Source organism: Micromonospora sp. DT227, assembly GCF_049841835.1.
Classification (GTDB): domain Bacteria; phylum Actinomycetota; class Actinomycetes; order Mycobacteriales; family Micromonosporaceae; genus Micromonospora.
The window spans coordinates 365,861-422,181 of sequence record NZ_JBNCLA010000005.1; the positions used below are offsets into that span (position 1 = coordinate 365,861).

The 56,321-nt window shown below is 74.3% G+C and carries 52 protein-coding genes (2 of these 52 running past the window's edge); 28 read left to right on the top strand and 24 right to left on the bottom strand.

The window, feature by feature from the left end:
• On the top strand, positions 1-238 hold the 3' end of the coding sequence (locus ACLQ2W_RS19840; RefSeq protein WP_425787700.1) for a DUF4142 domain-containing protein. The gene continues 437 nt to the left of window position 1, outside the view; 238 of the gene's 675 nt are visible here — the last part of the coding sequence; its start codon lies beyond the left edge, outside the window; its stop codon occupies positions 236-238.
• Positions 239-301: 63 nt separating this feature from the next.
• On the opposite strand, the gene ACLQ2W_RS19845 is transcribed toward ACLQ2W_RS19840, so the two are convergent.
• The 5 genes from ACLQ2W_RS19845 to ACLQ2W_RS19865 form a co-directional block, all read right to left on the bottom strand.
• A complete protein-coding gene (locus ACLQ2W_RS19845; protein WP_425787701.1) occupies positions 302-589 on the bottom strand; it encodes an Lrp/AsnC family transcriptional regulator in 288 nt (95 codons plus the stop codon).
• Between the two features lie 52 nt (positions 590-641).
• A complete protein-coding gene (locus ACLQ2W_RS19850) occupies positions 642-1,523 on the bottom strand; it encodes a sugar phosphate nucleotidyltransferase (protein ID WP_425787702.1) in 882 nt (293 codons plus the stop codon).
• The gene (locus ACLQ2W_RS19855; protein WP_405090589.1) at positions 1,520-2,059 is read right to left on the bottom strand and encodes an NUDIX hydrolase; all 540 of its coding nucleotides are present in this window, start codon (positions 2,057-2,059) and stop codon (positions 1,520-1,522) included. Before ACLQ2W_RS19855 ends, ACLQ2W_RS19850 begins: the two co-directional genes overlap by 4 nt.
• A gap of 49 nt (positions 2,060-2,108) precedes the next feature.
• On the bottom strand, positions 2,109-3,896 hold the full coding sequence (locus ACLQ2W_RS19860) for a RelA/SpoT family protein (protein ID WP_425787703.1): 1,788 nt from the start codon (positions 3,894-3,896) through the stop codon (positions 2,109-2,111).
• Between the two features lie 126 nt (positions 3,897-4,022).
• On the bottom strand, positions 4,023-5,780 hold the full coding sequence (locus ACLQ2W_RS19865) for a DEDD exonuclease domain-containing protein (protein ID WP_425787704.1): 1,758 nt from the start codon (positions 5,778-5,780) through the stop codon (positions 4,023-4,025).
• Positions 5,781-5,906: 126 nt separating this feature from the next.
• Between ACLQ2W_RS19865 and ACLQ2W_RS19870 the strand changes: the two genes are divergently transcribed.
• The 4 genes from ACLQ2W_RS19870 (at position 5,907) to ACLQ2W_RS19885 (ending at position 10,184) form a co-directional block, all read left to right on the top strand.
• The gene (locus tag ACLQ2W_RS19870; protein ID WP_425787705.1) at positions 5,907-7,304 is read left to right on the top strand and encodes an NYN domain-containing protein; all 1,398 of its coding nucleotides are present in this window, start codon (positions 5,907-5,909) and stop codon (positions 7,302-7,304) included.
• Between the two features lie 161 nt (positions 7,305-7,465).
• Positions 7,466-7,693, top strand: coding sequence for a hypothetical protein (locus tag ACLQ2W_RS19875; protein WP_425787706.1), 228 nt, complete (start codon positions 7,466-7,468; stop codon positions 7,691-7,693).
• Positions 7,694-7,803: 110 nt separating this feature from the next.
• A complete protein-coding gene (locus tag ACLQ2W_RS19880) occupies positions 7,804-9,063 on the top strand; it encodes a M48 family metallopeptidase (RefSeq protein WP_425787707.1) in 1,260 nt (419 codons plus the stop codon).
• Complete coding sequence (locus tag ACLQ2W_RS19885) at positions 9,060-10,184, top strand: glycosyltransferase family 4 protein (RefSeq protein ID WP_425787708.1); 1,125 nt, start codon at positions 9,060-9,062, stop codon at positions 10,182-10,184. Before ACLQ2W_RS19880 ends, ACLQ2W_RS19885 begins: the two co-directional genes overlap by 4 nt.
• Before the next feature lie 174 nt (positions 10,185-10,358).
• On the opposite strand, the gene ACLQ2W_RS19890 is transcribed toward ACLQ2W_RS19885, so the two are convergent.
• Complete coding sequence (locus ACLQ2W_RS19890; protein WP_425787709.1) at positions 10,359-12,482, bottom strand: MMPL family transporter; 2,124 nt, start codon at positions 12,480-12,482, stop codon at positions 10,359-10,361.
• A 142-nt stretch (positions 12,483-12,624) separates the two neighbouring features.
• Between ACLQ2W_RS19890 and ACLQ2W_RS19895 the strand changes: the two genes are divergently transcribed.
• Complete coding sequence (locus ACLQ2W_RS19895; RefSeq protein WP_425787710.1) at positions 12,625-13,938, top strand: histidine kinase; 1,314 nt, start codon at positions 12,625-12,627, stop codon at positions 13,936-13,938.
• Entirely contained in the window at positions 13,890-14,558 is a 669-nt protein-coding gene (locus tag ACLQ2W_RS19900) for a response regulator transcription factor (protein ID WP_281936710.1), read from the top strand. The genes ACLQ2W_RS19895 and ACLQ2W_RS19900 overlap by 49 nt, the downstream gene beginning before the upstream one ends.
• Before the next feature lie 43 nt (positions 14,559-14,601).
• Here ACLQ2W_RS19900 and ACLQ2W_RS19905 read toward each other — a convergent pair whose 3' ends face one another.
• The 6 genes from ACLQ2W_RS19905 to ACLQ2W_RS19930 form a co-directional block, all read right to left on the bottom strand.
• Positions 14,602-14,793, bottom strand: coding sequence for a hypothetical protein (locus tag ACLQ2W_RS19905; protein ID WP_425787711.1), 192 nt, complete (start codon positions 14,791-14,793; stop codon positions 14,602-14,604).
• Between the two features lie 86 nt (positions 14,794-14,879).
• Positions 14,880-16,553: a putative bifunctional diguanylate cyclase/phosphodiesterase gene (locus tag ACLQ2W_RS19910; protein ID WP_425787880.1), complete on the bottom strand. Its 1,674-nt coding sequence runs from the start codon at positions 16,551-16,553 to the stop codon at positions 14,880-14,882.
• Positions 16,554-16,647: 94 nt separating this feature from the next.
• Positions 16,648-17,460, bottom strand: coding sequence for an SAM-dependent methyltransferase (locus tag ACLQ2W_RS19915; protein ID WP_425787712.1), 813 nt, complete (start codon positions 17,458-17,460; stop codon positions 16,648-16,650).
• A gap of 197 nt (positions 17,461-17,657) precedes the next feature.
• Positions 17,658-18,326 carry a response regulator transcription factor gene (locus ACLQ2W_RS19920; protein ID WP_007072219.1) on the bottom strand — a complete coding sequence of 223 codons (669 nt, stop codon included), beginning with the start codon at positions 18,324-18,326 and terminating at the stop codon, positions 17,658-17,660.
• A gap of 7 nt (positions 18,327-18,333) precedes the next feature.
• Positions 18,334-20,028 carry a GAF domain-containing sensor histidine kinase gene (locus tag ACLQ2W_RS19925; RefSeq protein ID WP_425787713.1) on the bottom strand — a complete coding sequence of 565 codons (1,695 nt, stop codon included), beginning with the start codon at positions 20,026-20,028 and terminating at the stop codon, positions 18,334-18,336.
• Between the two features lie 14 nt (positions 20,029-20,042).
• On the bottom strand, positions 20,043-21,842 hold the full coding sequence (locus ACLQ2W_RS19930) for an AMP-dependent synthetase/ligase (RefSeq protein WP_425787714.1): 1,800 nt from the start codon (positions 21,840-21,842) through the stop codon (positions 20,043-20,045).
• A 98-nt stretch (positions 21,843-21,940) separates the two neighbouring features.
• Here ACLQ2W_RS19930 and ACLQ2W_RS19935 point away from each other — a divergent pair, with 98 nt between their 5' ends.
• The 6 genes from ACLQ2W_RS19935 (at position 21,941) to ACLQ2W_RS19960 (ending at position 27,580) form a co-directional block, all read left to right on the top strand.
• Positions 21,941-22,396: an SRPBCC family protein gene (locus tag ACLQ2W_RS19935; protein ID WP_107159917.1), complete on the top strand. Its 456-nt coding sequence runs from the start codon at positions 21,941-21,943 to the stop codon at positions 22,394-22,396.
• A gap of 41 nt (positions 22,397-22,437) precedes the next feature.
• Positions 22,438-23,151 carry a hypothetical protein gene (locus ACLQ2W_RS19940; protein WP_425787715.1) on the top strand — a complete coding sequence of 238 codons (714 nt, stop codon included), beginning with the start codon at positions 22,438-22,440 and terminating at the stop codon, positions 23,149-23,151.
• Between the two features lie 73 nt (positions 23,152-23,224).
• Positions 23,225-24,172 carry an ROK family glucokinase gene (locus ACLQ2W_RS19945; RefSeq protein ID WP_425787716.1) on the top strand — a complete coding sequence of 316 codons (948 nt, stop codon included), beginning with the start codon at positions 23,225-23,227 and terminating at the stop codon, positions 24,170-24,172.
• 1 nt (position 24,173) lies between these two features.
• Positions 24,174-24,869 (top strand): endonuclease/exonuclease/phosphatase family protein, encoded by a 696-nt coding sequence (locus ACLQ2W_RS19950; protein ID WP_425787717.1) that lies wholly within the window; start codon positions 24,174-24,176, stop codon positions 24,867-24,869.
• Positions 24,870-25,352: 483 nt separating this feature from the next.
• Positions 25,353-26,759 (top strand): flavin-containing monooxygenase, encoded by a 1,407-nt coding sequence (locus tag ACLQ2W_RS19955; RefSeq protein WP_425787718.1) that lies wholly within the window; start codon positions 25,353-25,355, stop codon positions 26,757-26,759.
• Positions 26,756-27,580 (top strand): alpha/beta hydrolase, encoded by an 825-nt coding sequence (locus ACLQ2W_RS19960; RefSeq protein ID WP_425787719.1) that lies wholly within the window; start codon positions 26,756-26,758, stop codon positions 27,578-27,580. Before ACLQ2W_RS19955 ends, ACLQ2W_RS19960 begins: the two co-directional genes overlap by 4 nt.
• Before the next feature lie 15 nt (positions 27,581-27,595).
• Here ACLQ2W_RS19960 and ACLQ2W_RS19965 read toward each other — a convergent pair whose 3' ends face one another.
• Entirely contained in the window at positions 27,596-29,014 is a 1,419-nt protein-coding gene (locus ACLQ2W_RS19965; RefSeq protein ID WP_425787720.1) for an alpha,alpha-trehalose-phosphate synthase (UDP-forming), read from the bottom strand.
• A 171-nt stretch (positions 29,015-29,185) separates the two neighbouring features.
• Positions 29,186-30,019 (bottom strand): DUF308 domain-containing protein, encoded by an 834-nt coding sequence (locus ACLQ2W_RS19970; protein ID WP_405090571.1) that lies wholly within the window; start codon positions 30,017-30,019, stop codon positions 29,186-29,188.
• 151 nt (positions 30,020-30,170) lie between these two features.
• Between ACLQ2W_RS19970 and ACLQ2W_RS19975 the strand changes: the two genes are divergently transcribed.
• Positions 30,171-30,863: a lysophospholipid acyltransferase family protein gene (locus ACLQ2W_RS19975; protein WP_396771359.1), complete on the top strand. Its 693-nt coding sequence runs from the start codon at positions 30,171-30,173 to the stop codon at positions 30,861-30,863.
• Between the two features lie 3 nt (positions 30,864-30,866).
• Here ACLQ2W_RS19975 and ACLQ2W_RS19980 read toward each other — a convergent pair whose 3' ends face one another.
• Positions 30,867-34,334 carry an ATP-binding protein gene (locus ACLQ2W_RS19980; protein ID WP_425787881.1) on the bottom strand — a complete coding sequence of 1,156 codons (3,468 nt, stop codon included), beginning with the start codon at positions 34,332-34,334 and terminating at the stop codon, positions 30,867-30,869.
• 211 nt (positions 34,335-34,545) lie between these two features.
• Between ACLQ2W_RS19980 and ACLQ2W_RS19985 the strand changes: the two genes are divergently transcribed.
• Entirely contained in the window at positions 34,546-34,719 is a 174-nt protein-coding gene (locus tag ACLQ2W_RS19985; protein ID WP_405090570.1) for a hypothetical protein, read from the top strand.
• Positions 34,720-34,846: 127 nt separating this feature from the next.
• Here ACLQ2W_RS19985 and ACLQ2W_RS19990 read toward each other — a convergent pair whose 3' ends face one another.
• A complete protein-coding gene (locus tag ACLQ2W_RS19990; RefSeq protein ID WP_091059444.1) occupies positions 34,847-35,539 on the bottom strand; it encodes a Crp/Fnr family transcriptional regulator in 693 nt (230 codons plus the stop codon).
• Between the two features lie 248 nt (positions 35,540-35,787).
• Here ACLQ2W_RS19990 and ACLQ2W_RS19995 point away from each other — a divergent pair, with 248 nt between their 5' ends.
• The 5 genes from ACLQ2W_RS19995 to ACLQ2W_RS20015 all read left to right on the top strand — a co-directional run bounded on the left by ACLQ2W_RS19995 (position 35,788) and on the right by ACLQ2W_RS20015 (position 39,482).
• Positions 35,788-36,285 carry a polyadenylate-specific 3'-exoribonuclease AS gene (locus ACLQ2W_RS19995; RefSeq protein WP_281936680.1) on the top strand — a complete coding sequence of 166 codons (498 nt, stop codon included), beginning with the start codon at positions 35,788-35,790 and terminating at the stop codon, positions 36,283-36,285.
• Positions 36,286-36,430: 145 nt separating this feature from the next.
• Entirely contained in the window at positions 36,431-36,934 is a 504-nt protein-coding gene (locus tag ACLQ2W_RS20000; RefSeq protein WP_425787721.1) for a pyridoxamine 5'-phosphate oxidase family protein, read from the top strand.
• Positions 36,935-37,113: 179 nt separating this feature from the next.
• Complete coding sequence (locus ACLQ2W_RS20005; RefSeq protein ID WP_405094286.1) at positions 37,114-38,142, top strand: 6-phosphofructokinase; 1,029 nt, start codon at positions 37,114-37,116, stop codon at positions 38,140-38,142.
• An 87-nt stretch (positions 38,143-38,229) separates the two neighbouring features.
• Positions 38,230-39,039: a pyrroline-5-carboxylate reductase gene (proC, locus tag ACLQ2W_RS20010; protein WP_425787722.1), complete on the top strand. Its 810-nt coding sequence runs from the start codon at positions 38,230-38,232 to the stop codon at positions 39,037-39,039.
• A 92-nt stretch (positions 39,040-39,131) separates the two neighbouring features.
• Positions 39,132-39,482, top strand: a complete 351-nt coding sequence (locus tag ACLQ2W_RS20015) for a DUF2203 domain-containing protein (RefSeq protein ID WP_281936668.1) — start codon at positions 39,132-39,134, stop codon at positions 39,480-39,482.
• 66 nt (positions 39,483-39,548) lie between these two features.
• On the opposite strand, the gene ACLQ2W_RS20020 is transcribed toward ACLQ2W_RS20015, so the two are convergent.
• Positions 39,549-40,232 (bottom strand): NADPH-dependent F420 reductase, encoded by a 684-nt coding sequence (locus ACLQ2W_RS20020; RefSeq protein WP_425787723.1) that lies wholly within the window; start codon positions 40,230-40,232, stop codon positions 39,549-39,551.
• Positions 40,233-40,446: 214 nt separating this feature from the next.
• On the opposite strand from ACLQ2W_RS20020, the gene ACLQ2W_RS20025 reads away from it, so the two are divergent.
• The gene (locus ACLQ2W_RS20025; RefSeq protein ID WP_425787724.1) at positions 40,447-41,253 is read left to right on the top strand and encodes an SGNH/GDSL hydrolase family protein; all 807 of its coding nucleotides are present in this window, start codon (positions 40,447-40,449) and stop codon (positions 41,251-41,253) included.
• Positions 41,254-41,309: 56 nt separating this feature from the next.
• On the opposite strand, the gene ACLQ2W_RS20030 is transcribed toward ACLQ2W_RS20025, so the two are convergent.
• On the bottom strand, positions 41,310-41,798 hold the full coding sequence (locus ACLQ2W_RS20030) for a glutathione peroxidase (protein WP_425787725.1): 489 nt from the start codon (positions 41,796-41,798) through the stop codon (positions 41,310-41,312).
• Positions 41,799-41,942: 144 nt separating this feature from the next.
• On the opposite strand from ACLQ2W_RS20030, the gene ACLQ2W_RS20035 reads away from it, so the two are divergent.
• Positions 41,943-43,583 carry a glycosyl hydrolase family 18 protein gene (locus tag ACLQ2W_RS20035; protein WP_425787726.1) on the top strand — a complete coding sequence of 547 codons (1,641 nt, stop codon included), beginning with the start codon at positions 41,943-41,945 and terminating at the stop codon, positions 43,581-43,583.
• Positions 43,584-43,649: 66 nt separating this feature from the next.
• On the opposite strand, the gene ACLQ2W_RS20040 is transcribed toward ACLQ2W_RS20035, so the two are convergent.
• Positions 43,650-44,627 (bottom strand): helix-turn-helix domain-containing protein, encoded by a 978-nt coding sequence (locus tag ACLQ2W_RS20040; protein ID WP_425787727.1) that lies wholly within the window; start codon positions 44,625-44,627, stop codon positions 43,650-43,652.
• Between the two features lie 219 nt (positions 44,628-44,846).
• Here ACLQ2W_RS20040 and ACLQ2W_RS20045 point away from each other — a divergent pair, with 219 nt between their 5' ends.
• From ACLQ2W_RS20045 to ACLQ2W_RS20055, 3 genes are all read left to right on the top strand, one after another.
• Positions 44,847-45,341 carry a hypothetical protein gene (locus ACLQ2W_RS20045; RefSeq protein WP_425787728.1) on the top strand — a complete coding sequence of 165 codons (495 nt, stop codon included), beginning with the start codon at positions 44,847-44,849 and terminating at the stop codon, positions 45,339-45,341.
• 91 nt (positions 45,342-45,432) lie between these two features.
• A complete protein-coding gene (locus tag ACLQ2W_RS20050; RefSeq protein WP_281936657.1) occupies positions 45,433-46,839 on the top strand; it encodes a class II 3-deoxy-7-phosphoheptulonate synthase in 1,407 nt (468 codons plus the stop codon).
• A 59-nt stretch (positions 46,840-46,898) separates the two neighbouring features.
• Positions 46,899-47,918, top strand: coding sequence for a threonine aldolase family protein (locus ACLQ2W_RS20055; RefSeq protein ID WP_425787729.1), 1,020 nt, complete (start codon positions 46,899-46,901; stop codon positions 47,916-47,918).
• Between the two features lie 141 nt (positions 47,919-48,059).
• On the opposite strand, the gene ACLQ2W_RS20060 is transcribed toward ACLQ2W_RS20055, so the two are convergent.
• Positions 48,060-48,938 (bottom strand): deoxyribonuclease IV, encoded by an 879-nt coding sequence (locus ACLQ2W_RS20060; RefSeq protein WP_425787730.1) that lies wholly within the window; start codon positions 48,936-48,938, stop codon positions 48,060-48,062.
• Positions 48,935-50,920 (bottom strand): Stk1 family PASTA domain-containing Ser/Thr kinase, encoded by a 1,986-nt coding sequence (pknB, locus tag ACLQ2W_RS20065; RefSeq protein ID WP_425787731.1) that lies wholly within the window; start codon positions 50,918-50,920, stop codon positions 48,935-48,937. Before pknB ends, ACLQ2W_RS20060 begins: the two co-directional genes overlap by 4 nt.
• Positions 50,921-51,063: 143 nt before the next feature.
• Here pknB and ACLQ2W_RS20070 point away from each other — a divergent pair, with 143 nt between their 5' ends.
• Positions 51,064-51,444, top strand: a complete 381-nt coding sequence (locus tag ACLQ2W_RS20070; RefSeq protein ID WP_343445907.1) for an Rv2175c family DNA-binding protein — start codon at positions 51,064-51,066, stop codon at positions 51,442-51,444.
• A gap of 150 nt (positions 51,445-51,594) precedes the next feature.
• Here ACLQ2W_RS20070 and ACLQ2W_RS20075 read toward each other — a convergent pair whose 3' ends face one another.
• Together ACLQ2W_RS20075 and ACLQ2W_RS20080 are read right to left on the bottom strand one after the other, a co-directional pair.
• Positions 51,595-52,677 (bottom strand): polyprenyl synthetase family protein, encoded by a 1,083-nt coding sequence (locus ACLQ2W_RS20075; protein ID WP_425787732.1) that lies wholly within the window; start codon positions 52,675-52,677, stop codon positions 51,595-51,597.
• Between the two features lie 9 nt (positions 52,678-52,686).
• Positions 52,687-53,499 carry a helix-turn-helix domain-containing protein gene (locus tag ACLQ2W_RS20080; RefSeq protein ID WP_425787733.1) on the bottom strand — a complete coding sequence of 271 codons (813 nt, stop codon included), beginning with the start codon at positions 53,497-53,499 and terminating at the stop codon, positions 52,687-52,689.
• A 223-nt stretch (positions 53,500-53,722) separates the two neighbouring features.
• On the opposite strand from ACLQ2W_RS20080, the gene metF reads away from it, so the two are divergent.
• Both metF and ACLQ2W_RS20090 read left to right on the top strand, forming a co-directional pair.
• Positions 53,723-54,640 carry a methylenetetrahydrofolate reductase [NAD(P)H] gene (gene metF, locus ACLQ2W_RS20085; RefSeq protein WP_281936646.1) on the top strand — a complete coding sequence of 306 codons (918 nt, stop codon included), beginning with the start codon at positions 53,723-53,725 and terminating at the stop codon, positions 54,638-54,640.
• A gap of 49 nt (positions 54,641-54,689) precedes the next feature.
• Positions 54,690-55,379, top strand: a complete 690-nt coding sequence (locus ACLQ2W_RS20090; protein WP_425787734.1) for a CDP-alcohol phosphatidyltransferase family protein — start codon at positions 54,690-54,692, stop codon at positions 55,377-55,379.
• Between the two features lie 64 nt (positions 55,380-55,443).
• Here ACLQ2W_RS20090 and ACLQ2W_RS20095 read toward each other — a convergent pair whose 3' ends face one another.
• Positions 55,444-56,321: the 3' portion of a phytoene desaturase family protein gene (locus ACLQ2W_RS20095; RefSeq protein ID WP_425787735.1), read on the bottom strand. Its footprint extends 610 nt past the window's final position; only the last 878 of its 1,488 coding nucleotides appear in the window; its start codon lies beyond the right edge, outside the window; the stop codon is at positions 55,444-55,446.

Below are 56,321 nucleotides of genomic sequence, written 5' to 3' on the forward strand. Positions count from 1 at the left end.
GGTGGTGCAGCTCGCCCAGGACGCGCTGCCGGTCCTGCAGGCACACTACGACGCGCTGGTGGCGCTGGCCCAGACGCTGGGCGTCCCGGTGCCGCAGACAAGCGCCAGCGGCACGGCCAGCCCGGGCGGCACCACGTCGCCGGCACCGGGCGGCACCGAGTCGTCCGCGCCGGGCGGCACCGGGACCGAGGAGCCCGCTCCGGGCACCACGGAGACCCCGGCGCCCGCGCAGAGCTGACCCGACCGCTCGACCGGCGGTGGCCGGTCCGCCCCTCGCCGGGGTGGGCCGGCCACCGGCGTCTCAGTCGGCGCTGGCCAGCCCGATCGCGAACGCCTCCTCCAGGTCGTGCTGAGAGTAGGCCCGGAACGCGATGTGCGACTCGGTGTTGAGCACACCGGGCACCTTGGAGATGCTCCCGGCGATGATCTGGGCGATCTGCTCGAACTCGCGGACCCGGACCATGGCGATCAGGTCGACGTGCCCGGCCACCGAGTAGACCTCGCTGACGCCGGGCAGGGCGGCCAGGTTCTCGGCCACCTCGGGGATGGAGTCGGTGGCGCAGTCGATCAGCACGATCGCGGTGATCACGGGACGTTTCTCCGTTCGTCGGCGACGAGCCCCATGCTAGAGCCCACGCCGGTCACCGCGCGGCCGGGACGGTCAGGTCGGCGCCGGCCCGGATCACGCCGTCGAGGCGTTCCCCGGCGGCGACCGTCGCGCCCGGCCAGATCACCGACCGGTCGACCGCGCCGTGGACCCGCGCGCCGGCGCCGACCACCGAGCGGGTGACCGGCCCGGCCACCGTCGCGGACGGGTCGACCAGCCCGGCCGGACCGGCGGCGTGCAGGTTGGCGGCCAGGTAGTCGGCCGGTGTGCCGGTGTCGTAGAACGTCCCCGGGTAGCGGACCACGGTCAGCGCCCCGGCCGCCTCCGCCGGCCGCCACACCGCCCGGACCAGCTCGTCGAACGTGGCCGGCAGGTCCCGGACCAGCCGCCAGGGCAGCAGCGACAGACCGGCGAAGCGGTGGCCGGCGAAGGTGCCGGGGGCGGCCGGGCCGTCCGCCGGCCGACCGAGCAGGCGTACGCTCCGCCCGTCCCAGCCGTCGCACAGCGCGGCCACGTCGGGGCCGGGTGGCGCCGCCGGGTCGGCCAGGTACGCGTCGGCGTTGGCGACCAGCACGCCCCGCCCGGCGATCCAGTCGCGCAGCCGGCCGACGCCGCCGGCGGTGCCCAGCGGTTCGCCCGGTTCGACGGAGAGGTGGGCCCGGTCGCCGACCCACGCGGTCACCTGGTCGCCCAGGTGGCAGGCGTTCACCGCGACCAGTTCGGGGCCGGTCAGGCCGAGGCCGGCGAGCCGGGCCAGGGCCCGGTCGAGCAGCGGCACGTTGCCGACCGGGCAGAGCGCCTTGGGCACCCGCTCGGTGAGCGGGCGCAACCGGGTGCCGGCGCCGGCCGCCAGCACCACCGCGCACACCTCGACCCCGCGTGCCGGGCCGGACGAGTCGGGGACCGGTGCGCTCACGCGCTCGGTGGCGTCGCGGGCGGGACCTCGCCGGCGCGCGGGCCGATGCCGTAGTGGGCCAGCAGGTTGGCGGTGGCGCGGCTGAGCCGGGGCAGATCGTCGAGCGGGTGCCAGGCGGCCTCCAACACCTCGGCCCCGTCCACCTTGAGCGTGGTGCTCGACGCCGGCACCGTCACCTCGAAGACCACGTCCACCCAGCCCTTGGCGTGCACCACCGCGTTCGGCACCGCGGGCCGGAGCCGGTCGGGGGAGAGCCGGACGCCGGACTCCTCGTGCAGCTCCCGGGCGGCGCCGACCACCGGGGGCTCACCGCGTTGCAGCAGGCCGGCGGGGAGGCTCCAACTGTGGCCGGGGGGTTGGCGCAGCAGCAGGATCCGTCCCGCGCCGGTGGCCTCCGCGTCCCGGACCAGCGTGACCGCACCGACGATGTACTTCGGCACGGCCAGCCGGACCAGCCGCCGCCGCAGCGGGACCGGCAACCGGTAGAAGAGGCGGTAGCCGAAGGCCCGTCCGGTGGCACGCGCGCGGGGGATCATGCGTTCAGGCTAGTGGCCGGCGGGTCGGCGGGGGCGAAGGCCCTTCACCTTACTGCCGGTGGTCGACCAGGTCGATGAGCTGCTGGACCACCGCGTCCGGCTCGACCGAGCGGTCGAAGACCGCGACCAGCAGCGTCTCCAGGTCGGGATAGCCCAGTTCCTCGGAGAGCCGCAGCAGGGGCAGGTCGCTGGCCAGGCCCCGGTTGTGCTTGCGCAGCGCCAGGCCGATCGAGGCGCGGCCGAGCCGGACCTTGTCGGCGATCGAGATGCCCGGCTCGGTGTGCTCGGCGAACCACCTGTTGATCTGCATCTGGGCGTGCGGGGACTTGACGAAGCCCAGCCACTCCCGGCGTGGACCGCGGGGCGCGACGTCGGCCTCGAAGCCGCTCTCCGCGTCGCTCTCGGTGAAGATCTCCACCACGTCGCCCTCCTCCAGCTCGGAGGAGAGCGGGGCCAGCCGGCCGTTGATCCGGGCGGCGAGGCAGTGGTCGCCGCGTTCGGTGCCCAGCTCGTACGCGAGGTCGACCGGGGTGGCCCCGGCCGGCAGCACCAACTGCCGACCGTCGGCGACCACCTGGATTTGCGCCTCCGCCAGGTCACAGCGCAGCGACGCCATGAACTGGGTCGGGTCGACCGTGTCCTGCTCCCAGTCGAGCACCCGGCGCAGCCAGGACAGCTCGTCCGTCCGGTCGGCGGCCCGGCCGGCGGCGCGCGGGAAGCGGTAGTGGGCGGCCACGCCGTACTCCGCGGAGCGGTGCATCTCGGTGGTGCGGATCAGCACCTCGACCGTGCGGTCCTGCGGGCCGCAGACGCTGGTGTGCAGCGACCGGTAGAGGTTGTTCTTCGGTGAGGCGATGAAGTCCTTGAAGCGGCCCGGAACCGGTCGCCAGAGCCCGTGCACGGCGCCCAGCGCGGCGTAGCAGTCGGTCGCCGGGCCGTCCACCACGATGGCGATGCGGGGCAGGTCGTACGGGGCGGCGTGGCCGCCGGCGACGGTGTCCTTCCAGATCGAGTAGAGGTGCCGCGGGCGGGGGGAGACGTCGGCGTCCACCCGGCTGCGGCGCAGCGCCGCCCGGGTGCGGGCCACCACGTCGGCGAGGTAGGCGTCCCAGCCGGGCCGGTCGTGCACGAACCGGGCGATCCGCGCGTGCTCCTCGGGCCGCAGGTGCAACAGCACCACGTCGTCCAGCTCGCGTTTGAGCGTCTGGATGCCCAGCCGGTCGCAGAGCGGGACCAGCACGTCGAGGGTCTTGCGGGCGATCCGCTCCCGCGATGCGGCGGAGCGGACGCCGAGCGTCCGCATGTTGTGCAGCCGGTCGGCCAGCTTGATGACCAGCACCCGGACGTCCTTGCCGGCCGCCACGATCATCTTGCGGACGGTCTCCGCCTCGGCGGCCTTGCCGTAGAACGCCTTGTCGAACTTGGTCACGCCGTCGACCAGGTGGGCCACCTCGCGGCCGAAGTCCTCCTGGAGCGCCTGGAGCGTGTAGCGGGTGTCCTCCACCGTGTCGTGCAGCAGCGCGGCGACCAGCGTGGTGGTGTCCATGCCGAGGTCGGCGCAGATCTGCGCCACCGCGAACGGGTGGGTGATGTAGGGCTCGCCGCTCTTGCGGAACTGGCCGCGGTGCATGTTCTCGGCGATCGTGTACGCCCGGCGCAGCACCGAGACGTCGGCGCTGGCGTGGATGCCACGATGGGCGCGGACCAGCGCGGTGACCGGGTCGCCGTCGGCGGTGGGCCAGGTGAGCAGCGAACGCAGCCGGCGGGTGAGCGGTAGCTCGCCCTGGTTCGGAAGGGCGCCGCCCAGGGCGGCGCCGTGTCCGGCGTCGACGTCCACCTGGGACACCTCCTCACCCGGCCCGCGGTCACCGGGGCCGGTGACCGGGAGCAGACCCGCGAATCGGGCAGTGCTGCACTTCTTTAACAGCCTAAGGGAGTCGGCGTCGTCCGATCGGACACTTGGTCATGAGCGTTCGGTCGAGAGTTGGTGGGATCCGCCGTTCTCGGCCTTCGCCAGCAGGTCACGGAAGCGCCCCGCGCCGGCCACCGGCGAGGCCCATCCGGCGGTGCTCTCGACCAGCCGCGTCTCCGGCCGTTCCAACCAGGACAGGATCCGCTCGGTCTCCTCGGCGGTGGCCGCCGGCACCGGACCGTGCCCGGGCAGCACCGTCTCGGCGGTGGCCCGGATCGCCGCGATGGTCGGTCGTGGGTGGACACCGGGTGGCGACACGCCGGCCCCGGCGAGCCGCCCGTGCCGGACCAGCGCCAGCTCCCAGCCGCCCCGGGCGGCGGGCCGGGCGGCGGCCAGCTCGGCGATGCCGGTCAACGCCGCCAGGCGCTGCATCCGGACCGCCGCGCGCAGCACCGCGACCAGCCGGCCGCGCGCCACCGCCGCCTCCTCGTAGCGCTGGGCGGCGGAAAGCACCTCGATCCGGGCGAGCAGGGCGTCGACCACCACGGCGGGATCGGCGCGGGTGGCGGTGCGGAACGGGGTGGCGGCGGCGTGTTCGTACTCCTCCGGGGTGATCCGGTGCTCGCAGGGCGCCGGGCAGCGACCCAGCTCGGCCAGCGCGCAGGCCGGCATGGTGGTGCGCCGGGAGAGCCGATGGGTGCACTGACGCAGCGGCACCGCGTCGTGGAAGCCGGCGGCGGCCAGCTCCGCGGCCTGTTTGGACCGGAACGGGCCGAGGTAGGCGGTGTCGGTGGGGCCGAGGTCGCGGACGACCGACAACCGGGGGTACGCCTCGTCGGTGAGCTTCAGCCAGACCTGACGCTCCGGGTATTTGGACCGGCGATTGTACGGCGGGGCGTGCGCGGCGATCAGCCGCAGCTCGCGGACCTCGGCCTCCAGCGAGTGGGCGCACTCGACCGCCTCCACCCGCTCGGCGGCGGCCAGCATCTCGGAGATCCGGGCCCGTTTCTCGCCGGCGGTGAAGTAGCTGCGCACCCGGGTGGCGATGTCGCCGGACGTGCCGACGTAGAGCGGCCGGTCGTCGGCGGCCCGGAAGATGTAGACGCCGGGCACCTTCGGCAGCCCCTCGGCGAGGTGCCGCTTGCGGCGCTGGGTCGGGGTGACCGCCCGGGCGAACTCGATCGCCTCGCCGATCGTGTCGACCCGGTGCCCGCCCAGGCGGCTGATCAGCCCGTGCAGCACGTCGACGGTGGCCTTGGCGTCGTCGAGCGCCCGGTGGGTGGGCTGGGTGGCGGTGCGGAAGTAGCCGGCCAGCGTGCCCAGCTTGCGGTTGGGCACCTCGTCGCGGGTGAGCACCCGCCGGGCCAGCGCGGCGGTGTCCAGCACCCGCGGGTTGGGCCAGCGGTAGCCGTGCTTCGCGCAGGCGGCCTTGAGGAAGCCCACGTCGTAGGGGGCGTTGTGGGCGACCAGCACGGCGTCGGTGAGGAACTCCAGGAAGCTCGGCAGCACCTGCTCGATCGGCGGGGCGGGCACCAGCATCGCCTGGGTGATCCCGGTCAGCACGGTGATGAACGGCGGGATCGGCACGCCCGGGTTGACGAGCGTGGCGAGCACGCCCAGCTCCTCGCCGCCGCGGACCTTCACCGCGCCGATCTCGGTGATCCCGCCGCCGTCCGGCGCGCCGCCGGTGGTCTCCAGGTCGACGACCACGAAGGTGGTCGCGTAGAGCGGCAGCGCGGGGTCGACGCCGCTGCCCGCCGCCCGGTCCAGACCGGCCAGCGACTCCTGGACGTACTCCGTTCCCGTCACCAGCGGGACGGTAACGGCTCGGTCCGACACTCGCGTCACTCCGGCCCCGCTGATACCACGGGGGTACGATGAGAGATCGGCTCACTCACCGGGCGGTGGGCCCGTTCGGGGTGGGAGACTTGCCACATGCCCCTCACCGAGCCGCACGACGACCGCTCCTCCGCGGAGGAGCCGGTGGTCGGCGCGCCCGAGCCCGGTGAGGACCCGTCGCCGCCCGAGCCCGAGCCCACGCTCCCCGAGCCGGTCCGCCAGCGGATCGTCACGCTGACCGCCGCGGTCCTGCCCGGCCTGCCCGCCGACGAGGTGCCGGTGCCGCTGCGCCGGGTCGCCAAGTTCGCCCCCAACCGCCGCGCCCGGCTCGGCGCTCCGGTGATCGCCGCCCAGCTCACCGCCGACCCGCTGTTCCGGCAGCGGGTCACCGCCCGGGTGCTGGCCGACGCCGGTGACCTCGGCGCGGCGGTGGTCGAGGGCACCGCGCCGGCCGCCGCCGACCCGGTCGAGGTGGCCGCGCTGGCCTACCTGGCCCGGCCCCGGGGCTGGCGGGAGCTGATCGAGGCCAGCGGCGAGGCGGTGCGCGCCGAGGCGGACAGCGCGGTCGTGGCCGAGCTGGTCCGGGAGGCCGAGCAGCGGGCCACCCGCGCCGAGCACGACCGGGCGGTGGCCCGGGTCGAGGCCGAGAAGCTCCGCGACGAGCTGGCCCGGGTCCGCGAGGAGCTGGGCCAGCTCCGCGAGGAGGCCCGGCAGTTGGCCCGTACCCTGCGGGAGACCCAGGCCCGGGAGCGCCGGGCCACCGAGCTGCTGGCCACCGAACGGGGTCGGGCGGCCCGCGCGGCGGCCGACGCGGACGCCGAGCTGCGCCGCGCCCGGGCCCGGCTGGCCGAGGCGGAGGCCGCCGCCGGGGTGGCCCGGGCCAGCGCCAAGGAGGCCCGCTCCGTCGACGACGCCCGGCTGTGGCTGCTGCTGGAGACGATCGGCCAGGCCGCGGTCGGGTTGCGCCGGGAGCTGGCACTCGACCCGGTGGACACGCTGCCGGCGGACTTCGTCGCCGACGCGTTCGCCGACCAGCCCGGCGCCGTCCAGGCCGGACCGGCGACCCGGGCCCGCGACACCGACGACCCGGCCCGGCTCGACCAGCTCCTCGCGCTGCCCCGGGCGCACCTGGTGGTGGACGGCTACAACGTCACCAAGCGCGGCTTCGGGGAGATGTCGCTGGAGCAGCAGCGCAAGCGGCTGATCACCGGGTTGGGCGGGATCGCGGCGCAGACCGGGGACGAGGTCACCGTGGTCTTCGACGGCGCCGAGCGGATCCACGGGCTGCCGCCGGCGCCGCGCGGCGTGCGGGTGCTCTTCTCCCGCAAGGGCGAGACCGCGGACGAGCTGATCCGGCGGCTGGTCCGCGCCGAGCCGGCCGGCCGGCCGGTGGTGGTCGTCTCGTCGGACCGCGAGGTCGCCGACGGGGTACGCCGGCACGGCGCGTACCCGCTGGGCGCCGACTCGTTGCTGCGCCGGCTCGCCCGCTCCTGACCCGCTCGCGCCGCTTCGGCGGACTGGTGACCGGATGATCGTTTTCGGGGTGGGTGCTGCCTCGTTGTCCGGTTCTGTCGTACCCGACGCATAGCCTTGCGGTGACCGACGGTGGTGGTCCCTTCCCCGACCGCCACCGGCGACCGCGTCAGGAGGCGTTCATGCTCATCGACTGCGACGGCTGCGGCATCCGCGGCGCCGGCTGCGCCGGGTGCCTGGTGACCGCGCTGCTCGACCCCGAATCCCCGGCGGCCGACCTGGGCCCGGCCGAGCACCGGGCGATCGAGGTGTTCGCCCGGGCCGGCTTCGACGTGGAGGTGCTGCCACCGGCGGCCACCCCCGCATCCGCCCCCGCACCCCGTCGCGCCACCCGCCGCCGGGTGGCCTGACCCGCCGCCCGGGCACCGGGCCGTCCCGCCGCGCCCGGGCCATAGGATGGGCGGTCACGGCGGGAGGGGAACGGCATGACGCGGACGGGTGGCGACGGCGGGGTGGGGTGGTGAGCCCGCGCGGCTGGGCGCTGCTGACCCTGGCCGGGCTGGCGGTGGCGCTCGTCGTCACCGTGGCGCTGCTGGTGCCGTGGAGCCGGCCGCCGGCGCCCCGCGCCGACCAGCTCGCCGCGTTGCGGGCGCTCCCCGTCGAGCAGGTGGCCCGAGGCCGGGCGTTCAGCGGCGCGTTGCGCCCGGCCGGCTGGTCGGCGCTCGTGGTCGGTCTGGTGGTGGCGCTGCTGCTCGGGCTCACCCCGCTGGGCGGGCGTCTGGTCGAGCTGGCCGGCCGGCCCTTCGGCGGGCACTGGGTGGCCCAGGCCGTGCTCGGCGGGTTGGGCGTCATGTTCCTCGCCGATCTGCTCACCCTGCCGTTCGCGGCCTGGCGGCGCACCGTGCTGGTCCGCTACGGGCTGAGCACCCAGGACTGGGGCGGCTGGACGGTCGACCTGCTCAAGTCGTACGCGGTCAGCGCGGTCATCGGCGCGCTCGTCCTGCTCGCCTTCTACTCGGTGGTCCGGCTCGCCCCCCGGTGGTGGTGGGCGTACGGCGCGGCCGGCGCCGCCGCCCTGGTGGTGATCCTGTCGTTCGTGCTGCCGGTGCTCGTCGAACCGGTGTTCAACAGGTTCACCCCGATGGAGCCGGGCCCGCTGCGCACCGAGCTGACCACCATGGCCGCCCGGGACGGGGTCCCGGTCCGCGACGTGCTGGTCGCCGACGCGTCCCGGCGGACCCGGGCGGTGAACGCCTACGTCTCCGGGCTCGGGCCGACCCGGCGGGTGGTGGTCTACGACACGCTGCTGCGCGAGGCGGAACCGGCGGAGGTGACAAGCGTGGTCGCCCACGAGCTGGGGCACGCCAAGGACCGCGACGTCTGGACCGGCACGCTGATCGGCGCGTTCGGCGCCGCCGCCGCGGTGGTGGCGCTGTACCTGGTCGGCTCCTGGGCCCCGCTGCTGCGGCTGGCCGGCGTCGACTCCATCGTCCAGCCGCGGGCGTTTCCGCTGCTCGTCGCGCTGGTCACGGTGGTCGGGCTGGTGGCCACCCCGGTGCAGGCGCTGGTCTCCCGACGGGTGGAGGCGCGGGCCGACGCGCACGCGCTGGCGCTCACCGGCGACCCGACGACGTTCGAGGCGATGCAGCGCCGGCTGGCCGGGGTGAACCTGGCCGACCCCGACCCGCCGCGCTGGGAGTACCTGTGGTCGGCGTCCCACCCGTCCACCGTGGAGCGGATGGCCGCCGCCCGCGCCTACGCCAGGGAGCACGGCCGATGAGCCGCACCTTGCTGATCACCAACGACTTCCCGCCCCGCCCCGGCGGCATCCAGTCCTTCGTGCACAACCTCGCGGTGCGCCAGCCGCCCGGCTCGGTGGTGGTCTACGCGTCGAGCTGGCGGGACGCGGAGAAGTTCGACGCCGACCAGCCCTTCGAGGTGGTCCGGGAACGCACCCGGGTGCTGCTGCCCACGCCGCTGATCGCCCGTCGGGCGGCCCGGCTGGCCCGGGCGTACGACTGCGACACGGTGTGGTTCGGCGCGGCGGCGCCGCTGGGGTTGCTCGCGTCGGGGCTGTGCCGCCGGGCCGGGATCCGCCGGGCGGTGGCGCTGACGCACGGGCACGAGGTCGGCTGGGCCGCGTTGCCCGGTGCCCGGTCCGCGCTGCGACGCATCGGCCGGGGCGTGGACGTGACCACCTACCTCGGCGAGTACACCCGGGTGCGGCTGGCCCGCGCGTTGGACGGGCTGACCGAGCTGCGCCGCCTCGCGCCCGGCGTCGACGTGGAGACCTACCATCCCGGCGTCGACGGCGAGCCGGTCCGGGCGCGGCTCGGCCTCGCCGACCGGCCGGTGGTGGTGTGCGTGTCGCGACTGGTGCCGCGCAAGGGGCAGGACGCGCTGATCCGGGCGTTGCCGGAGATCCGCCGCCGGGTGCCGGACGCCGCGCTGCTGGTGGTCGGCGGCGGGCCCTACCGGGCCACCCTGGAGAAGCTGGCCCGGCAGGCCGGGGTGGAGCGGGACGTGGTCTTCACCGGCTCGGTGCCCAGCGCCGAACTGCCCGCGCACTACGCCGCCGGCGACGTCTACGCGATGCCCTGCCGCACCCGCAACCGTGGGCTGGACGTGGAGGGCCTCGGCATCGTCTACCTGGAGGCGAGCGCGACCGGGCTGCCGGTGGTGGCGGGCGACTCCGGTGGCGCGCCGGACGCGGTCCGCGAGGGGGAGACCGGGTACGTGGTCCGGGGCCGGGACGTCGCCCAGCTCGCCGACCGGGTGGCGACCCTGCTCGCCGACCGCGACCTCGCCCGCCAGCTCGGCGCGGCCGGCCGGGCCTGGGTCGAGCGGGAGTGGCGCTGGGAGACCCAGGCCGAGCGGATGGCCACACTGCTCGCCGGGTGACCGGCGCCCGAGCGGTGCACCGGCCACCGCCGTCCCGTCTCCGCCTCACCCGGGCGCCGCTTCCCGCCCGGACACGTCGAGCGCGCCGCCCGCCCGCCCCCGAACCGCGCCCCGCCCCGAGGGCGAGGTCGTGGCACTCCGGGCGGACGGCGCGGGCTCGCCGGCGGCGACGTGTCAGGCGGGGGCCGCTGCTCTCCTCGACGCGGTGGGCGGGGCCTCCTCCGGACGCTCGGCCGTGCGACGCGACAGCCGTCCCGGCCACCAGACACGCATGCCCAGGTCCAGGGTCAGCGCCGGGATCAGCAGGCTGCGAACCAGGAGCGTGTCGAGCAGGATCCCGACCGCCACGATCACCCCCATCTGCACCGACGGCACCAGCGGCAGCACCAGCAGGGCGCCGAAGGTGGCCGCCAGCACCACCCCGGCGCTGGTGATCACGCCGCCGGTGACGGTGAGCGCCCGCAGCGTCCCGGCCCGGTGCCCGATCGACGCGGTCTCCTCCCGGGCCCGGGTCATCAGGAAGATCGTGTAGTCCACGCCGAGGGCGACCAGGAACAGGAACGCCTGCAACGGCACGCCGACGAACAGCCGCGGGTGGCCCAACGCGTCGAGCAGCAGCCCGGCGGCGCCCATCGCCGCCGCGTACGACAGCACCACGCTCGCCATCAGCAGCAGCGGCGCGACGAGCGCGCGCAGCAGGAGCATCAGGATCACCAGGACCACGGCGAGCACCAGCGGGATGACCACCCGGTTGTCCCGGTCCACGGTGCGTCGCTCGTCGAGCAGCGTCGCGGTGCGCCCGCCGACGAGCGCCTGCGACCCGGGCACCGCGTGCACGGCGGTGCGCAGCCGGCCCACCGTGTCCCGGGCCGCGGCGCTGTCCGGGGCGGCGGCGAGCACCGCGGTGACGCGTACCCAACGACCGTCGGTGGACCGCTGCGGACCGCCCACGTCCGCGACGCCCGGCACCGCGCGGACCGCGCCCGTGACCAAATCGGCCGTGCCGGCGGCGGCCAACACCTCGACCGGCGCGACCGACCCGCCCGGGTAGTGGGCGGCGACCAGCCGCTGACCGGCGACCGAGCCGACCTCGGTGGTGAACGACTCGTCGTCGGGCAGGCCCAGGGTGAGATTGCCGATCCCGAGGGTCAGCGCGACCAGGGCGACGGCGGTGCCCACCCAGACCGGGCGCGGCCGGCGGCCGACCAGGCCGGCGATCCGCTGCCACACCCCGTGGTCGGCGCCGAGGTCGCGCTCGTCCGCGCCGGGCGTGTGGCGCGGCACGAACGGCCAGAACAGCCACCGCCCGCACACCACGAGCACCGCCGGCAGCAGCGTGGTCATCGCCAGCAACGCGGCCACGATGCCGACCGCGCCGACCGGTCCCAGGCCGCGGGTGGCGGGCAGGTCCGCCGCGACGAGGCAGAGCAGCCCGAGCGCGACAGTCGCCGCGGAGGCGCAGACCGCGCCGTACGACCGGCGCAGCGCCACCGCCATCGCGGCGTGCCGGTCGGCGTGCCGGCGCAGCTCCTCGCGGTAGCGGGCGATGAGCAGCAGGGCGTAGTCCACGCCGACGCCGAAGACCAGCACGGTGAGGATGGTCTGGCTCTGGAAGTCCACCGTCAGGCCGGCGTGCCGGGCCAGCAGGTAGACGGTGGCGCCGGCGAGCTGGTTGGCGACGCCGACCGCGAGCAGCGGCACCAGCCACAGCACCGGGCTGCGGTAGGTGACGAGCAGGAGCAGGGCGACGGTGACGGCGGTGGCCAGCAGCAACGCGCCGTCCATCCCGTCGAACGCGTCCCAGACGTCGCTCTCGGCGACCGCGTCGCCGGTCAGCGCGGTCCGCAGGCCGGGCGCCGCGTCGGCGAGCCGGTCCTTCATGGCGCGCACCGCGTCGGCGCGTCGCTCCTCGTCGAGGGTGACCGGGAGCGAGAACAGCAGCGCCCGGCCGTCCGCGCTCGGCGCCGGCGCGGAGACCACGCCGCCGTCGGCGTACCCGGCGAAGGCCGCCCGGTCGGCGTCGACCCGGGCCCGGTCGGCGGCGGTGAGGCCGGTGTCGCGGACGTACACGGCGACGGCCAACTGCCGGCGGGACTCGGGGAAGGCGGCTTCGGCCCGCTGTGCGGCGCGACTGCTCTCGACGCCGGGCGGCAACGCGCCGAGCGTCGAGTTGTCCTGCGTCTCGCCCAGCTTCAACGCGAGCGGCCCGGCGACCGCGAGCAGCGCCAGCCAGAGGACGAGGACGGCGTACTTGCCGCGGCGGCCGGCGGGCAGCCGGGCCGTTCGGTGCGGGGACATCAGGGTTCCTCTCACTCGTCGCCCGGCGCGGACCGCGGGCCCTGACTCGATCCTTCGGGCCGGCGGCCCGCCGGTCAGGGGTGCCGCCCCGACTCCACGGGTGGTGCCAGCACCACCGGCGGACCGGCGGTGATACCGGAGAATGGAACTCGTGGACGCATCGGTACGGGTACTGCTCCGGACCCGGCTGCGGCCCGCCGCGGTGACCGCCGCCCAGGGGCTGCTGACCGCGCTGCTGTCGTTGACCACGCACGTGGCCCTGTTCGTGCTGTCGCTGGTCGCGCTGCTGCTGATCCCGGCGTTCGGCGTCGGCTTCGCCCTCTTCCCGGTGGTCACCGGCGCGGTCCGGATCTGCGCCGGGCTGCACCGCCGGCTGGCCCGGTGGAGCGGCGTCGAGATGCCCACGCCCTACCTGCCCGCGCCGGCCGGTGCCCAGTTCGGCACCTGGCGGCGGTTCCGGTGGGTGGTGGGCGACCCGGCGACCTGGCGGGATCTGGCCTGGCTGCTGCCCGGCGCGGTCACCGGCGCGGTGTGCCTGGCCGCGTTCGTCCTCCCGCTGTACGGGCTGGAGGGGTTGATCGGCGTGCCGCTGGTGCTGCGTGCCGTCGGCGTCTGGTACGGCTACGGCCCGTTCTGGCCGCTCGACAACCTCGTCGAGGCGGTGCTCTGCGTCCCGTTGGGCGCGCTGCTGCTGGCCGCCGGGGTCGCCGCCGGGCGCTGGCTGGTCTGGCTGCACGTGACGTTCGCCGGGTTCTTCCTGACCCCGACCCGCGGCGCCGCGCTGGCGCTGCGGGTGCGTCAGCTCACCGTCACCCGGGCCGAGGCGGTGGACGCGCAGGCCGCCGAGCTGCGCCGGATCGAACGGGACCTGCACGACGGGGCGCAGGCCCGGCTGGTCGCGCTGAGCATGAGCATCGGGCTGGCCGAGCAACTGGTCCGTGACGACCCGGAGGCGGTCCGCCGGCTGCTCGCCGAGGCCCGGGAGACCAGCGGCCAGGCCCTGGCCGAGCTGCGCGGTCTGGTTCGCGGCATCCACCCGCCGGTGCTCGCCGAGCGCGGCCTGCCCGGCGCGGTACGGGCGCTGGCGCTGGCCGTGCCGCTGCCGGTGGAGGTCACCGTCGACCTGCCCGGCCGGGCCGCCGCCCCGGTCGAGTCGGCCGTCTACTTCGCGGTCGCCGAGGCGTTGGCCAACGTGGGCAAGCACAGCGGGGCGACCCGGGCCTGGGTGGAGCTGCGGCACGCCGACGGGCGGCTGACCGCCGTGGTCGGTGACGACGGCCGGGGCGGGGCGGCGCCGGCGGCCGGCGGCGGTCTGGCCGGGACAGGTCGCCGGCTGGCCGCGTTCGATGGGACGATGGCAGTGACCAGTCCGGCCGGTGGACCCACCGTCATCAGCATGGAGCTGCCGTGCGCGTTGTCATCGCCGAGGATCTCGCCCTCCTCCGAGACGGGCTGACCAGGATCCTGGAGGCGTTCGGCTGCCAGGTGGTGGCGGCCGTCGACAACGGGCCGTCAGTGCTGCCCGCGCTGGCCGCGCACCGGCCGGACGTCGCGGTCATCGACGTACGGCTGCCGCCGACGTTCAGCGACGAGGGGTTGCAGGCGGCTGTGCGGGCCCGCGCCGAGCTGCCCGGGCTGCCGGTGCTCGTGCTGTCCCAGCACGTCGAGCAGCTCTACGCCCGTGAGCTGCTCGCCGACCGGCGCGGCGGCGTCGGCTACCTGCTCAAGGACCGGGTGTCGCACGTGGACCAGTTCGTCGACGCGGTGCGCCGGGTCGCCGCCGGCGGCACCGTGATGGACCCGGAGGTGGTGGCCCAGTTGCTGGCCCGCCGCGACGGCGCCGGGCCGCTCGCCGAGCTGACCGCGCGGGAACGCGAGGTGCTCGGCCTGATGGCCGAGGGCCGGTCGAACGCCGCGGTGGCGGCCCGGCTGTTCGTCACCGAGAAGGCCGTCGACAAGCACATCAACAGCATCTTCAGCAAGCTGCGGATGCCGCCGTCCGGTGACGACAACCGGCGGGTGCTGGCCGTGCTGGCCTATCTGGACGGGGCGGACACCCGCCGCCAGGCAGGCTGACCGCGTGCGGCGACCGGGTGTGGTACGTGAACCAGACGTCCGCTCAGCCCTCGGATCCGGGGCTGGCTCGCTGCCACAGCCAGACACCCACCAGTAGGCAGGCGGCTCCAGCCACCGCGACGCCAACCTTTGCCGCACCGGGGACGTCGTCCAGGAAGGGAAAGGCGCGGGAGGCTGCCAGCGTCAGGAACGCGACGACGAAGAGAACGAGGGCGAGAACGCGCTGACCGGTCATGGGTGCCTCCGGGGTCGGGAAACGCTCGGCCAGGTTGTTAAGCGGGGCCCCCTCCTATACCTGAAGCGTTAAGAAGGGGCCCCTCCTTACGCCGCGGGCGCGCGGGTGAGGTGTTGCAGCGCCGAGCCGGGGCGGCCGAAGTGCCAGCCCTGACCGGCGTCGCAGCCGATGGCGCGCAGCCGGTCCGCCTGACCGGCCGTCTCCACCCCCTCGGCGGTGACCGTGAGGTCCAGGGCGTGTGCCAGCGAGACCAGCGAGGCGAGGATCCGCTCGTCGGTACGGCCGCCCGGGTCGCCGGCCGGCGCGCGCAGCCCGGTCACGAACTCGCCGGCCACCTTCAACTCGGTCACCGGCAGGTCCCGCAGGTACGCGAGATTGCAGTAGCCGGTGCCGAAGTCGTCGATGGCCACCCGGACGCCCAGATCGCCGAGCACCCGCAGGGCCCGGACCGGCTCGACCACGGTGCTCATCATGGTGCTCTCGGTGACCTCCAGTTGCAGCCGTTCCGGGGGCAGGCCGGTGCGGCCGAGCACGCCCCGCACCTCGGGCACCAGGTCGGCCCGGTGCAACTGGCGTACGGCCAGGTTGACGCTGACGAACGGCGCGTCGCCACCGGCCGCCGACCAGGTGCCCGCCTCGCGGCACGCCTCGGCCAGCACCCAGCTGCCGAGCCGGACGATCAGGCCGGTCTCCTCGGCCAGCGGGATGAAGCTGTCCGGCCGGAGCACCCCCAGCTCCGGGTGGCGCCAGCGCACCAGCGCCTCCATGCCCAGCACCCGGCCGTCACGCAGCGACGTCAGCGGCTGGTAGTCGAGGTAGAACTCGCCCCGGTCCAGCGCGGCCGGGATCGCCGCGGAGAGCGCGTACCGGGCCAGCTCGCGGCGGTTACGGTCGGCGTCGAACAACGACCAGCGGGCCCCGCCGGCGGCCTTGGCCCAGTGCAGCGTGCTGTCCGCGGCGCGCATCAGCTCCATCGGCGAGGTGCCGGCCACCGGCCGCTCCACGATGCCGATGCTCGCCGACACCGTCAGCTCGTGCCCGTCGACGAGCGCGGGCTCGCGTACCGCCTCCAGCGCCGCCTCGGCGACCTTGACCACGTCGTCGGTGCCGGCGGTGCGCTCCACCAGGATCACGAACTCGTCGCCGCCCAGGCGGGCCACCAGGTGCTCGCCGAGCGTCCGGCGCAGCCGGTGCGCCACCGCCACCAGCAACGAGTCGCCGACCTGGTGACCGAGGGAGTCGTTGACCACCTTGAACCGGTCCAGGTCGAGGAAGCAGACCCCGATCCGGTCCGCGCCCCGGCCGGGCGCGACGATCGCGGCGGTCAGCCGTTCGGTGAACAGCGTGCGGTTCGGCAGGTCGGTCAGCGGGTCGTGGGTGGCCTGGTGCCGGAACCGGGCCTCGCTGTCCCGCAGCGCCCGCTCGGCCTGGGCGCGCGCCATCATGGCGGCCCGCCGGATGGACTCCTGCTCGTCCAGCGTGCGGTCGCGCAGCGCCCGGGCGTACCCGGTGGCGACGGTGGCGAGCAGCCGGGACATCCGGTCCTCGACGTCGTCGACGTCCAGGTCGAGGTCGCGGACCAGCCGGAGCTGGATCACCTCGACGGTGCGACCCAGGCCCTCGGCGGAGGCGATGTGCGACTGCACCAGCTCCGCGCCCACCTGCTGGCCGATCCGCAGGTCGAACGGGTCGGCGCGCATCGCCTGCGCGAGCCGCTCGGTGAGCCGTTGCAGCATCTCCTCCAGCTGCGCCTGGGTCATCGGCAGGTAGCTGGTCCCGGAGACCGCCTTGGCCCAGGCCCGGGCGAAGACGCCGGGGCGGCAGCGGCCGGCGGCGGTCACGGTGGCCACGTCGTCAGGCACCGAGCCGCCCGACCCCGCCCATGAAGACCGCCCGTTCGGCGTGTTCCGCCTGGTCGGGGGCGTCCGGTCGCCACTGCGGCACCCACACCACGCCCGGGTCGACCAGCTCGAACCCGGCGAACAGCGCGGTCAGCTCGGCCCGACCGCGGATGAAGAGCTGGCTGTCGGTGCGCCGGTAGACCCGTTCCGCCTCGGCCCGCTCGCCGGTGCCGTCCCGGCCGTCGTCGCTGGCCTGGGAGAGCACCAGGTGGCTGCCGGGCGCCAGCGCCGCGCGCAGCGTCCGCAGGATCTCCTCCGGGCGGTCGGAGTCCGGGATGAAGTGCAGCACCGCCACGATCATCACCGCGACCGGCTCGGTGAAGTCGATCAACCGGGTGACGTCCGGATGGCGCAGGATCGCCACCGGGTCGCGCAGGTCCTCCCGGACCACGGCGGCCCGCTCGTTGCCGGCCAGGATCTCCTGGCTGTGCGCGACCGCCACCGGGTCCACGTCGACGTAGACCACCCGGGAGTCGGGGTCGATGCCCTGGGCGATCTCGTGCACGTTGCCCACGGTCGGGATGCCGGAGCCGATGTCCAGGAACTGCCGCACCCCGGTCTCGGCCAGGTAGTGCACCGCCCGGCGGAGGAAGGCGCGGTTGGCCTGGGCCATCAGCGGGGCCTCCGGCACCGCCTCGACCATCGCCCGCGCGGCGACCCGGTCGGCCGCGAAGTTGTGCGAACCGCCCAGGTAGTAGTCGTACATGCGGGCCACGCTCGGGCGTTCGATGTCGATCGTCTCGGGTGCCCAGTCCGGCCGCTGCATGTCCCTGCCCCTTGGGTGTCGGCGACGCGCGGCGTCACCGCCGCGCGGATCACCCGGGTATTCTGCCCGGCCGCTGTCGCGGTGCAAAGACCGCCGCCGTTCCGCGTCCGGCCGTTCACCGTACGCGGTCGACCCGCGCCCGGAATGCCGGAGAGGCCCGCGTCCGGCGTGCGGACGGGGCCTCTCCGGCGGTGCCGTCAGAACTTCGGCGCGTCGGGGGCCTCCAGCAGCCCCAGCCGCAGCGCGGTCATCAGCGCCTGGGCCCGGTTGGCCGCGCCCAGCTTCTCGTAGAGCTTGGAGATGTGGGTCTTGGCGGTCGACTCGCTGACGAAGAGCTGCTTGGCGATGCCGGCCACGCTCATGCCGTCGGCGAGCAGCCGCAGCACCTGCCCCTCGCGGGGGGAGAGCTGCGGACCGGACGGGGCCAGCCGGCGCTTCATCGCCTCGGCCAGGTCGGCCGCGGTGAACGCGCTGGGGGAGGAGGCGGCGTGCCGGGCGGCGGCCACCACCTCGTCGGCCGGGGCGGTCTTCGGGACGAACGCGCTCGCCCCCGCCTCCAGCGCGCCGAAGAGCTGGTCGTCACCGGCGTACATGGTGAGCACCACGATGCCCATCGAGGCGCTGGACTTGCGCAGCGCGCGGGTGGCCTCCAGACCGCTGCCGTCGGGCAGTCGCAGGTCCATGATCACCACGTCGGGCTGGAGCGCGCCGGCCTGGCGCACGCCCTCCGCGGCCGTGGCGGCCTCACCCACGACCTCGAACTGCCGGTCCCGCTCGAAGGCGTGCCGCAGACCCTTGCGGATCAGGTCGTGATCGTCGACAAGGAGGACCTTGGTCCGGGTGGCCGGTGTCGGGCTAGTGGTCATCCTCGGGTTACTCCCCTTCTGCTGCTGCGGCGCTGCCGCGCACCTTATCGCGCCGGGGCGACGAGCCGAGTACCACCGCCACGGTTGTGCCGCTGGGTTGCCGCGGCCTGATCTCCAACCGGCCTCGGATACGTTCCGCCCTCTCCGCCATGATCGCAAGACCATAGTGCCCCTCGGGCCGCTGGTCACCGATGCCGTGACCGTCATCCGACACTTCGATCCGGGCGTACGGGGGATCCACCTCACAGGTGACCCAGAGGTTCGACGCGCCGGCGTGCTTGCGCGCGTTGGTCACCGCCTCCTGGGCGATGCGCAGCAACTCGGCCTCGGTGGCGGCCGGCAGCCGGGCGGTGGACTCGTCCAGGGAGAGGTTCACCCGCAGGCCGCCGGAGGCGCCGACGGTGCGGGCGTACTCGGCGATCGCCGCCGCCAGCCCACCGTGCCGGTCCACCTCGCTGCGCAGCTCGAACAGGCTCAACCGCAGCTCCTGGATCACCCGGGTGACCTCGTGCCGCAGCGTACGCAGCGCCTCGGCGGTCTCCTTCGGGTCCTCGTCGACGTACGCCAGCGCGTTGTCGATGCCGTACCCGACCATCACCAGCTCCTGCGCGACCCCGTCGTGGATCTCCCGGGCCAGCCGCTGCCGCTCCTCGTTGGTGGCCAGCGAGCGCACCTCGTCGAAGAGCAGCGCCGCCTCCAGCCGCAGCGCCGCCGGGCCGGTCAGCGCGGTCACCCGGGACACCACCGGCGGCGGGTACGCGGCGCCGGTGTCCGCCTCGATCACCACCAGGCCGACCGTGCGTACGCCGGCGACCAGCGGCACGATCAGCGCGGACACCTCGCCGGAGTGCCGGGACCGGGCCTGCGAGCGGGCCGAGACGGTCGGCTGCTGGCTGGCCCAGGCGTCGGCGATGGCGGAGTCGGCGTCGAGCGTGGTCTCCCAGTCGACCCGGTCCGCACCGATCTGGGCGAGCACCACCAGCCGGCCGCCGCCGCTGGCGGAGAGCACCGCGCCCCGGTCGGTCTTCGCCACCACCCGCAGCTCCTCCAGCAGGTGCTCGGAGATGCCGCCCGGGTCCAGGGTGGCGCCGGGGAGCTGCCGGGCCACCGTCCGGAGCTGGGTCAACAGCCGGGTGGCCTCGGCGTACGGCTGGGGTTTGCCCTCGCCGCGGACCCGCATCACCCGCTGGAGCGTGCCGGCGGTGTAGAGGCCGAGGCCGGCCAGGATCAGCCACTGCGCGCAGACCGCGAGGTAACCGAGCTGGCCGAGCTGCGGCTCGCCGCCGACCTCGGTGAACGCGGCGCTGACCAGCAGCGTCGCCGCGGTGACCGCGAGCAGCGCGGCGCCCTCGGAGAACCGGCGGCGCAGCGCGGTCACGGTGACCGGCACGGCCAGGTACGGCAGCACCGCCGACGCGCCCAGCCCGTCGGTGACGCCGGTGAGGTGGGCGCCGGCGGCGACCTGGCTGGCGGCCAGCCCGAGCACCACCACCTCGGCGAAGCGGCTGATCGGGGTGAGCAGCCGGTGCTGCGGGGCCAGGACGGCGGGTAGCCCGGCGACGCCGAGCAGGGCGATCCACCAGAGTTCGGTGGCGTCGCGGGTGGCGAACAGGGTCAGGGCGGCGACCAGCGCGAGGAGAACCGCGCGGGCCGCGACCGCGAGGAGCTGCGTCTGCGGCTGTCCGGATGTGGAGGCGGGCACCTGACGGATCGTAGTCAGCGCCGGTAGATCTCCGCGATCTCCGTGGCGTACGTCTTGTGGACGACCTGCCGCTTGACCTTGAGCGAGGGGGTCAGCTCGCCGGTCGCCTCGGTGAAGTCCCGGGGGAGGATCCGGAACACCTTGATCGCCTCGGCCTTGGAGACGGACTGGTTGGCCTGGTCGACCGCGCCCTGCACCTCGGCCCGCAGCGCCTCGTCGTCGCGCAGCTCGGCGGCGCTCGTGGTCTCCGGGCGCCCGTGCCCGGCCAGCCACTTCGGCAGCGCCTCCTCGTCGATGGTGACAAGCGCCGCGATGAACGGCTGCCGGTCGCCGACCACCACGCACTGGCTGATCAACGGGTGCGCCCGGACCTGGTCCTCCAGCACCGCCGGGGCGACGTTCTTGCCGCCGGCGGTCACGATGATCTCCTTCTTCCGGCCGGTGATGCTGAGGTAGCCGTCCGCGTCGAGCTGGCCCAGGTCACCGGTGCGGAACCAGCCGTCGGTGGTGAGCGCCTCGGCGGTGGCCGCCTCGTTGTGCCAGTACCCCTGGAAGACGATGTCGCCGGAGATCAGGATCTCGCCGTCGTCGTCGATCCGGACGGTGACGCCGGGCAGCGGGCGGCCGACCGTGCCGATCCGGGTGCCGGTGGGCAGGTTCGCGGCGGCGGCCGGCGACGTCTCGGTGAGGCCGTACCCCTCGCAGACGGTCACCCCGACGCCCCGGAAGAAGTGCCCGAGCCGGGCGCCGAGCGGCGCGCCGCCGGAGATCGCGTCGCGGCACCGGCCGCCCAGCGCCGCCCGCAGCTTGCCGTAGACCAGCCGGTCGAAGAGCGCGTGCTGGGCACGCAGCGCCAGGCCCGGCCCGCCCGGCGTCTCCAGCGCCTCGCTCCAGGCGATGGCGACCTTCTCGGCGCGGTCGAAGATCTTGCCCTTGCCGTCCGCCTCGGCCTTCTGCCGCGCGCCGTTGTAGACCTTCTCGAAGACCCGGGGTACGGAGAGCACGAACGTCGGCTTGAACTCCTGGAGCGCGCCGACCAGGTCGCTGGTGTCCGCGCAGTGCGCCATGGTGGCCCGGGCCTGCACCACGCCGACCTGGATCAGCCGGGCGAACGCGTGGGCCAGCGGCAGGAAGAGCAGGGTGGAGGCGCCCTGGCGGAACAGGTTCGGCAGCACCGGCACCGCGTTGGCGATGTCGGCGTAGATGTTGCGGTGGGTCAGCACGCAGCCCTTCGGCCGGCCGGTGGTGCCGCTGGTGTAGATGATCGTGGCGAGGTCGTCGGCCTTGAGCGTCGAGCGGCGCACCTCGACCTCGGCCGGGTCCACCGAGGCGCCGGCGGTGACCAGCTCGTGCACCGCGTCCAGCTCGATCTGCCAGACCTCGCGCAGGTCGGGCAGCCGGTCCCGGACGCCGGCGACGAGCGCCGCGTGCGCGGTGCTCTCCACCACCACGGCCACCGCGCCCGAGTCACCGAGGATCCAGGCGGCCTGCTCGGCGCTGGAGGTCTCGTAGATCGGCACGGTGACCGCGCCGGCCGCCCAGATGGCGTAGTCGAGCAGGGTCCACTCGTAGCGGGTGCGGCTCATCAGAGCGACCCGGTCGCCGGGGGACACGCCGGCCGCGATCAGGCCCCGGGCCACCGCGACCACCTCGTCGCGGAACTGCCGGCAGGTCACCTCGATCGGCCCCGCGTCGCCGGCCGGCCGGACGAACTGCACGGTGTCCGGGGCGACCTCGGCGTTTTCCCAGACCGGGTCGGTCAGGTTGGCCGCGTCGCCGACGGTGACGATCGGCGGGACGGAGAACTCGCGCACCTGCACTCCCTCGTGCTCGCACCGGCGCCGGGCCGGCCTGGTCGGCTCTGTCGAAACCTACCCGCCCGCCCCGGTGGAGAGCCGGGTAGCCTCCCCCCATGGCGGACTCCTCCACCCAGTCGATCATCGTCGGCGCGTCACCGGAGCAGGTGGCGGCCGTCATCTGTGACTTCCCCCGTTACCCGGAGTGGACCGAGTCGGTGCGCCGGGCCGAGGTGATCGAGGAGTACGAGGACGGCTACGCGAGCCAGGTCCGGTTCACGCTTGACGCGGGCGTGCTGGCCGACGAGTACGTGCTGGCGTACGAGTACGCCGAGGACATCTCCCGGATCGAGTGGCACCTGGTCGCGCCGTCGACGATGCAGCGGTCCCAGCGCGGGTCGTACGACCTGGTCGGCAACCCGGACGGGACGACCACGGTGACCTACACGCTGGAGGTGGAGCTGTCCGTGGCGATGCTCGGCATGTTCCGCCGCAAGGCCGAAAAAATGATCATGGATACGGCGTTGAAGCAGCTCAAGCGCCGGGTAGAAGCACCCGGTGCGGCCAACTGATCCGATCGCCGTCCCGGTCGTCACGCTGGAGGAGCCGAACCATGGGCACCACTGATCCGGGTTCGGCCCGGGAAGAGGCCGAGCGCCTCGTCGTCACGCTGCTGGCCACCGCGCGGATGGCCGCCGCCTCGTCCGGCGCCGGGGGCCGCAGCCCGCTCGGTGGGATCCTCTCGGGTGTCCTCGGTCACATCCCGACCGGCACCGGCGCCGGTTTCGCCACCGGCTCGCCGGAATGCTGCGTCTGCCCGGTCTGCCGGGGGATCGCGGCGTTGCGGGACCCGAGTCCGGAATTCGCCGAGCGGCTCGCCACCGGCGCCGGTGACCTGGCGGCCGGTGTGGCCAGCCTGCTGCGGGCGTTCGCCCCGGCGGAACCGGCCGGTCCGGCGACACCGGCCGACCCGCCGGGCCAGGCGACGCCGACCGGCCCCGGCGGCCCCGCGCCGACCGGGGCGGGGGACCACGTGTGGCGCGAGGCGACCCGTACCGGGCATGATTCTCAGCCGGCACCCGAGCAGGACGTGTGGTCCGCCGCCACCCGGGGGGAGGGCGCGGCCGATCCGGGTGCCTCCGACGGCTCGGGGTCGCGGCGTGGCGGCAGGCACGCCGAGCCGGAGCCGTCGCAGCCGCCCGTCGACGCCGCCGGGCCGGCGGGGCCGGCGACGAGCCGGCCGCCGGCCGGCCGTCCCACGGTGCCCGCCTCGCGGGCGCCCGACGAGGCGGGCGCGGACGCGGACGCACCAGGCGACGGGGCCTGACCACCGGACATCCCGGATCGCACGGCCGGTTCGGCCGGCGCCCGGGGCAGCACAGCAGAGGGGAGTGGCAGCGGTGACGCTGACCATCGGAGTCGACGTCGGTGGCACGAAGGTGGCCGGCGGTGTCGTGGACGACACCGGCGCGGTACTCGTGCAGACGCGACGGGACACCCCCGCCGACGACGTGGCCAAGACCCGGGACGTCATCATCGAGGTGGTCACGGAGCTGACCTCCGGCCGGACCGTCGAGGCGGTCGGCATCGGCGCGGCCGGCTGGATCGACGCCACCCGCTCCACCGTGCTCTTCGCGCCCAACCTGGCCTGGCGGGACGAGCCGCTGCGCGAGTACGTCAGCAACGCCACCGGGCTGCCGGTGATCGTGGAGAACGACGGGAACGTGGCCGCCTGGGCGGAGTTCCGCTACGGCGCGGCCCGGGACGCCGACGACTCGATGGTCATGTTCACCATCGGCACCGGCGTCGGCGGCGGCATCGTGCTCGGCGGTGAGCTGGTCCGCGGCGCCAACGGCATCGCCGCCGAGCTGGGGCACATGCTCACCGTGCCGGACGGCCACCAGTGCGGCTGCGGCCGGCTCGGCTGCATCGAGCAGTACGCCAGCGGCAGCGCGCTGGTCCGCTTCGCCCGCGCCGCGGCCCGGCAGGAACCGCACCGGGCCACCGCGCTGCTGAAGCTGGCCGACGGCGAGGCGGAGGCGATCACCGGTCCGATGGTGACCGCCGCGGCCAAGGACGGCGACCCGGTCTCCACCGAGGCGTTCGCCCAGGTCGGGCGCTGGCTCGGCACCAGCCTCGCGGACATGGCGCAGATCCTGGACCCGCAGGTGCTGGTGGTCGGCGGTGGCGTGATCGACGCCGGCGACCTGCTGCTCGGCCCGACCCGGCGGTCGTTCACCGACGCGCTGGCCCAGCGCAGCCGCCTGCCCGTCGCCGAGGTGCGCCCGGCCGAGCTGGGCAACACCGCCGGCGTGATCGGCGCCGCCGACCTGGCCCGGAGGATCTGACGTGTCGGGTGTGCCGCTGCGGGTGCTGTCCTACAACGTCCACAGCCAGCGCGACGACACCGCCGCGCTGGCCGAGGTGGTCCGCGAGGCCGCGCCGGACGTGGTGATCGTCCAGGAGGGGCCGCGCCGGTTCCGGTGGCGGCAGAAGTGCGCCACGCTGGCCGACTCGTTCGGCCTGGTGGTCGCCGCCGGCGGCCTGCCGTCGCTGGGCAACCTGCTGCTGACCAGCCTCCGGGTACGGGTCACCGAGACCCGGTGCACGCGCTACCCGCTGACGCCGGGCCGGCACCTGCGCGGGGCCGCGTACGCGCGGTGCCGGGTGGGTGGCGTCGACTTCCTGCTGGCCGGCTCGCACCTGTCCACCGACCCGGCGGAGCGGCCGGCCCAGGCGGCGGCGTTCAAGCGGGAGCTGGCCGCGTCCCCGCTGCCGGTGGTGGCCGGCGCCGACCTCAACGAGGGGCCGGACGGACCGGCCTGGCGGACCGTGGCCGAGGGGCTGACCGACACCGCGGTCGCCGCCGACCGGGCCGACCGGCACACGTTCTCCTGCGCCGATCCCCGGCACCGCATCGACGCGCTCTTCGTCGACCCGCGGATCACCGTGGTCGACTACGACGTGGTGGACACGCCGCGGACCCGCCGGGCCAGCGACCACTTCCCGGTCCTGGTCGACCTGCTGCTGCCCGCCGCCGGCTGACCGCCGCGGCGGCCGGACCGGTGGTCCGGGGCGAAATCCGGCCGGTGGCCCGCTCCGGTCCGACCGTGGCTCGGGCCGGCAGACGGGGCTCGGAGCGGGTGCGTTGGTGGTCGCGACCCGGCCGTGACGGAACGTGAGGTGTCGGCGGCCGGGGTGGCCGACCTGTCGGCGCCTTTGCTCTGCAGCCGCATAAGCATCGGCTACCCAGGGTGATCGACGTGACACGGCTCGTCGTCGCGGCCCTTCGGTACCTGACCAGCTCACGGCCGTGCTGCGTTCGTGGCTGCAGAGCAAAGGCGTCGGACCGACAGGACCGCCGCGCCGCGCGGCGCTCACCGTGCGTGAAGAGGTGGGCGGTCACCCAGTGTCAGGCGGTCCGCCCGGGTGAGCCGTGCCGACTTCCGGGCGGCTGGACAACGGCGGGCATTCTCGGCAGGATTTCGCACCGACCCGGCACGCGTGCCGCACAAAGGAGATTTCCCGGTGTCCTCCTCCACCGATCTCGGCCGCCCCGAACCGGACCCCGCGGCCGTCCCGAGCCGGGACGACCGCCCGGTCTCCGACCGGGGCGACACGGTCTGCGTCATCGGCGCCGGTGCCAGCGGGCTGACCGCCGTCAAGAACCTCCGCGAGGCCGGCTTCGGCGTGGACTGCTACGAGCGGGAGACCGGCGTCGGCGGGGCGTGGAACTGGCGGCACGACCGCAGTCCGGTCTACGGCAGCACACACCTCATCTCGTCCCGCCCGTTCACCCAGTTCCCGGACTTCCCGATGCCGGACGACTGGCCGGACTACCCGCACCACAGCCAGCTGCTGTCCTACTTCGAGCGCTACGCCGACCACTTCGACCTGCGCCAGCACGTCTGGTTCGGCACCGAGGTGGTCCGGGTCGAGCCGGTCGAGGGGGACCGGTGGGACGTGACCACCCGCAGCACCGGCGGCTACGGCCCGGAGCGCACCTCCCGCTACGCCGGCGTGGTGCTGGCCAACGGCCACAACTGGTCGCCCAAGCTGCCCCAGTACGAAGGGCTGGCGGAGTTCCGGGGCGAGGTCATGCACGCCTCGTCCTACAAGGACCCGGCCCAGTTACGCGGCAAGCGGGTGCTGGTGGTCGGCGCCGGCAACACCGGCTGTGACATCGCGGTCGAGGCGGCCCAGCAGGCGTCCCACTGCTGGCACTCCACCCGGCGCGGCTACTGGTACGCCCCCAAGTACGTCCTCGGCCGCCCGGCCGACCAGGTCAACGACACGTTGCTGGCGCTGCGGGTGCCGCTGCGGGTGCGGCAGTGGCTCTACCACTGGACGCTGCGGCTGACCGTCGGCGACCTGACCCGGTTCGGCCTGCCGAAGCCCGACCACCGGGTGTACGAGACGCACCCGATCGCCAACAGCCAACTCGTGTACTACGTCGGGCACGGCGAGATCACCCCGGTGCCGGACGTGACCCGCTTCCACGACCGCACCGTCGAGCTGAGCGACGGCCGGCGGATCGACCCGGAACTGGTCGTCTTCGCCACCGGGTACCTGCCGCGCTTCGAGTTCCTGCACGGCCGGGTGCTCGGCGACGAGGACGGCTCCGGCCGGCCCCGCCTGTGGCTGAACGCGTTCACCGCCGGTCATCCCACGCTGGCCGTGGTCGGCCTGGTGCAGCCGGACTCCGGCATCTTCACCATCTCGCACTGGCAGAGCGTGCTCTTCGCCCGGCTGCTCACCCTGCGCATCGCCCGGCCGGAGCGGGTCGCCGCGTTCGACCGCCGGGTCCGTGCCGGCCTCGGCGAGCGGTACTCGGCAAAGGTCAAGGACAGCACCCGGCACTGGTTCGAGGTCGGGCACGCCGACTACCTGCGCGCGTTGCAGCGTGCCCTGCACGAGCTGGAGGACGACAAATGACCAGCGAGCGGGTGCGGGTGGTCCGGGCCTGGGAGTGGGCCCGGCCGGAGCGGCCGGTACGCCGCGAGGTGCTGGCCGCGCTGCCCGAGCAGGATGAGGCCAAGCCGCCGCTGCTGTTCGTGCCCGGCTTCGGCCACGGCGCGTGGGCGTTCGCCGAACACTGGCTGGGCCACGCCGCCGGTCGCGGCTTCCCGGCGTACGCGCTGAGCCTGCGCGGGCACGGCGACAGCGAGCCGGCGCCGGACGCGACGCTGCGCGCGTACACCCATGACGTGACGCAGGTGGCGGCGAGCCTGCCGCGGCAGGCGGTGCTGGTGGGGCACGGCGCCGGCGCCCGGGTGGTGGCGCATGCGATGTCCCGCTACCCGGCGCGGGCCGCGGTGCTGGTGGCGCCGGTGCTCGGCGGCTGGGGGACGTTCGGCGCGGCGCTGCGGCGCAACCCGGCCGGCACGGTGCCGGCGGTCTTCGGCGCCGGGCTGCGGCTCAACCGGCGGCAACTGTTCAGCCGGGAACTGCCCGACGCCGACGCGCGCCGGCACATGGCGCGGCTCGGCCGGGCCGGCCGCCGCGCGCAGTGGCAACTGCTCACCGGCCGGCAGCCGGAGCCGGCGGTGGGCCGGCCGCCGGTGCTGGTGCTCGGCAGTCCCGACGACCGGGTGCTGCCGGCGACGGCGCTCACCCGGGCGGCCCGCCGGTACGCCTCGGCCCCGCTGCTCTTCCCCGGCATGGGTCACGACCTGATGCTCGACGCCCGCTGGCGGGAGCCGATCGACGCGGTCCTGGACTGGCTGGACAAGGACCCGGCGCCCACCCCGGGCTGAGCGCCGGGCGCCGGGTCACCGCAGGGTGGCCCGGCGGCCGACAAGCGACCCGCTCTCCTCCAGCGCGCTCAGGTAGGACGCCGCCCAGGCGTGGATGTCGTTGTGCGCCAGGTGCTCCCGCATCGCGCGCATCCGGGCCGCGACGTCCTCCGGGCCGGCCCGCAGCGCGGCGAGCAGCCCCTGCTTGAGCCCGTCCAGGTCGTGCGGGTTCACCAGGTACGCCTGTTCCAGCTCGGCGGCCGCGCCGGCGAACTCGCTGAGCAGCAGCGCGCCGGTGCCGTCCACCCGGGCCGCCACGTACTCCTTCGCCACCAGGTTCATCCCGTCGCGCAGCGGCGTCACCGCCATCACGTCGGCGACCCGGTAGAGCGCCACCAGCTCGGCCCGGTCGAAGGGCTGGGTGAGGTAGTGGATCGCCGGCTCACCGACCCGGCCGAACTCGCCGTTGATTCGCCCCACCTGGTGCTCCACCCGGTCGCGCAGGATCTGGTACTGCGCGACCCGGTCCCGGCTGGGCACCGCCACCTGCACCAGCACGGTGTCCCGCACCTTGACGTCGCCGCTGGCCAGCAGTTCCCGGTACGCCTTGAGGCGCTGTTCGATGCCCTTGGTGTAGTCCATCCGGTCGACGCTGAGGATCACCTGCTCGGGCTGGCCGAGATCCTGCCGGAGCCGACGGGCCCGCTCGGCCACCTCGGGTCGGGCGGCGAGCGCGGACATCTCGGCGGTGTCGATGGCGACCGGGAACGCGCCGATGCGCACCACCCGGTCGTCGACGCCGATCCGCCGGTCGCTCGCGGACAGGCCGAGCACCTTGGCGGCGAGCTGGGCGAAGTTGTGCGCGGCCTGGGCCCGCTGGAAACCGATCAGGTCGGCGCCGAGCATCCCGCGCAGCAGCTCGGCCCGGCGGGGGAGCTGCATGAACAGCTCCGGCGGGGGGAACGGCACGTGCAGGAAGAAACCGATCCGTAGGTCCGGGCGGAGCGCGCGGAGCATCCCGGGCACCAGTTGCAGGTGGTAGTCCTGCACCCAGACCAGCCCGCTCGGCTCGGCCACCTCGGCGGCGGCCTCGGCGAACCGCTGGTTGACCCGCTGGTACGCCTCCCACCAGCGGCGGTGGTACTCCGGCTGCTCGACCGCGTCGTGGTAGAGCGGCCAGAGGGTGGCGTTGGCGAAGCCCTCGTAGTGGTCGCGGAAGTCCTCGGCGCTCAGCGGGACGCTGCGCATCCGGACACCGTCCACGTCGGGCAGGGCGGGTGCCGGGCCGGTGCCGCCGGCCCAACCCACCCAGGTCGCGGGCGTGTGCCGGAGCAGGGGGTGCAGGGCGCTCACCAGGCCGCCAGGGCTGCGGCGCCACTCGAAGGCGCCGTCCGGCGCCACACTGTCGTCGATGGGGAGGCGGTTGGCCACCACCACGAGGGGGCTCTGTCGCATCTCGGGCAATCCGCTCAGCAGGGGTACCGGCCACCGGAGAAAGCGCAAACCGGACAGCCGGTGCGGGACGTGACGTTCAGCGGTATTCCTACTGACCGTAAGTTACACCCCTGTTACCGGATCGCCGCGGGGCGTACCGCGTCCCGCGATCCGGGCAACCGCCGCGGCGGCTCAGACGACCGCGCCGTCGTCCGGGTCGTGGTCGTCCCGGTCGCCCGGGCGCAGCCGCCAGATCAGCATCACGAAACCGGCCAGGATGCCGGTGAAGCCGAGCACGGTCACCACCGACGGGTCGACGAGCGACATCACGGTCGGCGAGAGGAAGAACAGGAACCCGACCACGATGCAGAGCACGCCCAGCACCGCGTACTTCGAGAAGCGCGGCAACGGCGGCGGCGGAGGCGGGGTGTAGTGCTCCTCCTCCGCGTCCCCCGGCAGGTCGGCGCCGAACGTGTCCAACCCGTCCAGCAGGGACGGCTCGTCGTGCCGACCGCGGCTCAGCGAGATGCCGGACACGTCCGCGGCGTAGGGCAGCCGGCGCACGTCCGTGGCGGTCGGCCCGGCCGGCTCCTCGGCGCGGCCGGCGGCGGCGCCGCCCGGCGCGGCCGGGTCGTCGACGTCCTCGGCGGCCGGCCAGGGGTGACTGCCGGCGGCCGGCGCGGTGTGGAAACCCGCCACGATCTTGGCCCACTCGGCCTCGATGTCGGGCTCGTCGGCGCGGGACGGCTCGGCCCCCTCGTCGGCGAGCTGGGTGAGGTAGTCCCGGGCGGTGGTGAGGTGGGACCGGTCGACGTAGAGCCGGTCGACCGGTCGGGCCGGCACCGTGGTGGTGCGGGTCACCGGGTTGAGGTCGGCGGAGGGCTGGAGGTAGGCGGCGATGCCGCCGGCGGCCAGCACGTCGAGCAGGTGCTCACCGACGCGCGGATCCACGTCGCCCGCGACCGCGTACTCGGCCGCGTCGAGCCCGTTGTCCCGCCGCCCTCGACGGGCCCCGCCCCCTGACACCGGCCACCCCCTTCGCCACGGCCTGACGTCGTGCCCTGAATCCTGACACGTCGGAGGCCGGTTCCGGGAGTGCGTTGTGGCGCGGCGTACGTGGTTCGTACCCTCGTCCCGCACGATCCCGCGTGTCGCCACCTCTCCCGGAAGGACCCCGGTGCTGTACTGGCTGCTGAAGTACATCATCCTCGGCCCGTTGCTGCGGTTGGTCTTCCGCCCGCAGGTCGAGGGGCTGGAGCACGTGCCGGCCACCGGCCCGGTGATCCTGGCCAGCAATCACCTCTCGTTCTCCGACTCGATCTTCACACCGTTGATCGTCAAGCGAAAAGTCACCTTCATCGCGAAAGCCGAATACTTCACCGGCAAGGGCCTCAAGGGGTGGCTGACCAAGATGTTCTTCGTCGGCTCCGGCACCATCCCGGTCGACCGCTCCGGCGGCCAGGCCGCCCGGGCGGCCCTCGACACCCAGCTCCGGGTGCTGCGCGCCGGGGGCATCGCCGGCATCTACCCGGAGGGCACCCGGTCCCCGGACGGCCGGCTCTACCGGGGCAAGACCGGGGTGGCCCGGCTCGCGCTGGCCAGCGGCGCCCCGGTGGTCCCGATGGCCATGCTCAACTCCGACGCCATCCAACCCACCGGCCAGATCGTGCCCAACCTGGGTCGGGTCCGGATCCGCTTCGGCCCGCCGCTGGACTTCTCCCGCTACGCCGGCCTGGCCGGCGACCGGTTCGTCGAGCGGGCGGTCACCGACGAGATCATGTACGAGTTGATGGAGCTGTCCGGTCGCGAGTACGTCGACACGTACGCGCAGAAGGCGAAGAACCCGCCCCGGCAGCCGGTCCCCGCCTGACGCTCAACCCGCCCCGGCGACCCGGAGCAGGCCGGCGGCGGCGTGCCGGTCCGCGAACACGCGTACCCGGGCCAGCGTCGCCGCCGCGGCCGGCGGATCCGCCTCGGCCAGCGGTCCCACCGCCAGCGCGGAGGCGATCATCTGGTCGGTGACGTCGGTCATCGCCGCGTAGTCCGCCGCCGCGGTGGTGAACAGCCGGCCCGCCCGGGCGGCGTCCCCGTCGCGCCGGGCCAGCGCCGCGTCGGCGGACCGCCCGGCCGCGCGCGCCCAGCGGGTGGCGCGCGGCGCGCGGCCCAGCAGGTCGCGCACCAGCACCGCCGCGTCGCCGCCGAGCAGGCCGGCGACGTGACCGATCGCCGGCACCCACTCGGCGAACGGGATCATCCGGGTCCGCCGCCAGTCCTCGTCCAGCTCGGCGAGCAACGCCAGCGCCTCGTCCCGCCGACCCTGCACGGCACGGCAGAGCGCGGCGTGCGCCACGGTGGACCGCAGCACCCGGTGGAAGCCGCTGCGCCGGGCCGCGACCAGCGCCTGGTCCACCAGGTCCGGGGCGGCGTCGCCGTCGTCCGGGTCGTCGCCGAGCGCCCGGATCCAGCCGGAGACCGCCACGATGTGCAGGTCCCACTCGTCGGTCGGCCGCCGCGTGGACCCCTCGGCCATCCGCAGCGCGGCGGTCCAGTCCCCGCGGTAGTACGAGCGGGCCCACTGGTCGCTGAAGCTGGCCGTCAGGCCGTGCTCGTCGGCGAGGTCGAGCGAGCGCTGCTCGTCGACCAGACGGGCCGAGCCGGCCAGGTCCCCCTCCTCCTGCAACGCCCAGGCCAGGTTGTGCACCGCGCGGCGGCGGCTGGTGAGCCGTTCCACCCGGCACTCCTCGGTGACCTCGGCCAGCTCGGCGTACGCCGCCTCGGCACCGGCCTGGTAGCGGGCGACCGCCAGCGTGATCCGGGCGTTGGCCCGCGCCTCGCGCAGCTCCAGCCGTTCGGCCAGCTCGGCGGCGCTGCGCGCGGCGGCGCAGGCCGGCTCGGTCTCCGCGTCGAGCATGTGCGCCCGAGCCAGCTCCAGCAGCGCGCCGACCTTGTCCTCGCTGTCCGGCAGCTCGGCGTGCAGCCGGATCGCCCGGTCCAGGCAGCGCCGCGTCTCCGACCGGTCGGCCCGGGCCCAGGCGGCGGTGGACAGCAGCCGCCACGCCTTCGCCGCGCCGGGCAGGTCGCCGGCGTCGGCCAGCCGCCCGGCCAGGCCGGTGAGGAGTTCCGCGCCGCCGTCGACCAGGAAGCCGTCGCGGTCGGTGTAGAACGCCAGCTCGGCCTGGAACAGCTCCAGCGCCGGGTCCGGCCCGCACTCGACACTGAGCGCGCGGGCGACAAGCGTGGCCGCGGTCTCCAGCGCGTGCAGCTCGTACGCCCGGCGGGCGGCCCGGTGCAGCGCGGACCGGGTGGCGACGGCGTACGGCGCCTGGTCCAGCCCCACCGTCCGGGCGATCTCGTGCGCCGCCCACCGGTGGTTGGCCAGCACCTCGGCCAGGTCGTGCTGCCGGCCGTCGGCGAGCTGTTCCAGCCAGTCGGCGGCGCGTTGGTGCCGGACGACCCGCTCCGCGCGGGGCAGTCGCTGGTAGCAGACGTCCCGGACCAGCACGTGCCGGAAGCGGTACTCCGACTGGCCGGGCATGGTCGAGACCGGCAGCTCGAAGACCAGGTCGCGGCGCTGGAGGCGGTGCAGCGCCCGCCCCACCCACTCCGCCGGCCGGCCCAGGGCCAGCGCCACCGGCGCGGCCCAGAACTGCACGCCGACCACCGAGGCGGCCTGGAGCACCGCGCGGTCCGCCGGGTCGAGCAGGTCCAACCGGTTGGCGATGACCGCCTGGACGGTACGCGGCATCCCGGCGCCCGCGGCCGGATCGAGCCGCCCGACGCCGGCCGAGCGCTCGACCAGCCCGCCGTCGAGCAGCATCCGGGCGTACTCCTGGGCGTAGAGCGGGTTGCCGTCGGCGAACTCGATCAACGGCGCGCGGGCCTCGCTGGGCAGCGTGGCCTGGCCGAGCAGCAGCGAGTAGAGCGTGTCGATGTCCCCGTCGTGCATCGGCGGCACCGAGATGGACATCGCGCCGCTGATCGTCCCGGTCCAGGCCGGGTGCCGCTCGCGCAGCTCCGGCCGGGCGGTCGCGACGACCAGCAGCGGCACGTTGCGGGCCGCCGCGCCGAGCTGCTCGACGAAGGAGAGCATCGCCTCGTCCGCCCAGTGCATGTCCTCGAAGACGAGCACGGTGGGACCGGTCGCGGCCAGCGCCAGCAGGAAGCGCCGCCACGCCGCCTCGGTCTCGGCCGAGGTGAGCCGCTCGCCGGAGACGCCGACGAGCGGGCCGAGCGCCTCGGCGAGCCGGACCGCGTGCGGCTCGGCGAGCCGGCCCAGGCGCTCGCGCAGGCGCTCCCGGGTGCCGGCCGGGTCGTCGGCGCCGGTCAGCCCGGCCCAGCTGCGGACGATGTCGGCGAGCGCGGCGTAGGTGACGTTCTCGCCGAACGGCGGGCACTGGCCGGTCAGCCAGGTGACCCGCGCGCCGGGCAGGTTCGCCGCGTGCCGGGCCAGCTCGCGCAGCAGCCGGCTCTTGCCCACCCCGGCCGGGCCGAACACGGTCAGCAGTTGGGAGGTGCGCTCGGTGACGGTGCGGTGCAGCGCGCTGACCAGCAGTCCCCGCTCGTGGTCCCGGTCGACCATCGGGGTCAGCTCGGCGCCCTGCCCGTCGCGCCGGGGCCGGGCCCGCACCGCCAGCCAGATCCGGCTCACCGCCGACCGGCCGCGCAACGTCACCGGGGGCTGGTCGGCGTACTCCATCTCGCGTCGGGTGGCGGACCAGGTGCTCTCGTCGACCACCACGCCGCCGGTCGGGGCCAGCGCCTGCAACCGGCTCGCGGTGTTGACCACGTCGCCGGTGACGAAGGCCTGCCCGCCGTCGCGCGCCGCGGCCAGGTCGACAAGGGCCTCGCCGGTGGCGATGCCGACCCGGAAACCGAGCGGCGGGTGCGGGCCGGCCGGCTGCTTGGCCAGGCTCCGTTGCAGCTCCAGACCGGCGCGTACGCAGCGCAGCGCGTCGTTGTCGGTCGCCACCGGCGCCCCGAACAGTGCCATCACCGCGTCGCCGATGTACTTCTCCACCACGCCGCCGTACTGGTGCACCAGCCGGCGTACCGTGGCGAAGTAGACCTGTTGCAGGCCGCGGGCCTGTTCCGGGTCGGCCCGCTCGGCGTACGTGGTGAAGTCGACGATGTCGATGAAGAGCACGCTGACCTGCCGGCGGTCCTCCTGCACCGCGATCGCGTGGTCGCGCAGCGGCTGGCCGCAACTGGTGCAGAAGTTGGTGCCGACGTCGTTGGCGTGCCCGCAGCCCGGACAGGCCGCCGCGAGCGGCCGGCCGCACCCGCCGCAGAAGCGGTCGTCCGGCCCGGCGGTCCGGGCGCAGTGTCCACAGGTGAGGTCGATGTCCGGCTCCGTACGCGTGAGGTCCCCATTGTCCCGCGCGGTCGGCCAGTCGGGTACCCGACGGGTCGGCGGGACGTCGCGGCTGTTCGGCCGGGTCTAGTCTCCCCTAGCAGGAAGTCCCGTCGACAGGGAGAGTGCCGTGCACGTCCGGCTTTCCGCCTCATGGACCGATCCACGGGGGACGGTGTGGGCCTCGGGCGACACGGTCGACGTGGACGCCGTCACACTCGCCGAACTGGAGGAAAAAGGCATGGTGGAGCAGCCCACGGGCACCGGATCGACCGAGACCACGACGACCACCACGACCACGCCGCCGAAGAAGACCGACCCGTCGAAGATCGGGCCCGGCCCGAGCGCGCCGCCGGCGGACACCAAGGACAACTGACGCGGCACGACGGTGCCATCGGGTGGGGTCCGGCGGGTGACCGCCGGGCCCCGCCGTCGTCCGGCGGGCCCGTTCGTCGTCCGGCTCCCGGCTGTCGTCCGCCTGCCGGCTGCCGGCCCTGGTCGGGCTAGCGGTCGCTCATGCCGGCGCGGCGGCGCAGCGCGGCCACGTCGGTGACCACGATGCGGCGCCCCTCGGTGCGCAGCCAGCCGCGGCTGGCGAACGAGCCGATGGCCTGGTTGACGCTCTGCCGCGAGCCGCCGGCCATCTCGGCGAGCTGGCTCTGGTTCAGCTCGATCGTGATCATCGGGGCCTGGCTCTCGCCGGCCAGCCGGACCAGCGTCTTGGCCACCCGGCCGGGCAGGTCGAGGAAGACGTGGTCGGCGTTCTGCTCGGTGAGTCGGCGGATGAGCTGGCCGAGCGAGCGCATCACCGCGTCCAGGATGCGCGGGTTGGAGTGCACCAGCTCCATGAAGGCGGGCCGGGACAGCGCCAGCGCGGCGCAGTCCTCGATCGCCTCCGCCGAGGCCGACCGGGTCGAGGCGTCCAGCAGGGAGACCTCGCCGAGCACGTCCGGGGGTCGGATCACCGACAGTACGGCGCGTTCGCCGGTGGGCGCGGTGCGGAACACCGCCACCGCGCCGCGACGCAGCACGATCAGCGACTCGCCCGGGTCGTTCTCGACGAAGAGGAGCTGGCCCTTGCGGTACGTGCGCGGCACGGCCGCGGCGATGACCCGCTGCCGCACCTCCGGCTCCAGCCCGGCGAACATCTCCACGCCCGTGAGCGCGTCACCCGGCTCCGGCAGGCGAGACTCCACGGCTCAACCCCTCCCCGGTCAGAAGTCACCAGCTCGCACACCGGGTGAAGCGGTCAGTCCCGGTACGAGGCAGTTCAACCGGTTCGGCGCCCGACGGCGGTACACATCAGATCATGACGCGCCGGTAGCGTGCTGTACACCCCCGGAGACACTTCCGTGACCATGGCCGGCCGGGTGGCCGGTCCGCGCCGACCTCGGTGGACGCCCCGGCGACGGCCCGGCGGAGCCGATGGGCGAGGATGGGACCGATGGTCTACCGCTACTTCTACGACTGCGAATTCATCGAGGACGGCCGCACCGTCGACCTGGTGTCGATCGGCGTCGTCGACGAGTACGGCCGCGAGTTCTACGCGGTCTCCACCGAGTTCGACGACTCCCGGGCGGTGCCCTGGGTGCGGCGCAACGTGCTGGACAAGCTCCCCTCGCCGGCCGACCGGGCCTGGCGTTCCCGGGAGCGGATCCGGGACGACCTGCACGAGTTCCTGTTGGCCCCGGTGCGGGACCGCCCGGGGGAGCAGTTGGAGCTGTGGGCCTGGTACGCCGCGTACGACCACGTGGTGCTGGCCCAGCTCTGGGGCGCCATGCCGGCGCTGCCCCGGGAGATCCCCCGGTTCACCAAGGAGCTGCGGCAACTCTGGGACGACCGGGGCCGGCCGCGGCTGCCGGAGGCCGAGGCCGGCCGGCACGACGCGCTCGTCGACGCCCGGCACAACCTGGCCCGCTGGCGGGCGATGACCACGCGCTGAGCGCAGGCCCAGTCGGCACCGCATGAGCGAACGCACCGAGCGCAGCGAGGGCCGTGAGCGCATGCCCAGTTGGCACGGCAGGTTTGACCCGTTCTGCCCGGGGCACCGGAGGCGGCATCACGCCGATCCGAGACAGGAGTGCCCCATGAGCGACGAACCGACCAGCGCCGCGGACGCCCGGCGCAAGGTCACCGAGCTGATCCGGGACGCCCGGATCTGCCTGCTCACCACCAGCGCCGTCGACGGGCGGCTGGTCAGCCGGCCGATGGGCCTCCAGGAGGCCGACTTCGACGGCGACCTGTGGTTCTTCGCGTACGCCGACTCCGCCAAGATCCGGCAGATCCGGGTCAACCCGCAGGTCAATGTCGGCTTCTCCGACCAGAAGCACAACGCCTGGGTGTCGGTGGCCGGCACCGCCACCGAGGAGTGGGACGCCGACCGCGCGAAGGACCTGTGGAACCCGCTGCTCAAGGCGTGGTTCCCGGACGGCCTCCAGACGCCGGGGATCACCCTGATCAAGGTGCACGCCGGCTCGGCGGAGTACTGGGACTCGCCCGGCAGCACGGTGGTCAACCTGCTCGGTTTCGCCAAGGCGGCGGTGACCGGGAAGCCGCCGAAGGCGGGGGAGAACCGCGAGGTCGGCTACTGACCGGTAGCCGGTCCGGCGGGCGGGACGGGCCGGGGCGCGGTGCCGGCGTACACGTACGCCGACTACAGTTCGCAGTGACGGCCCGCCCCGGGCCGGCAATGGCGCCGATGGTCTGATCCGACACATATCCTGGGGCTTAATCCGGGCTTCACCTGATGCTTCAGGAGGATGAGCAGATCATGCGTATCGGCGTGCTCACCGGCGGCGGCGACTGCCCTGGTCTCAACGCGGTGATTCGGGCGGTGGTCCGCAAGGGCGTCGCCACCTACGGTCACGAGTTCGTGGGCTTCCGGGACGGCTGGAAGGGCCCGCTCGAAGGGCTGACCAAGCCGCTGGGCATCGCGGAGGTGCGTGGCATCCTGCCGCGCGGCGGCACCATCCTCGGCTCGTCCCGCACCAACCCGTTCAAGATCGAGAACGGCGTGGAGCGGATCAAGGAGAACCTGGCCGCGCAGGGCGTGGACGCGCTGGTCGCGATCGGCGGCGAGGACACCCTCGGCGTCGCCACCAAGCTCCACGAGCTGGGCGTCAACGTGGTCGGCGTGCCGAAGACGATCGACAACGACCTGGGCGCCACCGACTACACGTTCGGCTTCGACACCGCGGTCAACATCGCCATGGAGGCGATCGACCGGCTGCACACCACCGCGGAGAGCCACCACCGCACGCTCGTCGTCGAGGTGATGGGTCGGCACGCCGGCTGGATCGCCCTGCACGCCGGCCTCGCCGGTGGCGCCAACGTGATCCTGCTGCCGGAGCGGCAGTTCGACGTCGAGCAGGTCGCCGGCTACGTCGAGAAGCGCTTCCAGCACCAGTACGCCCCGATCGTCGTGGTCGCCGAGGGCGCCCAGCCGCTGGACGGCCAGATGGTGCTGCACAACCAGGAGCTCGACTCCTTCGGCCACGTCCGCCTCGGCGGCATCGGCCAGTGGCTCGCCGAGCAGTTGGAGGCGAAGACCGGCAAGGAGGCCCGCACCGTGGTGCTCGGCCACATCCAGCGCGGCGGCACCCCGACCGCGTTCGACCGGGTGCTCGCCACCCGGCTCGGCCTCCAGGCCATCGACGCGGTGCACGAGGGCGACTGGGGCAAGATGGTCGCGATGCAGAGCACCGACATCGTCCGTGTCCCGCTGGCCGATGCCACCCGCGAGCTGAAGACCGTCCCGCTGGAGCGCTACGAGGAGGCCGAAGTCTTCTTCGGCAGCTGAGGTGCAAGGAGGGGCCCCCGCTTAACGCCTGGCGTAGAGCAGGGGGCCCCGCTTAACAGTCGTCGGGAGTCGAACGAGGAGGCGCGGGTGGGCGGGCACACGGTCGCGGTGATCGGCGCGGGCAAGATCGGCGAGCTGATGCTCTCCGGGCTGCTGCGCTCCGGCTGGCCGGTGGACCGGCTGCTCGCCACCGCGCGCCGACCGGCCCGCGCCCAGGAGTTGACCGACCGCTACGGCGTACGCGTGGTGGACAACCTCACCGCGGTGGGTGAGGCCCAGGTGCTGGCGATCTCGGTCAAGCCGCAGGACGCTGCCGCCCTGCTCGACGAGATCGGCCCGAAGGTCCCCGCCGGCAAGCTGGTCATCTCGCTCTGCGCCGGCCTGCCGACCGCGTTCTTCAACCGGCGGCTGCCCGAGGGCACCCCGGTGGTCCGGGTGATGACGAACACCCCGGCGCTGGTCGACCAGGCGATGAGCGCGATCTCGCCCGGCGCGCACGCCACCGCGGCGCACCTGGCGCTGGCCGAGGAGATGTTCTCGCCGCTCGGCTCCACCATCCGGGTGCCCGAGTCGCAGCAGGACGCGGTGACCGCGCTCTCCGGCTCCGGCCCCGCCTACTTCTACCTGCTCGTCGAGGCCATGATCGACGCCGGCATCCTGCTCGGGTTGCCGCGTCAGGTGGCGCACGAGCTGATCGTGCAGACCGCGATCGGCTCCGCGGTGATGCTGCGCGACTCCGGCGAACACCCGGTGAAGCTGCGCGAGGCGGTCACCTCGCCGGCCGGCACCACCATCTCCGCGATCCGGGAGCTGGAGAACCACGGCGTACGCGCGGCCATGCTGGCGGCGCTGGAGGCCGCGCGCGACCGCGCCCGCGAACTCGCCGCCCAGGTGTGAGGCCGGGCCCCCGACTGCCTGTGTTTCCGGGCCGCCGATCGCCTGCGAAGGCTCCAGCGACAGGGGCGGAGCATGTGCCGCATACTGGCCCGGTGTTCACTCTCGCCCAGGCGCGACACCTGGTGGCCACCCTGCGTCCCCGCGTCGATGAGCTGATCAGGTTGCGGGCCGACCTCGCCGAGCTGCGGGTCGACCTGGCCGACCACGGCGCCAGCACGCTCGGCGGGCTCGCCGAGGTGAAGGCCATCGAGGCCCGGCTGCACGCCGTGGTCGACGAGTTCCACCAGCACGACATCGAGGTCAAGGGCATCGCGCCGGTGCTGCTCGACTTCCCGGGTGAGCGCGACGGCCGCGCGGTGCTCTGGTGCTGGCTGGAGGGGGACACCGACGTCCGCTGGTACCACCGGGTGGAGTGCGGCTTCGCCGGCCGTCGTCCGGTCTGAACCGGTCACCGGCGGGCCCGGCGCCGCCCGGCGGCCGGGTGTGACCGGCCGCCGGACGGACGTGCGTCAGCCGTCGGCGTAGCGGCGGGCGGCGGCGAGCGCGGCGCGCAACCGCTGCGCGCCGGCCGGCGCCGGCCGCTCCCAGTCGCCGTCGGTGGCGTAGAGACCGGCGTACGCGGTGGTGTCCCGCTGGAACCGCCAGCCCTCGGCGAGCGGCCCGACGTCGACGGCGTCGTAGCCCAGCGAGTCGAGGAACGCGGTGACGGTGGCCTTGGCGGCCTCGTCGTCGCCGGCGATCGGCAGGGCGGTCCGGTCGGCGGCGCCGGCCGGGCGGCCCAGCGCCCGCAGGTGCCCGAAGTAGATGTTGTTGAAGCCCTTGACCACGCGTGACTCCGGCAGGTGCCGCTGGAGCAGCTCGCTGGTGGTGGTCGACTCGTCGTCCAGTTCGGGGACGCTGCCGTCGCGTTCCGGGTAGTAGTTGTTCGTGTCGATCACGATCTTGCCGGCGAGCGGTGCGGCCGGCACCTGGCGGTAGGCCCGCAGCGGGATCGTGACGACCACCAGGTCGCCGGCGGTCGCCGCCTCCTCGGGGGTGGCCGCCCGGGCCCGGGGGCCCAGCTCGGTCACCAGGTCCTGGAGCGTCTCGGGGCCCCGCGAGTTGCTGAGCACCACCTGGTGGCCCGCGTCCACCGCGAGCCGGGCCACGGTGCCGCCGATGTTACCGCTGCCGATCAGTCCCACAGTTGTCATGTCCGGTCCCAACCCGGTCGAGGCCCCACCACATTCCCGACCGCGAAGGTAGGTTGTTCGCCCGGCGGAAACCTTCAGGTTGCTTTCTCGGGCCGGCAACGATTTGTAACGACAAGTCTCTATGGGCAGGGACAGCGAATCGATGATCTTCCCTGTTTAGTGATCTCATTGATATCAATCTCTCACCACCACTTCCCACCCCCAGGAGTGCGACGTGCGGAGATCCCGTCTTGCCACCCTCGCCCTGTCCCTGGCCGCCTCGATCGGGGTCACGCTGTCCCTGGCCGCCGCGCCCGCCCAGGCGTCCCCGTCCGACCGGTATGTCGCGCTCGGCGACTCGTACGCCTCCGGCGTCGGCGCGGACAGCTACACCTCGGAGAGCGGCAACTGCCTACGCAGCACCAACGCCTACCCGGCGCTCTACAACGCCAACATCCGGCCGGCCTCGTACCGCTCGGTCGCCTGCTCCGGCGCCACCACGGCGGACGTGATCAACGGCCAGCTCTCCGCGCTCTCCTCGACCACCACGCTGGTCAGCGTCACGATCGGCGGCAACGACGTCGGCTTCGCCAACATCATGAGCACCTGTGTGCTCCAGGGTGAGACGCAGTGCGTGTCGGCCGTGAACGCGGCCATGAACGTGGCCCGCACCCAGATGCCCGGCCGGCTCGCCAACGTCTACAACGGCATCAAGAGCCGGGCCCCCTCGGCGCGTGTCGTGGTGGTCGGCTACCCGGTCTTCTACCAGCTCGGCACCGTCTGCGTCGGACTCACCGCCACCTCCCGGGCGAAGATCAACGAGGGCATCAACCTGCTCGACGACATCACCCGCACGGCCGCCACCTCCGCCGGCTTCACGTTCGCCGACGTCCGGTCCATCTTCGTCGGGCACCAGCTGTGCAGCTACGGCACCAAGTGGCTGCACGCGTTGAACGTGCTGAACCTGACCATCTCGTACCACCCGACGGCCGCCGGGCAGTCCGGCGGCTACTACCCGGTCTTCCGGTCCGCGGCCGGCTGACCCGCGCACCGCGAGCGGCGTGCCTCCGGCGGGAGGTACGCCGCCGCGGCGTGCGCTCAGGCCGGCAGCACCTTCTCGATCGCCGCCCGCAGCTCGGGGTCGTCGGGCGTGACCTGGGGGGCGAACCGGGCGACCACCGCGCCGTCCGGCGCGACCAGGAACTTCTCGAAGTTCCAGCGCACGTCGCCGGTGTGCCCCTCGGCGTCCGGCGTGGCCACCAGCTCGGTGTAGAGCGGGTGCCGGTCCGCGCCGTTGACGTCGACCTTCTCCGTGAGCGGGAAGGTCACGCCGTAGTTCACCTGGCAGAACTCCTCGATCTCCGCCGCGCCGCCCGGCTCCTGGCCGGCGAACTGGTTGCACGGCACCCCGAGCACGGTGAGCCCGCGCTGCGCGTACGCGTCGGCGAGCGCCTGAAGGCCCGCGTACTGCGGGGTGAGGCCGCAGCGGGAGGCCACGTTGACCACCAGCAGGGCGCGGCCGCGGTAGCGGTCGAGGTCGGCCGGGCCGCCGCTGAGGGCGTCGATCTGCACGTCGAAAACGGTCATGCGACGAGGCTACGGGCCGTCGTCGGCCGCGCCCCGCGCCACCCGTGAAATCGACGCATCTGCATCTTGACGAACTGATGACGGCGTGAGTAGCGTCTCAGCAATCAATCTGGAAAGTTTCCTAACTGTTTGGGGAGACGCCGTATGAAGAGATCGCTCCGCCGGGCCCTCTGGGCCACCGGCGCCGTGGTCGCGCTCGCGGTCGCCGCGGTGCCCATGACCACCGCGTCGGCTGCCGGCAGCGTCACCGCCACGTTCACCAAGGTGCAGGACTGGGGGACCGGTCACGAGGGGCGGGTGACCGTCACCAACGGCACCGGTGCCAGCGTGAACGGCTGGCGCATCGAGTTCGACCTGCCCTCCGGCACCTCGATCAGCAGCTCCTGGGACGCCGACGTGACCCGCACCGGCGACCACTACGTCGCGGTGAACAAGAGCTGGGCCGGGTCGCTCGCGCCCGGGGCCAGCTTCAACTGGGGCTACAACGGCACCGGGGCGTACAAGGGGCCACTGAACTGCACCGTCAACGGCGGCTCCTGCGCCGGTGGCGGCACCCCGACGACCGCCCCGCCGACCACCACCGCACCGACCACCAAGCCGCCGACGACGACGGCGCCGCCCACCACGCCGCCGCCGACCACGCCGCCTCCCACCACCACGCCGCCGACCGGTGGCAAGAAGGTGGTCGGCTACTTCGCCGAGTGGGGCGTCTACGGCCGCAACTACCACGTCAAGAACATCCACACCAGCGGCTCCGCCGCGAAGCTGACCCACATCCTGTACGCCTTCGGCAACACCACCGGCGGACGGTGCAGCATCGGGGACAGCTACGCCGACTACGACAAGGCGTACACCGCGGCGGACAGCGTCGACGGCGTCGCCGACACCTGGGACCAGCCGCTGCGCGGCAGCTTCAACCAGCTCCGCAAGCTGAAGAAGATGTACCCGAACCTGAAGGTGCTCTGGTCCTTCGGCGGCTGGACCTGGTCGGCCGGCTTCACCCAGGCCGCGCAGAACCCGGCCGCGTTCGCCGACTCCTGCTACTCGCTGGTCAAGGACCCGCGCTGGGCGGACGTCTTCGACGGCATCGACATCGACTGGGAGTACCCGAACGCCTGCGGCCTCCAGTGCGACGCCAGCGGCCCGAACGCGTTCAAGAACGTGATCTCGGCGCTGCGGAGCAAGTTCGGCTCCAGCTTCCTGGTCACCGCGGCGATCACCGCCGACGGCAGCAACGGCGGCAAGATCGACGCGACCGACTACGCCGGCGCGGCGACCAACCTCAACTGGCTGATGCCGATGACGTACGACTACTTCGGCGCGTTCAACGCGCAGGGGCCGACCGCCCCGCACTCCCCGCTCTACTCCTACAGCGGCATCCCGCAGCAGGGCTTCTGGTCCGACGCGGCCATCCAGAAGCTCAAGTCCAAGGGCGTGCCGGCCAACAAGCTGCTGCTCGGCATCGGCTTCTACGGACGCGGCTGGACCGGCGTGACCCAGACCGCACCCGGCGGCACCGCCACCGGCGCGGCCCCGGGCACCTACGAGGCCGGCATCGAGGACTACAAGGTCCTCAAGAACACCTGCCCGGCCACGGCCACGGTCGCCGGCACGGCGTACGCCAAGTGCGGCAGCAACTGGTGGAGCTACGACACCCCGGCCACCATCGGCGGGAAGATGAGCTACGCCAACACCCAGGGCCTCGGTGGCGCCTTCTTCTGGGAGCTCTCCGGAGACACCAGCAACGGTGAGCTGATCGGCGCCATCAAGGGCGGTCTCGGCTGAGCCGAGGGCCGACGCACCACCCACCCGGCGGGGAGGGGCCGCACCAGCCCCTCCCCGCCCGCGTGGTCAACCCCGGGCGGCCCGTTGCCGGTGCTCGCCCGGGGACCACCCGTAGGCGCTCCGGAACGCGCGGCTGAAGTGCGCCGGGTGCGTGAACCCGCACCGGGCGCCGATCTGCGCGACGGTCAGCCGCCGCAGCGCCGGGTCGGTCAGGTCCCGGGCCGCCCGCTCCAGCCGGCCGGCGCGGATCAGGCCGCCGACCGTCGTACCGGTGCCCTCGAAGAGCCGGTGCAGCGACCGCAACGACAGGTGGTGCGCCGCCGCGACGGCGGCCGGGGAGAGCCCCGGATCGGTCAGGTGCCGCCGGACGAACGCCGCCACCCGCACCCGGAGCCCGGTGATGCGGGTGTCGACCGGCAGCTCCCGCGTGACGTCGAGCCGCCCGGCCAGGGCGCCGGCGATCAGGTCCAGCGCGATCCGGTCGAGGTGCGGGACGTCGGCCGTCGCGTACTGCTCCGGGTGCGCGACGATCCGCCGCAGGAACGCGGCGAGCAGCGCGCCCATCCCGGTGCGCGCCGGGATCCCGGCGGCGAACAGCTCCGCCAGCCGGTGCGGGGCCACCGGCAACGCCCGGTGCGGCACCAGGACGGTCAACGTCTCCACCGCCGCCGACGGCGTCGCGCCGTCCGCCCGCAACCGGGAGCCGTGTGGTCGGACGGTGTCGACGAGGGTGAACGCCGACGGGTCGAGCGGCGCCTCGCGACGCTGCTGGGTCACCACCCCGCGCCCGGACAACGGCAGGGCGAGGTGGTACAGCTCCGGATCGCCGCTGTCGATCATGCGCGCGGAGCGGATGAGCTCCAGGGGCGGGTAACGCCACACGCCGAGGCGGAGCGTGCCGAGATCGAGCACGCGGGCCGAGGCGGTGAAGTCGTCCGTGTACGCGCTCCGGATCGTGGCCGTCGTCGACTGCCGCGCGACGAGGTCCTGCCAGAAGTCGAACCGGTCGGCCGGGGGCAGCCACGCGGTGTCGACCGATGTCACGGTGAGGATGGTTCGTCACCTCCGGGAAGCGCGGTCCGGGGGCCCGCCGCGCCACCCGAGACTAGTGACCGTCCGGCCGGGTCGCGGCCGGCAGGCGCGCCGCCTGGCCGAACGGGGTGATCGAGGCGAGGATGGGGGAGGCCGGCGACCGGCGCGGGTCGGTGTGACACACTCGCCGGCCGGGCACGTCACGGTGCCCCGGCGCCGATGGGAGGATCGATGGGTCAGCAGCACCGGAGGGTGGTGACCGCCGCCGTCGCGCTCGCGCTCCTGCCGGTCGCGCTGACCGCCTGCGGCGACGACAAGAGCGCCGGGAGCGCCGACGGCTCCGCGTCCGCGACCCAGCAGGCGCCGGCGCAGGAGGCGGCCACCAAGAGCCGGGAGCGGGTGCAGGCGTACCTCGAGGCGCTGGCCGCCCGCGACGTCGCCGCCGGCCGCAGCCAGCTCTGCGCCCCGCTCCAGGCCGCCTTCGACACGGCCGCCACCGGGCCCAACGGCGACTTCGCCGACCATTTCACGGTGTCGCGGGCCACCATCACCGACGTCCGGACCGGGCCGCGTGGCCAGGAGGTGAGCGCCTCGATCACGGTCGCCGCCGGCTCCGAGACGGCCACCCGTGCGCTGCTGTTCACGGTCACCCGCACCGGCGCGGACTGGTGCATCGCCGGCGAGGCCCAGGGCGGCAACTCCGCCCAGCCGGCCGGCACGCCCTGACCCGAGGCGCCGGCCGGCGTGGATCTCCCACGCACCGGAACCGTCCCCCTCGGGGTGGAGCGTCCCGGACGGTCGCCGTACGCTTCCCTTCATGCGCCATGAGTGGCATCAGCTGAGTCACCCCGCCGTGGGCAGCACTGGTCTGCAGACCAGCCGCCCGACCGCCGACTCCGCCGAGGACGTGGCCCTCGGCCTCGACCGCTGGCGGGAGTTGCCGCGCGCGCAGACCCCGCCGTGGAACGATCCCGCGCAGGTCGCCGAGGTCTGCACCGTGCTCGACACGGTGCCGTCCGTGGTCGCGCCCTACGAGGTCGACCAGCTGCGGCGGCGACTGGCCCTGGTCTGCGAGGGCAAGGCGTTCCTGCTCCAGGGCGGCGACTGCGCGGAGACGTTCGCCGACAACACCGAGAGCCACCTGCTGGCCAACGCCCGCACCCTGCTCCAGATGGCGATCGTGCTCACCTACGGCGCGTCGCTGCCGGTGATCAAGGTGGCCCGGGTCGCCGGGCAGTACACCAAGCCCCGGTCGCTGCCCACCGACGCGCGCGGCCTGCCCGCCTACCGAGGCGACATGATCAACTCGCTGGAGGCCACGCCGGAGGCGCGGGTCGCCGATCCGCAGCGCATGATCCGGGCGTACGCGAACTCGGCCGCCGCGATGAACATGATGCGGGCCTACCTGGCCGGCGGGCTCGCCGACCTGCACGCGGTGCACGACTGGAACAAGGACTTCGTCCGGCAGTCCCCGGCCGGTGAGCGCTACGAGGCGATCGCCCGGGAGATCGACCGTGCCATCGCGTTCATCCGGGCCTGCGGGATGACCGACGAGGAGGCCCTGCGCACGGTCACGCTCTACTGCTCCCACGAGGCGCTCGCGCTGGAGTACGACCGGGCCCTCACCCGGATCTCCGACCGCCGGGCGTACGGCCTGTCCGGGCACTTCCTCTGGATCGGCGAGCGGACCCGGCAGATCGACGGGGCGCACATCGACTTCATCTCCCGGATCGCCAACCCGATCGGCGTCAAGCTCGGCCCCACCACCACGCCGGACGAGGCGATCGAGCTGTGCGAGAAGCTCAACCCGGACAATGTCCCCGGCCGGCTCACGCTGATCAGCCGGATGGGCAACCACCGGGTCCGGGACGCCCTGCCGCCGATCGTCGCCAAGGTCACCGCGACCGGCGCGAAGGTGGTCTGGCAGTGCGACCCGATGCACGGCAACACGCACGAGTCCTCCAACGGCTACAAGACGCGGCACTTCGACCGGATCGTCGACGAGGTGCTCGGCTACTTCGAGGTGCACCGCGGTCTGGAGACCCACCCGGGCGGCCTGCACGTCGAGCTGACCGGTGAGGACGTCACCGAGTGCCTGGGCGGCGCCCAGGGCATCGAGGACCTCGACCTGCCCGACCGGTACGAGACCGCCTGCGACCCGCGCCTGAACACCCAGCAGTCGCTGGAGCTGGCGTTCCTGGTGGCGGAGATGCTCCGTGGCTGACGCGAGGAGTGAGCTTGCGAGCCCCGCAGTCGGCAGCCGAAGGGAATACCGTGGATAGTGTGATCGATCTTCGGACGGACACCGTGACCCGGCCGACGCCGGCGATGCGGGAGGCGATGGCCAGCGCCGAGGTGGGCGACGACGTCTACGGCGAGGACCCGACCGTCACCGCGCTCGAGGCCGAGGTGGCCGCCCGGTTCGGGCACGAGGCGGCACTGTTCGCCCCGAGCGGCTCGATGGCCAACCAGCTCGCGCTCCAGCTTCTCGTCCCTCCCGGTGACGAGCTGCTCTGCGACGCCGACGCGCACGTGGTCACGTACGAGGTCGGCGCCGCCGCCGCGTACGCCGGAATCTCCACCCGGACCTGGCCGGCGGTCGGCGCGGAGCTGGACCCCGACGTGGTCGTCGGGATGATCCGGCCGGACGGCTACTTCGCGGTGCCGACCCGGGCGATCGCGGTGGAGCAGACCCACAACCGGGGCGGCGGCGGGGTGATCCCGCTGTCGACGCTGCGCCGGATGCGCGAGGTTGCCGACGAGCACGGGGTGGCGCTGCACTGCGACGGCGCCCGGATCTGGCACGCGCACGTGGCCGACGGGGTGCCGCTGGCCGAGTACGGCGTGCTGTTCGACACGCTGTCGGTGTGTCTCTCCAAGGGGCTGGGCGCGCCGGTCGGCTCGCTGGTGGTGGGCAGCGCCGAGAAGATCGCCCGGGCCCGGTTCCTGCGCAAGCGGATGGGCGGCGGCATGCGGCAGGTCGGCATCCTGGCCGCCGCCGGCCGGTACGCGCTGGCGCACCACGTCGAGCGACTCGCCGACGATCACGCCAAGGCCGCCCGGCTGGCCGAGGCGGTCGCCCCGCACGGTGTGCTCGCGGCCGGGGTGCGGACCAACCTCGTGCCGCTGGACCTCACCAAGCATCCGCTCGACGCGCACGCCCTCGCGGCCGCCGCCCGGGCGGAGGGCCTGTTGATCTCGGTGCTCGGCCCGCGTACCGCCCGGCTGGTCACCCACCTGGACGTCACCGACGCCCAGGTCGACCGCGCCGCCGAGATCCTGACCGTCGCCCTGCGCGCCTGACGGTCGTCCGGCGCGCCTGGCCGGCGCTCCGCGCCTCCTCGGTGATCAAGGAGTTCGGGTCGGTTCCGGCGCTGATCGGGACGCGAACTCCTTGATCAACCTTGTGGCCGGCCTGGCGGGCGGCGGGTGTTTTCGTTCCGGTCAGGGGTGCAGGCGCCTGAGGGTGGCGATGTCGGCGGCGTGGCCGACGTGCTTCTCCGTAGGTGTCTCCACCAGCACCGGCACGCCGGCGGTCGCCGGATGGCGCATCAGCTCGGCGAACGCCGGCTCGCCGATGCTGCCCTTGCCGATGTTCTCGTGCCGGTCCCGGGTGGAGCCGCACAGGTCCTTCGAGTCGTTGGCGTGCACCAGCCGCAGCCGGTCGGAGCCCACGGTGGCGACCAGCGTGTCCAGCGTGGCGGTCATGCCGCCCTCGGCGGCCAGATCGTGCCCGGCGGCCCAGGCGTGACAGGTGTCGAAGCAGACCCCGAGCATCGGATGCCGGTCGACCGCGTCCAGGTAGGGGCCGAGGTGCTCGACCCGGGAGGCCAGCGACCGGCCGCCCCCGGCGCTCGGCTCGACCAGCAGCATCGGCCCGCCGACGGCCGCGGTCTCGTCCAGCAACGGGAGCAGCGACTCCCGGACCTGCCGCAGCGCCGCCTCCGCGTGCCCGGCGTCGACCGAGCTGCCCGCGTGGAACACCACGCCCTCGGCGCCGATGGCTCGGCCCCGGCCCAGCGCGTGGGCCAGCGTCTCGGCCGACCGGGCGACCGTCGCCGGGGTGGGGGAGCCGAGGTTGACCAGCAGCGAGGCGTGGATGAACACCGGCAGGCCACGCTCGCCGCAGCCGTCGCGGAACAACGCGTCCTGCGCCGGGTCGCCCGCCGGCAGCGCCCAGCCCCGCGAGTTGGAGACGTAGACCTGCACCACCTCGGACGCGGTGGCCTCGGCGTACGGCAGCGCCGCCCGCGCCAGCCCACCCGAGGTGGGCGTGTGCGAGCCCACCCGCCGGCGCCCGCCGGCCGCCTCCGCCGGGCTCACAGGCAGGTCACCGTGACCGTGGTGCCCGGTGGCACCGGCGTGTTCTCGGCCGGGTTCTGCAACCGGGCGATGCCGTTCGGGTTGAGCTGGACGTTGACCGGGAAGCCCTGGCTCTCCAGCGTCTGCTTGGCCTGCTGGCAGGGCATGTCGACGACGCGGGGGACGGCCACCTGGGGCGGACCCTTGCTGATCTCCAGCTTGACCTTCGCGCCCTTCTCCACGCCGGTGCCGTCGGCCGGACTCTGGCCGAGGATCTCGTCCTTCGGCTTGTCGGAGTCCTTGTAGTTCTCCTCCGCCGTCAGCCCGAGCTTCGCGAGGATGCCCCGGGCCTCGTTGATGTTCTTGCCGACCAGGTTGGGCACGGTCACCGGGGCGCGGCCCTTGCTGAGGATCAGCGTCACCTTCGACCCGGGCTTGACCACGGTGCCCACCTTGGGGTCGGTGGCCAGCACCACCCCGGCCGGCAACGCGTCGTCGTAGCGGGAGGCGCCCTTGGCCGGTGCCAGCTTCGCGTCGGTCAGCTCGGTCTGGGCGAGTTCGAAGTCCTTGCCCACCACGTCCGGCACCGGCAGTCGCTCCGGCCCCAGGGACAGCGTCAGCGTGATGGTGCCGCCCTTGACGATCCGGGCGGCCGAGCCCGGCGCCTGCCCGAGCACGGTGTCCTTGGGCACCTTCTCGTCGTAGCGGGCGTCGGCGTAGCGCAGCGTGAAGCCGCCGCGCTGGGCCTGCGCCTCCGCCTCGGCCTTGGTCAGGCTCACCAGTTGCGGCGCGACCGTGTACCGGCCCACCCCGAACCACCAGCCGCCCCCCGCGGCCACCAGGCCGAGCACCACGACCACCGCGGCGACCGCCAGCCGACCGCGCGGCGAGCCCATGATCCGGGTACGCAGGGCGGCCAGCCGCTCACCGGGCCCCGCCGGCTCGTCGGCGCGCCGCCGGTGCGGCTGCTGTGCGCCGCCCCCCTCCGGCAGCCGGGCCCAGGCCGGCCGCTCGGCCGGGCGGACGGCGGCCACCACCTGGGTCGGCTGGCTCAACGCGGCCGTGTCGTCGCTGAGCTGGCGCAGCACCGCGGTGTGCGCGTGCGGGTCGCCCAGCTCCTCGCGGGCGGACCGCACCTCGGTCAGCAGCGCACCGGCGTCGGTCGGGCGGGCCGCCGGGTCCCGTCGGGTGGCCCGGGCGACGAGCGCGTCGAGGACCGGCGGCAGCGCCGGGACCAGGGTCGACGGCGCCGGCACGTCCCGGTCGACGTGCTGCCAGGCGACCTCCACCGGGCGGTCGCCGTCGTAGGGCACCCGGCCGGTGAGCATCTCGAACAGCACGATGCCGGCCGAGTAGACGTCGGTGCGCGGATCGGCGTGCCCCTGGGTGACCAGCTCCGGGGCCACGTAGGCCACGGTCGCCATGAGCTGGTTGCCGTTGTCCTCCTCGGCGCTGGCCTCGACGGCCCGCGCCAGCCCGAAGTCCGCCACCTTGACCACGCTGTCGACGAGGTTGCCGCCGGCGCCGGTGGGCGCCTCGGCGACCAGGACGTTCTCCGGCTTGACGTCGCGGTGCACGAGACCGGCCCGGTGCGCGGCGGCGATCGCGGCGAGCATCTGCTCGGCGATGGCGAGCGCCTCGTCCGGGCGGAGCCGCCGCCGCTCGGCGAGCACGTCGCGCAGCGTGCGGCCACGGACGTACTCCATGACCAGGTACGGCAGGCCGGCGTGGATGCCCTGGTCGTAGACCGCGACCACGTTCGGGTGGGTGAGCCGGGCGATGGTCTTCGCCTCGTCGGTGAAGCGCTCGACGAAGCCGGCCATCCGGGCCCGCGCCTGTGGCGCCTGGGTGGGATGAATGATCTTGACCGCCACGGTGCGCTCCAGGCGCTCGTCGGTGGCGGTGTACACGGTCGCCATGCCGCCACGAGCCACGCGACCGCGAATGCGGTAGCGCCCGTCGATCAGCGAGCCCAGCAACGTGTCGGCGACCTGTGTGTCCATCGGCAGGCAGTCTATGTGTCGGGAGGGTGAAGGATGAACAGGATGCTACCGCCGGGGTGCGACGCGGGTGGACCGCCACACGGCACGGGCCGGTCCGGGGGTGCCGTGCGCCGGGTCCGACGGGCACGTGGCAGGGTGTTCTGGTGACCGATTCCGTACCCGCCGAGACCGGTGCCGACCTGCCCGGACCGACCGACCCGGCCGGCTGGCTGACGCTGCCGGACGTGGCCGAGCGCCTCGACCTGTCGATCAGCAAGGTGCACCAGATGATCCGGGACCGGGAACTGCTCGCGGTACGCCGCGACGGCGTCCGCCGGATCCCGGCCGACCTGGTGGCCAACCACATCGTGCTCAAGCACCTGCCCGGCGTGCTCAACCTGCTCGCCGACGCCGGGTACGACGACGAGGAGGCGCTGCGCTGGCTCTACCGGGAGGACCCGTCCCTCCCCGGCACGCCCGCCGCCGCCCTCTCCGGCGACCTGGCCCGCGAGGTCAAGCGCCGAGCCCAAGCCGTCGCCTTCTAACCCCACCCACCCCCGTTCACCCCTCCCTCACCCCCACCCCACCGGCCCCGCAGATTCACGGAAAGCGTGCCCATTTCGCGCTCGACAGCCACGCTTTCCGTGAATCTGCGCGGATCTTGGGTGGGGGTGAGGGAGAGGGCGGGGCGGGGGTCAGTCGGTGCGGCGGGTGGCGGCGATGGCCAGGTCGACCAGGGCCTGGCGGGCCTCGGTGTCCAGGTCGACGGCGGTCAGCGCGGCCAGCGCGCTCTCGGTCAGCGTGGCGATCCGGCGCTCGGTGCGCTCCAGCGCGCCGCTCGTGGTGATCAGCTCGCGGAGCCTGGTCACCCCGGCGGCGTCCAGACCCGGGTCGCCGAGCCCGGCCAGCAGCAGCTCCCGGCCGGCCGGGTCGAGCGCCTCCAACGCGGCCGCCACCAGGTACGTCCGCTTGCCCTCGCGCAGGTCGTCGCCGGCCGGCTTGCCGGTGCGCTCCGGGTCGCCGAACACCCCCAGCACGTCGTCGCGGAGCTGGAACGCCTCACCCAGCGGCAACCCGTACGCCGAATAGGCCGCGTGCACCTCGGCCGGGGCGTTGGCCAGCGCGGCGCCCAGCAGCAGCGGACGCTCGACGGTGTACTTCGCCGATTTGTACCGGGCCACCTTGCCGGCCCGCTCCAGCGAGGTGTCGCCGGTGGCCTGGGTCAGCACGTCCAGGTACTGCCCGACGGTCACCTCGGTGCGCATCTCGTCGAAGACCGGCCGGGCCCGCGCCACCGTCGCCGGCGGCAGGCCGGCGGAGTGCAGCAACTCGTCGGACCAGACCAGGCAGAGGTCGCCCAGCAGGATCGCGGCGGCGTCACCGAAGGAGTCGGCGTCGCCGCCCCAGCCCGCCGCGCGGTGCCGGGCGGCGAACCGCCGGTGCACCGCCGGCTCCCCCCGCCGGGTGTCCGACCGGTCCATCAGGTCGTCGTGGATCAGCGCGCTGGCCTGGACGAACTCCAGCGCGGCCAGGGTGGCGACGACCTGGTCGGAGTCGACTCCGCCGGCCCCCCGGAAGCCCCAGTAGCCGAACGCCGGGCGCAGCCGCTTCCCGCCACCCAGCACAAATGCCTCGATCGCCTCGGCGACCGGCAGCAGACCGTCGTCGACGGTGGTCAGCCAGGCGCGCTGGCCGGCGAGGAACTCGGTGAGCGCCTTGTCGATCCGCTGGCGCAGGCCGGCGCGGTCGACGGGGGAGACGGGAGCAGCGTGGGTCACGCCACGACGCTAGTCGGTTCCCGCCGGACCCGCCTCGTCGCCGCCCCGGCGCGCCGTCCGGCGCGGGACGGCCCGTGCCCGCCCCGACCCCGGCCCGGCCGGCTGCGGGGGCCGGCCGGTACGGGCGGGTGGACGCGGGCGACCCCGGCGGGCGCCGGAGTGCCGACCCGGGCGACCGGCGGCCCGGGTGCCGCCACGGCCCCGCGCGGGCCGACGGGCGGTATCGGGCTTATCGGGCGTATCGGCGGGTCCGGGCGGTGGACCGGCGGCCGGGTTGCCGGTCGGGGCCGGTTCGGACCGATCGGCGGTGTCGGTCGCACCGGTCGCACTGGCGGGTTCGGGCGGCGGCCCGGCGGCCGGGTTGCCGGTCCGAGTCGGGTCGGGCCGACCGGTCACCTCGGTCGCACCAGCGGGTCCGGTGGGTCTGGTGGGTCCGGTGGGTCTGGCGGGTCCGGCGGGTCCGGTGGGTCCGGCGGCGGGCTCGGGCCGGTGAACGGCGGTGTCGGTCGCACCGGTGGAGCCGGCGGCCGGTCCGGGCCGGTGACCGGCCGGCCCGCGGCGGAGCCGGCGGCTGCGGGCCGCGGCCTCGGTGATCAGCTCGCCGGGGACGCCGAGGACCCGGGCCAGCCAGACGGACCAGAAGTCGCCGGGGAGCCGGAGCTGGCGCTCCCACCGGGACACCTCGTGCCGGGTCAGCGTGGGCACGCCGGCGGCGGCGCACAGCTCGGCGGCGATCCGCTGCTGGCTCCAGCCGCGGGCGGCCCGCAACTCGGCCAGGAGCGGCCCGAGCTGGCGGGGGCCGGACGGCGGGGACGGGGACATCGGGACCTCCGGGGCGACGGCGCGGTGGCGACGCGGACGCCCGGCCGTGCCGCACCGGCGCGTCGCCGTCGGGGCGACCCCCGCGCGGGCCCCCGGGCCGGCCACCCGCCGCCCCACCGCGCTGCCGTCGTTCCTACTCCGGGGGTGCGACGTTCCGGTATCGACCCGTTCGTGGACTGGGAAGGTTCTCGGCACAGCGGTCCGGTCCGGCTACAGTCGGTCCGTGGCGCTCGGTCTACCCTCGGTCCTCCCCAACCCCCAGCCGGCCATCGGGGAGCTGATCCGTGACGGCCAACCGACCTTCTCGTTCGAGTTCTTCCCACCGAAGACCGACGCCGGGGAGAAGCTGCTCTGGCAGGCGATCCGCGAGCTGGAGTCGCTGCGTCCCTCGTTCGTCTCGATCACCTACGGCGCCGGCGGCTCGACCCGGGACACCACGGTCGCGGTGACCGAACGGATCGCCACCGAGACCACGCTGCTGCCGATGGCGCACCTCACCGCCGTCAACCACTCGACCGCCGAGCTGCGCCACGTGATCGGTCGGCTGGCGTCGGTCGGGGTGCGCAACGTGCTCGCCGTGCGGGGCGACCCGCCGGGCGACCCGGGTGGCGAGTGGATCGCGCACCCCGAGGGCGTCCGGTACGCCGAGGACCTGGTCCGCGTGGTCCGCGACAGCGGTGACTTCAGCGTCGGCGTGGCCGCCTTCCCGTACAAGCACCCGCGCTCGCCGGACGTGGACAGCGACACCGCGCACTTCGTCCGCAAGTGCCGGGCCGGGGCCGAGTTCGCCATCACCCAGATGTTCTTCGACGCCGACGACTACCTGCGGCTGCGCGACCGGGTCGCCGCCGCCGGCTGCGACACGCCGATCCTCGCCGGGGTGATGCCGGTGACCCAGATCGGCACCATCGCGCGTTCGGTGCAGCTCTCCGGCGCGCCGTTCCCGCCGGCGCTGGCCGAGCGGTTCGAGCGGGTGGCCGACGACCCCGAGGCGGTCCGCCGGCTCGGCGTCGAGCAGGCCGGGGAGATGTGCGGGAAGCTCCTGGACGAGGGCGTGCCGGGGATCCACTTCATCACGCTCAACCGGTCCACCGCGACCCGCGAGGTGTGGCAGCGGCTGCGGGCCGACGCTCGGGTGTGACGACCACCCGCCACACACGACACCCGGGCCACCCTTCTACGGTTGATCCGTGGTGGGCACACAGCTGAACTGGGACCAGTACGCGACCGCGTGGGCGCGGCTGCACGGTGGGTTCGATCCCCGTAGCGCCGCGCCGGTGGTGCGCGCCTGGCTGCGCTTCGCCTATCACGTGGGCTTCGTGCTGGGCCGGCTGCGCGTCGGCCCGACCGCGGTGACCGTGTTCGGGGTGCTGCTCTGCTTCTGCGTACCCCTGTTGGTGGGGCGGGCCGGCGACGGGCCGTTCCTGGGCGCGTTGTTCGTGCTGCTGGCCGCCGTGGCGGACAGTGTCGACGGCGCGGTGGCGGTGGCCACCGGCCGCACCACCCGGCTGGGCTACGTCTACGACTCGGTCGCCGACCGGCTCGGCGAGGTGGCCTGGCTGGTCGCGTTCTGGCTGCTCGGTGCGCCCGGCGCGTTGGTCGCGGCGGCCGGCGGCCTGTCCTGGCTGCACGAGTACGTGCGAGCCCGGTCCGTCTCGGCCGGGATGCGGGAGATCGGCGCGGTCACCGTGGGGGAGCGGCCCACCCGGGTCTCCGTGGCCCTGGTCGGGCTGCTGGTCGCCGGGCTCACCGGGCTGATCGACGCCGACCTGACCGCCGGCACCATCACCATGGCCACCACGGTGTGGGTGCTGCTCGCCGGCTTCGGGCTCGGGCAGTTGCTCGCCGCGGTCCGCCGCGCCCTCGTCGACGCCGGCTGACCGCCCGCCGAGGTGTTAAGCGGGGGCCCCGCCTCTACCGAAAACGTTAAGCGGGGCCCCCTCCTTACCAGGCGGGGCCGATGGCGGTGGCGACTATCTCGGCCGAGAGGGTCACCATGGGGAGGCCGCCGCCGGGGTGGGTGGAGCCGCCGACCAGCCACAGGCCGGCGGCCGGGCCCCGGTTGGCCGGGCGCAGCAGCCCGCCCGCGGTGCCGTAGATCGCCCCGCCCGGCGCGCCGGTGGCCGCGTCCAGGTCGGCCGGGGTGCGGATCTCCGAGAACACCAGCCGGTCCCGGACGTCCACGCCGCGTTCGGCCAGCACGTCCAGGACCCGGTCGGCGTACGCCTCGGCCAGTCCCGGCCGCCGCCAGTCCACCGCGTCCGGGGCGGTGCCGTGCCGGGGTGCGTTGACCAGCACGAACCACGCCTCGTGGCCGTCCGGCCGGACCGCCGGGTCGTCGGCGGCGGTGACGAACACGGTCGGGTCGGGCGCCGGGCGGGCCCGTACGCCGCGACCGGGGGCGCCGAACACGGCGTCGAACTCGGCGTCGTAGTCGCGCGGGAAGAAGACGTTGTGGTGGGCCAGCCCGGAGTCGCCGCGCACGCCGAGCAGCAGCACGAAACCGGCCAGGCTGCGGTCGGTGAGCGCGGCCAGCCGGCGCGGGTCGGGCAGCAGGTCCCGGTAGACGGTGAGCGCGTCGGTGTTGGCCACCACCACGTCGGCGGGGACCGGCGCGGCCGACCCGGCGACGCGTACCCCGTGCACCCGGCCGCCGGCCGCGTCGATGCCGGTGACCGCCGCGCCGGTGCGGATCCGCACGCCCAGGTCCAGGCAGCGCGACAGCAGCGCGTCGGCGAGCGTGCCCAGCCCGCCGCGCAGGTACCAGCCGCCGAAGGCCAGCTCGGCGTAGGGCACGGCGACCAGCGCGGCCGGCGCGCGGC

Coding starts and splice junctions, on each gene's coding strand:
- ACLQ2W_RS19870 (WP_425787705.1), top strand. CDS start 5,907: ATGCCCCTCACCGAGCCGCACGACGACCGCTCCTCCGCGGAGGAGCCG.
- ACLQ2W_RS20050 (WP_281936657.1), top strand. CDS start 45,433: ATGCGCCATGAGTGGCATCAGCTGAGTCACCCCGCCGTGGGCAGCACT.
- ACLQ2W_RS19910 (WP_425787880.1), bottom strand. CDS start 16,553: ATGACCCAGGCGCAGCTGGAGGAGATGCTGCAACGGCTCACCGAGCGG.
- pknB (WP_425787731.1), bottom strand. CDS start 50,920: ATGGACACACAGGTCGCCGACACGTTGCTGGGCTCGCTGATCGACGGG.
- ACLQ2W_RS19895 (WP_425787710.1), top strand. CDS start 12,625: ATGGAACTCGTGGACGCATCGGTACGGGTACTGCTCCGGACCCGGCTG.
- ACLQ2W_RS20045 (WP_425787728.1), top strand. CDS start 44,847: ATGGGTCAGCAGCACCGGAGGGTGGTGACCGCCGCCGTCGCGCTCGCG.
- ACLQ2W_RS19940 (WP_425787715.1), top strand. CDS start 22,438: ATGGGCACCACTGATCCGGGTTCGGCCCGGGAAGAGGCCGAGCGCCTC.
- ACLQ2W_RS19915 (WP_425787712.1), bottom strand. CDS start 17,460: ATGCAGCGGCCGGACTGGGCACCCGAGACGATCGACATCGAACGCCCG.
- ACLQ2W_RS19905 (WP_425787711.1), bottom strand. CDS start 14,793: ATGACCGGTCAGCGCGTTCTCGCCCTCGTTCTCTTCGTCGTCGCGTTC.
- ACLQ2W_RS20000 (WP_425787721.1), top strand. CDS start 36,431: ATGAGCGACGAACCGACCAGCGCCGCGGACGCCCGGCGCAAGGTCACC.
- ACLQ2W_RS20035 (WP_425787726.1), top strand. CDS start 41,943: ATGAAGAGATCGCTCCGCCGGGCCCTCTGGGCCACCGGCGCCGTGGTC.
- ACLQ2W_RS20030 (WP_425787725.1), bottom strand. CDS start 41,798: ATGACCGTTTTCGACGTGCAGATCGACGCCCTCAGCGGCGGCCCGGCC.
- ACLQ2W_RS19890 (WP_425787709.1), bottom strand. CDS start 12,482: ATGTCCCCGCACCGAACGGCCCGGCTGCCCGCCGGCCGCCGCGGCAAG.
- ACLQ2W_RS20020 (WP_425787723.1), bottom strand. CDS start 40,232: ATGACAACTGTGGGACTGATCGGCAGCGGTAACATCGGCGGCACCGTG.
- ACLQ2W_RS19935 (WP_107159917.1), top strand. CDS start 21,941: ATGGCGGACTCCTCCACCCAGTCGATCATCGTCGGCGCGTCACCGGAG.
- ACLQ2W_RS19920 (WP_007072219.1), bottom strand. CDS start 18,326: ATGACCACTAGCCCGACACCGGCCACCCGGACCAAGGTCCTCCTTGTC.
- ACLQ2W_RS19965 (WP_425787720.1), bottom strand. CDS start 29,014: ATGCGACAGAGCCCCCTCGTGGTGGTGGCCAACCGCCTCCCCATCGAC.
- ACLQ2W_RS19885 (WP_425787708.1), top strand. CDS start 9,060: ATGAGCCGCACCTTGCTGATCACCAACGACTTCCCGCCCCGCCCCGGC.
- ACLQ2W_RS19875 (WP_425787706.1), top strand. CDS start 7,466: ATGCTCATCGACTGCGACGGCTGCGGCATCCGCGGCGCCGGCTGCGCC.
- ACLQ2W_RS19960 (WP_425787719.1), top strand. CDS start 26,756: ATGACCAGCGAGCGGGTGCGGGTGGTCCGGGCCTGGGAGTGGGCCCGG.
- ACLQ2W_RS19855 (WP_405090589.1), bottom strand. CDS start 2,059: ATGATCCCCCGCGCGCGTGCCACCGGACGGGCCTTCGGCTACCGCCTC.
- ACLQ2W_RS20005 (WP_405094286.1), top strand. CDS start 37,114: ATGCGTATCGGCGTGCTCACCGGCGGCGGCGACTGCCCTGGTCTCAAC.
- ACLQ2W_RS19995 (WP_281936680.1), top strand. CDS start 35,788: ATGGTCTACCGCTACTTCTACGACTGCGAATTCATCGAGGACGGCCGC.
- ACLQ2W_RS20080 (WP_425787733.1), bottom strand. CDS start 53,499: ATGTCCCCGTCCCCGCCGTCCGGCCCCCGCCAGCTCGGGCCGCTCCTG.